This is a genomic window from Vibrio sp. VP6 (genome assembly GCF_028823755.1).
GTDB lineage: Bacteria > Pseudomonadota > Gammaproteobacteria > Enterobacterales > Vibrionaceae > Vibrio > Vibrio parahaemolyticus.
Window position 1 is genome coordinate 1 of the sequence record NZ_JAPEID010000016.1, and the last position, 57,671, is coordinate 57,671.

The following is a 57,671-nucleotide window of genomic DNA, read 5'->3' on the forward strand; positions in this document are numbered from 1 at the left end:
ACGCCTATGCAGGATAATCAACGAGGTAATGCGCTTAGCTGTAGCCAGCGGTGCTATCGAGGTGAATTACCTAAGTGACATAACCAAGCTGTTCCCAGCACCAAAATCTAAGAATATGGCAACCATTAGGCCGGAAGAGTTACCGGAATTAATGCGTAACCTTGGCAATGCTAAAATCACAGATACGATAAGGTGCTTATTGGAATGGCAACTACACACCATGACACGTCCAATAGAAGCTGCAACAACTCGCTGGTCTGATATTGATCTAGAGAATGAGGTTTGGATTGTTCCTGCTGAACGCATGAAAATGAAAAAGCCTCACACAATTCCGCTAACACCGCAAACACTCGCAATTTTGGAGGAGATGAAAAAGATCAGCGGACACAGAGAGTATGTATTCCCTAGCCACAGGAACCCGAACAACCATGTGAATAGCCAGTCTGCGAATATGGCGTTAAAGCGTATGGGATTTGAGGGTAGGCTTGTTTCTCACGGTTTAAGGACATTGGCTAGTACTACGCTTAACGAGCAGAGCTTTGATCCTGACGTTATTGAGGCTGCACTTGCACATATTGACAGAAATGAGGTTAGGAGGGCCTACAACCGAGCTGAGTACCTCGAACAAAGGCGTAAGCTGATGTGCTGGTGGAGTCAGCATATAGTAGACGCTGCCGAGGGCAACGTCTCTATTGCAGGGCAAAAAGGGTTGAAGCTGGTTGGTTAGAACTGCATAAACAGCCCTCACAGCGAGGGCTATCTTGTTATGTATCAGACCAAAGGCTAACAAGCCCCTCTTTTAGTTGCAGGTCTTTTTATTACGTCAATACCATCGATGGTTACTTCACCGCGCTCTGTAGTACCGATACAAAAATCAAAACTGACATCATCATCACTAATATCTGAGTTTTCTTCCAGCTCTTCCGGAGTACAACCCCACAACTTTGATAGCTCTTCGACGAAAATACCTTGTAGACTTCGACTGTGAAATCTGGTTGATTTATTTTTTGGCCAACTTACATGACGTTGAGTGAAACGTTGTTGTAACGTCTCAGGTATTCCAACATCCGAAAGAAAAACATTATCTTTCATCACGAAAGAATCGGAAAGCAGATCTTCATCATCGATCGCAGCATCAAATACAAGAACGATATCAGAGTCTAAATCCTTAGCTTTATCAAGAAACCGCGGGACGTTTATAGGTCCATGATTATCAGTACCAAACATTAGATTTCCAACATTGCCACCAAGAGCCCTAATGGTAGCTGCTACTTCAATTTGTTCTTTCGGATTAAATTCCTCCGAAGAAAATCTGTCTGCTTCTCTGCTAAGCCACTGATTTAGACAATCAGCGCTAACTATGGGTGTCGCAACCTCCCGAGAAGCACGAGTAGTTTCACCTGTAAACATACCTACAACGTTTCTCAAACCTGTCGTTCTAAATCCACCGACTGAAACACATCCATAAATTGATACATGCTGCTTATAATCATATTGATCTACTGGAGAAATAAAGGCTCTCCCAACAACACTGCCATCCCCTTCGATTACATAAGCATCATTCGATAAAGGCATGAGTTTGTCTAGATACGTTTGTGTTAAGAGATTATAAATCTCACTACCTAACGCACGCTTAAGGAAGTCTTCCCCTTGAATAGTTTTCCAATCATTTGCTTTTACTACCAGTATTGTGTTCTGAGTCTGACTTTCAGCAAATAGGTTGACATCTATCATTGGGCATAGGTCATGCAATACATCATTGATGTTTTTATTATACGTATGCCTATGGTTATCTACCTCAAATAGGCTCTGGTACTTGCTCTTACTTGAGAAGTAAACCCTAACTCTTGTTCCACCATCTTTGATGTACTCATCTTTATCCGCTTTCCTCAATATTGGCCTGCTCATTAGGCCCTTTTCAAAGCTGAGTACTTTTGTGCTACTTCTACTATCTTCAAAGCGCCTTGTAGCTACAGATACTTCGTCGCCCCACATAAACGTTGAGAAGAAACCAACACCGTATTTTCCAGTAGAACTAAAGCCTTTGCTTTCTAGTCCAGGAAACTCAGAATGCATTGAACTTGATCCCCAAAAAGATGTACCAAAATCCAGAAATGCCCCTGTTAACACATTGACTGACATACCTACGCCATTGTCTTCAACCTCTATATAACAACCTTTCGTATCCTCGCCAGTTCTAACAGTCACCTTTCCCCAGTCATCATCTTCACCTTCTAAGCATCGTCTAGCTCTAACTGCATCACTTGCGTTCTGGATTAACTCCCTTAAAGGAACTATTACATCATCGCCATACAATTGCTCTCCACCTAGGTTCTTTACTAGTTTAGCCACATCTCCTACATGAACCTCTGTACTAACTGGGAACCAATTGTCGGTACCAATAAGCCTAGTTAAGTGCTTGATGTTATGGATCGCAGCCACTCCTTTAGCTAATAATCTTGGTTTATTTAGATCAGCCAAAATAGAATCCACATCACGTAGTTCGCGGTCAATCATCTTCAACGTATCAAAGCAAAGCCACCAGCTATTAAACTCATCCTGAGTAAATGATGTTTTGGAGCTATATACTAGTCTCTCGTTTTCAAGTCTGGGTTGATATAGCTTTTGCTGGAAGAGCCAATGCTCAGAAGCATATCGATTCGGTCTTCGTAATGCTTGGAGCATTTCTGGCGCACGCCTTGTATCAATATGTGATGCATCTGCAACTCTCATTATGCAGGCAAGCTTGATGGGGTCGACAACCCATTCATTTGGAAACTTTTCAAATGCACCTAGACAACCAGCTAGATTTTTCTCGACCTCGTCTGAAGACCACCAGTGACTATGAGCTATAAGGCCAATAATAGCCCCATACGCTTGTCTCAACTCACTATTATCTATTAGATAGTGACTCTCGCTGTCACTTCCCCAAGATATTAAAGCCAGCTTTTCTGCATGCTTAGCATGCAAAGACCTTAGAACAATACCTATAGCCTCTTTTTCGACATCAAAAGTGCCGTCACTGCCCTTAGATAATGAAGCAACTGTATCTGCCCAAAGAGGCGTTCGCTTAAGTTCGTCAACCCCATCAGGGTAAGCGGCCAAACCCATGCCAAGATCGTGAATCAAAAAGGCCCCACCAAGAACAAAAGCTTCAGCCGGATTTAAAGGGTAATCTTTACCACAAATAATTGATGCCATCTCCCTAAGAGCGTCTATATGAGTTAAATCATGCACTGTAAAATCAGGTAAATCCCTATTTATCTCTGACGCTAGTAATCCCGCTTTTTCTCGAAAGACCTCGTAGTTGCTACGCAAAAACTCTCGCTCTTTTTCATGTTCATCAGGAGCTAGTTGCTTAGCCAAAGCTGATTGCCACAAGTGGGTATTTTCAAAGGTAGACACTACTTAATCCTTAACAATTATGTGTTTACACTAAAGTATTCATTGAAACCTATGGCACTGCAATGAATACTTTATCATTCGATCTTAAGAGTTTGAGGTAAAGCCTGAAAACAAAACAGCAGAAGCCACAGTATGGTTGCCAGTTCAGTTGCTTTGGTAAATATGTGTGTTTTAAGCGGTATTGGCTGTTACCGTTACTCTCCCAGTAAATTTCGTAAGGTAATTCTTTTTAGTATCCAACTCTGAACGTCCTCCTCACTCCACATCACCGAACGGCCGCCAATCGACACGCTCTTCGGAAAATGCCCCTCTTCCATAAACTTGTAAATGCTCGAACGTCTCAGCCCAGTCAGGTGCATTACTTCTTTTAAGGTCAATAAGTACATGGTTTATTCCTCTTGTTATTCGCACTCAAAAGAAGAGCCAGCCATGTATTTTTTGTCCGTACGGATCTATTGCTGTCCATGACGGCATAAACAGTGCACCACCGACTACTGCCAGTGATGCCCTATCTCAAACGTACGATCCACACACCAGCATGTCATCTCTGGCTGCAACAGCTTCCTGTACCCACTCCTGAACCTCGCTTTCTACCCAAGCTACCGCGCTACCACCCAGTGGTACATTGCGCGGGAACTTTCCTGCGTTGATGTACTTGTAGATACACGAACGGCTAAGCCCTGTCGTTTCCATAACTTCTTGTAATCTAATCAATCTCATGGTGACTCCTGACAATTATCTGCACTCATGAGAAGAGGCATGCGCGTATTTTTTATCCGTATCCATCCATAGGCGTCTTTTTCTGCAATACGAATGTGTTTGATTCGATTGAAAAAAATCTGACACACATATTACTAAGGTGAATCAACAACGATTAACACTAGAGGAGCCATGTATGGACATCACAAGCCACCAGACCTACTCGTTTGACGGTCCGGTATCAGCGCATCAAGTTTTAGAGAAAGCAGCGGAAATCATCGCAGAGCGTTACTTACGAGGCGATGCATTCTGTTCACCACAAGCGACAAAGGATTTTGTTAAGTTCAAGCTAGGTGATTATGAAAGGGAGGTATTTGCGGTTCTGTATCTCGACAATCAACACAGGCTCATTGAGTATGAAGAGCTGTTCTTCGGGACGATTAACGCAGCCAGCGTTTATCCTAGAGAGGTCGCTAAATCCAGCTTAAAGCACAATTCAGCCGCTGTAATATTCGCCCACAACCATCCATCAGGCGACCCAAGCCCCTCAGTATCAGATAAGCAAATCACACAACGCCTCAAGGAAGCATTAGCGCTACTCGACATCAATGTCCTAGACCACATTGTAGTAGGCGAAAGCACCGTCTCTCTTGCTGAACAAGGGTGGCTTTAACCACAAATATAAGCCACTCAGACGCTATTGGACAGGTATTGCCGCACCAATCGATACGATATGCATCACTGCTACTTAAACGATGCTACCCCTTGAATACTCGCCATGACAACAAGTTATAAACCAACTACCACAGAGCAGTTGTCTTTGGCCTTTGAACTGTATAACCGCATCCCCAAGGGTAGAAAAGTTACCGCCAAGCAGCTACAAACTGAGCTTGCTATAGCTGGCATTGAACGTGATATTCGCACCATCCAGCGTAACCTTGATGTCGTAGTACAGTATCTAGGTGTAGACAAAGACGCTCGAGATAAGCCGTACGGATACAGCCGCAGGATCGGTGAGCAAATTATCCTTGATCCTAGGGAGTTGACCTTACTTCAACTGGCTAAGTCGGCACTAGTGCAGCAACTACCATCATCACTAGAACACGCCATTGAATCCGCATTTAGCTTTATCTTAGATCAGCCCCGCTCATACACGGGCACACAACCGCCGCAAGGAGGCCAAACAAAAGTAAAAGCAACGACTGAGAGCATCACCAAGCCAGAGTACATCACTGCACTTTTTGAGCCTATTGCGGTTGCTCTTACCCATCAAAAACAAATCAGTTTCGCGCTACAAGATGGCGAATCACTAGAGCAGGTATCACCTGTAGGTTTAATCACAGCCTATAACGAGTTCTATCTGGTCTATCAAAACACCTTTAACGAATACGACGACCTACCAATCAAAGACATCACGCACTTAAAAGTACTGACCTTTCATTTTGACTACCCGTCAGACTTTAAGCTGAGTGAATACCAACTCAAGTCGAAAGCGGTTAACTGCTCCTTTGCAAACTCCGCCAGCACTATAAATATCAGGCAGTAATTCTATCGGTCAGGTATTGCCTTACGCGATGATACTGTATCCCCGTTTCAAAAATTGACGAAATCATAGGGCACTTACTCCCTTTCATGTTCCGTCGAGCCATAGCGTTGCTTACTGAGACCATCACTGGCACACGAACCTGTTAACTCCATTTGGCTTGTGTATAAGGCAGAAACAGTGACCTCATGACGTTACGCCATTTGTACCTTTTAGCTACTGGTAGAAGTGTTGAGGAGGACGGCCGCCTCCTCAGTATGGCATAGCGGGAATAAACACACCTGAAACCTATATTATCTAAGAAAAAACGTCTTTTTTGCCGTTCTCTCCTACCTGACTTTTCGTCGATTCGTTATGCATCCAACACAAATAACCTTACGGAGAAGATCCATGAATAAACGTATGATCAAAGCAATCACCCTACTCGCTCTACCACTATCGCTTAGCGTATTTGCCGATACAGCTATCACCAACGTCAGTGTAGATACAATCAAGCAGACCATGACACCAGAACAGATTCGTCAATCGTTGGATAACTAGAAAGCAAATGAGATGACACAGATCGAGGCTAAAGCGCAAGCAATATCAGACAGAGCACCTATTGAGGCTAGACGTGAATTGGCTAAAGCTCAGATTGAACAAGAATACAGCCGCACATCTAAAGCACTAGGTCTGTAGGTTACATGAGCGGAGTACTTAGCTCCGCTCTTCTTTGTCATGGACAAGTCTGACTATACCCGAAGTTCCTTGCCCCATTGCCGTACTCTTTTGTGATCAACTTACACAAGTACGACAGCCAATAAAAACCAGCTTCAAAACTGTTGTTAAACGTACCGTAAGTTGACTCGACCGAGGTATAAGGTATCTGTCTGGTCGCAATCAAACCAACATCATCAGTGAAATGCACCAGCCATCTAATATCATCTATGCTCATTCCAATTGCAGAAGCCCATGAGCGTGTCACCATTCCAGCCAAGTGCTCATTGCTAGTTTTCGTGTAACAACCTAACGCTCGATAGGTATTGGCATTGACCATCACCATGATGTGGTAATGTTCCCGATACTCTCTGCTTACCTCCCTACACCACACGTAATGCACATCCGTGTTATGTACCCGCTCGACTTTCAAGCGCCTTCTTGCCAAGTCCCGCTCTACTCTTTTTTTTAGTGAACGGATAAATGCACTCATTACCCCCGAGCATCGTCCTTCGTAATACAACGGGAGTCGAAGCGTCACATGGAACATCAAGATCTTCGAGTATCGTGTTAGTGCGTCTCGATAAACCAAGTGCGCGCTCTCAAGGTAGCGCTCGCTCATCGGATACTTATTGTTGATTGGCAACCCGTTAAACAAGGTTCCCTCGAATGGTTCTTCGTACATTGTTTATCTCCTGTGACTACTCGACACAAGAGAGGGCTTGCATGTTTTTTTACTCTCCCCAGCTTAGGGCTGGGAGTGTTAACTAGCTGCTTCAGGGGAATCTAATATATCTAAAAACCTACAATCGGAATGCACATGGATCGTGTCACTTTTCATTAAGCGACATCACGCCACTACGCATTGTTCAGAGTAAAAATAGAGCTCGTTATTTTTGAACAATCATTCGATTGATGATTATGGAGTTAAAAGTTAACGAATTAGAGCAACCAATATAGATATACCAAGGCTTAAAGAGGCAATAAGGTAAAATTTTGGAACGTGTAAATATCTGATAAAACCATCACAAAACATCCGTGAATTTACGCTTAAAATACTATGGCGTAGCTATTTTAAATTTAAGGTTAACCAATGACTAATGACTGTACCATCATTAAAACAGGCAACTTAAGGGAGTGTCACTTTTACTGGAAGTACATGGTTAATAGTGGTTTCAAAATGCCCCCGATGCCAAGCAAAGCTGGTGATTTCTGCTACGCATTCAATTCCAATTTTGGTCGACAACAATGGACAGATGAAGAGTTAAAAACCTATATCCAAGCAATGAAAGATGCGGCAAATGCTCAGCTCATACCGCAAAAAGAGCTAGAGTGGATTGACCATCGAGATGAGCGTTTGTGTTATTGGATTTGGTCAATATTGAGACTCGCTATTCACAATTATGATGTACAGTCAGATGGGTTAGAACTGAACTACGATCAGTACAATCTTGATCGTCCATACCTACAACTTGGCTTGAATCAGCTACCACTGACATCCAGAGAGCGATATGAACTGATTATCGAATTTTTTGACACAGCAACAGCAACCATCGAACAAAAACGAGGAATACTTGCTGGCTTAAGACGCGATTGGGAGGGTGTATACTCAACAGAAAAGTTCCTAAGACCAAACTCTGACGAGGAGGGTTACGGTGCTTGGTTGTGGAACTATGTTACTTCGAATGAGAATTACCCCATTCAGCACTGGTTTCTTCCTCAACCCAAAAAACCTGACGATATGTTCAAAGCAGCGATAGCGGCTTTTGATGTGTGGGGTGAAGATACTAGCACTAAGAAGCTGTTCATCATTCAAATGAAAAAGGCATGGAGCCAGAAAAAACACCGAATGGCTATTGCGAAGAAAAACAAGAAATCCTACAACTTCACGCTGACTACAAGCACAAAAGCACTGCTTGACGAAATGGCGAATACTACAGGACATAGCCGAAATGAAGTGCTCGAACGCCTAATTAAACTAGGGCACTCCAAGCTAAATAACAAAGAAGATATATGGTGATTCTGTCTTACTTGGCCCAGTAAGGGCTAGTGACAAAACGCTATTGTACCAACTTTAGTACCAACCCACACAAATCAAATTGAGGTAAACAATGAATATCATAACCTTAGAAGACAAGTTCAAGTCTGGGAGGGCCAAATTTCGAAAGGCGTAGCAGGTTAGTACCTACTACGCCTTTTTTGTATCTGATGGTTTTAAGTGTTGCTATGGGTACACCGTTGGCACCTGAGCTCATCTTCTTATCCCCCTTGTAAACTCTTTTGCTTCAACCCTTTCAACTCTCTTAACCATCTGCTCGATAAAATTCGTGCTCTACAGCCCTTGTGACCTCCAAATGATCCCTCAATGTTTTAGTCGTTGACCGTTTATATATTCCTGATAGGATAGCCGTATGGACGTCTAAATATGAAATGGAGTTACGATGACAAGTTTAGGTCACATCAAAAAGTTATCTTGGGTTCTCGCTGCTGCGCTCAGCTTAAGTGCCTGCGGAGAAAAAGATAATTCAGTAATCAAAGTCGGAGCTACGGTTGGGCCACATGCACAAGTAGTTGAAGCAGTAGCGAAAGAAGCGGCAAAACAAGGGCTAAATGTTGAAGTCATCGAGTTCTCTGATTACGTGACACCTAACGCCGCGCTGAGTGACGGTAGCATCGATATTAACAGCTACCAACACCAACCTTTTTTGGATAACTTCAACAGCAGTCATAATTCTCAACTCGTTTCAATTGGCCAATCTATCTTGATGCGCATGGGGATTTATTCCAATAAATACCGTTCGTTAGAAGAGTTACCAAACCGTGCCAGAATTGCCATTCCAAACGACCCAACTAATGGAGGCCGAGGGCTGTTACTACTCGCTGATGCGGGCTTGATTGAGCTTAAACCAGGTGTTGGCCATAAAGCCGCGTTAACCGATATTAAGAGCAATCAAAAAGAACTAGAGTTCGTTGAGGTAGATGCGGCGCAGCTGCCAAGAACGCTGGATGACGTTGATGCCGCAGCTATTACGATGAATTACGTGATGTCTTCAGGCTTAGACCCTAAGAAGCAAAGTATTTTCCTAGAGTCCAAAGACGCACCTCTCGCTGTTATGGTTATTGCGACTCGTGAAGCCGACAGAAACAACGAGGCTTACAAGAAGTTCGTCTCTATTTACCAATCCCAAGAAATTCGCGACTTCCTTGATAGCACTTTCAAAGGAACGATTGAACCAGCCTTTTAAGTAAGAATTAATCCTTGAGCAAGCTATCTTGCTTGCTCAGAGAGACAAAACGACAGAGGCTCATGAAAAAAGCATGAGCCTCTGTCGTATCAAATGGTATCAATCGTACTTGGAGTTAGATTATCGACTTTCTGCTTCTAACTTTAGCGCGATATAGTTTTGTGCGGCGGTAACCAAATCAGAACGATTGATGATCTTCCATAGGAAAAATGGCGGGATTAAGAATGCAATGAAATAAAACGACTCATGAAAAAAGATCTGAGCAATTGCATCTTGATGTTCCCACAGCGCCGTAAGCGCGAAAAGATCGAGCATCACACCAAGTACACCAAAAACAACTGAAACCACGATCGCTAATCCTAGTAGCTCTCGAATAAAAAATTTGTATGCCATCATACTAATTCCTTCTAGCAATATTCGACCTTACGTTACGCCCCTCATCACCTATCTATTTTGATTATTATCAACTTCATTTCACTACGAATAAGAACTTAGTTTTATAAAAAAACGCTTGTAGAAATGGAAAAAGTGGTTACCAAGCGACCACGTTGTTTAGCTAAGTAGAGCCGAAGTTAATGGAGTTACTGCTTCGCAGCTACACTTGAGCAACAGATTTAAAAATAGCTTTTTAGGAATCCATATCACATTATGAATTTCCCTTTTTTACATTGACCCCGTCATTACTAAGCAATGACATTTCGTCTCGACTCTGAGACTAATCTTCGATGTTTATCGGCAGTGTAAACACAAGAGGTCAATATGAAAAAATACACTTATCCTCTACTTGCTATCTCAGGCGGTCTACTACTGACTGGCTGCGGTGGTGACGACTCTTCATCAAATACAGAATCCGCTACGTTTTCTCTTGGTGTCTCAGATGCACCTGTGGATGACGCCAACAAAGTGGTCTTAGCATTTAAAGACGTGGTTTTAATTCCCTTTAACCCAGAAACGGGCGAGCAAACTGGCGATCACATTCTGCTAGACGCAAGCGAGAACGGCGCTCTACATCAAGTTGATTTGATGGAATATCAAGGAAAAAATGCCAAAACCATCATTAGCGAACAACAAATTGCTCCGGGTGATTACGCCATGTGCGTTTACGCGAAAGATGGCCGACAGTTGAATGATACGTCTCTATCGTATGTCGAAAAAACTGATGGCTCAGTAAAAGGTCTTGTTGTTCCAAGTCGTGGTAGCTGCTTTGGCTTTAAGCCCGATACCAGCGATCAGGGTCGCTTGAAGTTTTCCCAAAAAGGTCAGTATGTAAAAGTTCATACTGGGCACAATAGCTACGTTGTAGAGTTTGATTTGCGTAAAGGTTTGGCGGATCCAGTCGGCCAAGATCATATGAACATGAACTCGAATGCCGTAAGTTTGGTGAACGCATCAGATTCAGGCCATATCGCTGGCACGGTAAGTAACGTGCAATACCAAGCTTGCGAAGCAGACAGTACGGCATGGAACGCGATTCATGATGTGCCTGCCGTTCACTCTGTTTACCTGTATGCGGGTTCTATGGATCGCTCAACCATGGGCGATATGGGCGCGACAGCTCCACTCAACGCGCCAGTTGCGGTAGCTAACGTGAATGAATCACAAGACGAAGAAGGCAATACAACCTACAGCTACGAGTTTGGTTACATTGGCCCGGGTACTTACAGCATTGGCTACACATGTACCGCGTATATTGATACGCCAGACGCTCATGAAACGTCAGAAGACGGTTTCTTGATTTACCAGCACTACACGCCAGTTGATGTTGTCGAGACAGAGCTGACAACTCAGGACATTAATCCCATTCTTTAAGTCACCATATTAAAAAAGCCGCTCGTACTGAGCGGCTTTTTACTTAGTCAGAAAGGTAATATTGAACCGTCGATACCACTCGGACTTTTTTAATGTAAGGCGTATTGCTATCGCGGTCATAAATGGAGAACTGACCTTGCGTCGCTCGCTTGATCTTTCCTAATGAGCTTTGTGAGTCTTTCGCAAACTTTTGTGCCACCTCGCGGGCGTTTTTGGTCGCCTCTTCGATCATGTCTGGTTTGATGTCATTAAGTTTCGTGAAACTGTATTCGATTCGGTTTGCATAAGGATCTTGATTAAAAATCACGCCTTGTTTCCCAAGTTCACCAATCTCATTAATCGCCGCACGAACCACATTGATATTTTGGCTGTAAACAGTGACCGTTCGGGATGCTAAATAACGATACTCAATATCTTGCTCACCACCATATTGCTGCGCTTTACGGTCTATCACTGAAGGCGAAGACAGCGAGATGTTTTTGTCAGTTAAGCCTTTTGCGGTTAAAAAATCGAGAATCAAACGCGTTTGTTGGTCTATGTCATCAAACATCGCGCCCATATCATTGCTGGCTACTGTAAATTGGATTGGCCAAATGACGGTATCTGCCGGGTATTCTCGCTCAGACAATCCCTTCACCGTTACCACTCGCTCATAGGCTTTGTATTTGACTGCTGTTTGCTGAACAAAAAAGCCCAATACTCCTAAACCTATTATCAGACACAGCCCGAGCCATATTGACGCTTTATTGGAAATTTTCTCCATTCATCCTCCTAATTTCGCCAAAAGTAACAATTCGTAGTATCGATAACATAGCTCAACTATGGCCAGAAAATGGCGACCTAAAGCTAAATTTTTGTCATATCGTTCGAAATGGTGAATAGAATTAATCAAAATTGAACAGTGTTTTATTGTGAATTTTAAGATTATGTTGAAAACAAAATGGTTGGTGGTTCTAGGCGGATTATTTGTCTCAACGGCCTGTTTGAGTGCTGACGACTTAGCTATGGATGACAACTCAACACAAGAACCCCAAGCGGATGCGTGTAATGAACAGCAATACGAAGGGAAAAGCTTTGATGGTCGAATTCTGCTAGATAATGAGCCGACCAAACAGGTCTTGAGCTCACTAGAAAGTCTCGGTGAAACGCTCAACTCTCTGAGTATCCTGATGTTTGCTGGCGACAAAACGTAACGCTAAAGCTGTCCTATCCCCTTCGCCTTTGGTCAACAAAGCTTCACCAGTTTGTCACCAAAGGCTCATGGATTTGCCTCTGAACTGTCATCTGTAATTTCTACTATCCGATCAGCCACTTGTACGCTGAGGTAAATATGGATAGTTCGACCCCTTTTCGTCTCCCTCGTAAAACGCCGTTTGGCATTGGTGAAAACGTTGCAGAATGGGCTACGGGTTTAAGTCAGCTCGATAAATTCTACGCCCAACGCCCCGTGAATACGGATACCAAAACTTTCTTGCGATTCACACTGGATATTTTGGGTATCGACTATCGCATTGCCCATGGTTCGCTCGGCTCAGTGCCAAAGCAAGGCGCAACCGTCATTGTGGCGAATCACCCTCTCGGCTGTGTTGAAGGCGTGATTCTCGCCGAACTACTGTTGATGGTACGAGACGATATCCAAATTTTAGCGAATCAGTACCTGAAAACCGTGCCAGAGCTCGACCAACTTTTTATTGGTGTCGACGTATTCGAGGGCAAAGATGCGGTCAAGTCGAACATGAAGGCACTTAGAGCAGCCAACAAACACCTTGCGAATGGCGGCTTGTTATTGGTTTTCCCTGCGGGTGAAGTGTCGCAGTTGGTGGATGCCAAACAACAGCGTTTAGAAGACAAAGAATGGAGCCGCAGTGTCAGCGCGTTAATTCGTAAGAACAAAGCCGAAACGCTTCTACATGGCAGGTAAAATCCACCCTCTTTTACGCACCTTGATGTTAGGAAGAGAGCTACTCAACAAGAGCGCAAAAACCATTGAGTTGTCCTTTGGGCAAGCAATCAAGTTTAAAGAACTCAATAACCTCAACGATGATCAGATCGTCAATTATCTGAGGCTCAACACCTACCTGCTTAACCGCGATGTAAGTGCCACTCAGCAAACGGTCTCAGACAATGATCTCTTACCTATTGCAGCAGGGTTACCCATAGGCCAATTGCTTGAAGAGCTGCACAGCTTACCGGCAGAAACCCAATTGCTTCAAAATGGCGAGTTCGACGTGTACTGCGCCAGTGCGCAGCAGATCCCATCTCTCCTGCATGAAATTGGCCGCTTGCGAGAACATAATTTCCGTCAAGTTGGCGAAGGGACCGGACAAGCGATAGACATCGATCATTTCGATCATGATTACCTGCACCTGTTTGTGTGGGATCGTGAGAACCAATGCATGGTAGGAGCTTACCGTCTTGGATTAGTTGATCAATTATTGGCGAAATATGGCGTAGAAGGATTGTATTCGCGCACCTTGTTCAACTATGACCAACGCTTTCTCGATCAAATGGGCAAGTCGATTGAAATGGGTCGTTCTGTGATTGCCGAGCAATATCAAAAAAGCATGAGTGCCCTACTCTTACTCTGGAAAGGCATAGCGACTTTTGTTCATCAACATCCTGAATACACGCACTTATTTGGCCCAGTGAGCATCAGCAACGATTACAGCCATACCGCGCGTCAATTATTGGCACAATCGATGACCCTACACCACTACGACAACGACTGCGCCGAATACGTCACTCCGTCAAACCCACTGCCAGAAACCAACTTAAACTGGAATACCAGCATGCTAACCGCATTGGGAGATTTACAGTTGCTATCTCGCGTGATCGCTCGAATTGATGAAGGCAAAGGCGTCCCGGTATTACTACGCCAATATTTGAGTTTGAATGGTAAATTGGTGTGTTTTAACGTCGATCCGGAGTTTAACAACGCACTGGATGGATTGATTATGGTGGATTTACGCGATGTACCTGAGAAAACGCTGGCACGTTATATGGGCAGTGAAAACGCACGCGAGTATTTAGCTATGAACAATTAACCGTCGTCTACAAACGTAGGAGGTATCGCGCTGCTCAAAATCGCTATAAACAAAACGCGTGCAGCGTGATACGTTATTTGCTCATAAAACATTAAAAACAAAGTGTTTAGTTAAACTCATCGCAAAAAGGCCACTTATCTCCAGCTTTAATCCACAAAACGCCAACATCGCGCAAACGTTCACGTTATAAACTTTCACAAAACCTCAAAATGGTTATAGATCACATTTCAAATCAAACCGAACGCCAAACAAAATGTGACATTGATCGTTTCAGGCATTTAATTTGAATTAAAAAAGAAATTAAAGGTGATCTCAATCACAATTAATTTTGATTTTATATTTGTCAGAAGATCGAATTGATCACTAATATTTTTATTGACAGATTTGAAAGTCATTTTTTGTTATTAAGTTACATATCAATTAATTGATCATCATCACTTAAAAAATGCTTTTCATTCGAAGAAATGCGGGGGTTGATCACGAAAAACCCGTCGTCAGTTCCAATTGGAAAATGTGTGGTAAATTGATTGGGTACTAAGCAATCAAACAAGCGGTTTTGGCGAACCGTTTACGACAACATATTCATCAGAACATCGAACGGGGAATTGTTATGATATCACCAGATGCCAAGATCAAGATACAAAATTTTGGTCGTTTTCTGTCAAACATGGTAATGCCTAACATCGGCGCGTTTATCGCGTGGGGCTTTATCACTGCTCTATTTATCCCAACCGGATGGCTACCAAATGAGACGTTAGCTTCCATGGTTGGGCCTATGATCACTTACTTGCTGCCACTACTTATCGGTTACACCGGTGGTAAGTTAGTGGGCGGCGATCGCGGCGCGGTCGTTGGTGCAATCACAACCATGGGCGTGATCGTCGGTACCGACATCCCAATGTTTATGGGCGCAATGATGGTTGGCCCAATGGGTGGCTGGGCAATCAAAAAATTCGATAACTACATCGACGGTAAAGTAAAAAGCGGCTTCGAGATGTTGGTCAACAACTTCTCTGCGGGCATCATCGGTATGCTGTGCGCCATTCTGGCTTTCTTCCTTATCGGCCCATTTGTCAAAGTGCTTTCAGGCGCATTGGCAGCTGGCGTAAACTTCCTTGTTTCAGCGCACCTTCTGCCACTGACTTCTATTTTTGTTGAGCCAGCGAAGATCCTGTTCCTAAATAACGCGATCAACCACGGCATCTTCTCTCCACTGGGTATTCAGCAAGCGTCTGAGACTGGTCAATCGATCTTCTTCTTGATCGAAGCGAACCCTGGTCCGGGCTTGGGTATCCTGCTGGCTTACATGGTGTTTGGCAAAGGTACGGCTCGCCAAACGGCTGGCGGTGCATCCATCATCCATTTCTTCGGTGGCATTCACGAGATTTACTTCCCGTATATTCTAATGAACCCACGTCTGATCCTTGCGGCTATTGCAGGTGGTATGACTGGCGTGTTCGTTCTAACCATGTTTAACGCGGGCATCGTTTCTCCAGCATCACCAGGTTCAATCTTTGCAATCTTGTTGATGACTCAGAAAGGCTCAATTGTTGGCGTTCTTGCCTCTATCGCGGCAGCAACAGGCGTGTCATTCGCGGTTGCCTCTCTGCTGATGAAAACGCAAACCTCGACAGAAGAAGATGGCGATGAAGCGGCACTAGAAAAAGCCACATCGCAAATGAAAGACATGAAATCTGCATCGAAAAACGGCGCAGTGGTAAACAACGAAAGCAAAGGTGACGTAGACCTAGCGACAGTACAAAGCATCATTGTCGCTTGTGATGCAGGCATGGGCTCAAGCGCCATGGGTGCGAGCATGCTACGTAAGAAAGTTCAGGACGCAGGTCTGAACGTCCACGTAACCAACCTTGCTATCAACAGCTTACCAGAGAGTGCAGATATCGTGATTACACACAAAGACTTGACGGATCGTGCACGTAAGCATGCTCCAAACGCACACCACATTTCATTGACTAACTTCCTAGACAGCGAAATGTACAACCAGCTAGTCACCAAGTTACTGGCAGCACAAAAACAGTCGGCTGCGAATGACGATCAAATGGTCAAAGTATCGGTACTTGCTGCCAACGACGACAGCTTTGAGCCACAACAGCCATCGGTTTTCCAAATCCAGCGTGAAAACATTCACCTAGGTTTGAAAGCAGCCAACAAAGAAGAAGCCATCCGATTTGCAGGCAACAAATTGGTTGAACTTGGCTACGCAGAACCAGAATACGTAGACGCGATGTTTGAACGTGAAGCGTTGGTTCCAACTTACCTTGGCGAGTCTATCGCGGTTCCTCATGGCACCGTAGAAGCGAAAGACCGCGTGAAGAAAACTGGCATTGTAATCTGCCAATACCCATCGGGTATCCAATTTACTGAAGATGACGACGATGTCGCGAAACTGGTTATCGGCATTGCCGCTAAGAACGATGAGCACATCCAGGTGATCACCACCATTACAAACGCGCTCGATGAGCCGGAGGCAATTGAGAAGCTAACTAGCACCAACGATGTAGAAGAAATTCTGAACATCCTTGGCGGCCAGCAAGCGGCTTAATCACTCCTTTTAATTTGCTCCTGAGCAAACCGAGGTCAGCTGTCACCCCCTATGCGGTTGGCCTCACCCTAGTTTCGTAAGTCAACATTTTCAGATATTGGTAGGTAAGAATTATGAAAAACGCAGTTCATTTTGGTGCAGGTAACATCGGTCGTGGTTTCATCGGAAAACTCTTAGCAGACGCAGAAGTCGAGGTCACTTTCGCTGACGTTGATGTACCGCTAGTAGACCAGCTCAGCCACAAACAAGAATACAAAGTAAAAGTGGTCGGTACTGAGTGTCAAATCGACACCGTTACCCATGTCACAGCGGTAAACTCAGCCAGTGAAGACGTGATTGATCGCATCGTCAAAACCGATTTAGTCACCACAGCAGTCGGCCCAAACGTATTAGACATCATCGCGAAAACCATCGCGAAAGGTATCGCCAAACGTTTTGAAGCTGCCAATGACGCGCCACTTAACATCATCGCCTGTGAAAATATGGTGCGTGGCACTACGCACCTAAAAGGTGAAGTTTACAAACACTTAGATAAATCATTGCATGCAAAAGCAGACGAGTTGGTTGGCTTTGTTGATTCCGCAGTCGATCGCATCGTGCCACCAGCAGAAGCGGCAAACGATGACCCATTGGAAGTGACGGTTGAAAGCTTCAGCGAATGGATTGTCGATGAGCAACAGTTCAAGGGCGACATCCCAAACATTGCTGGCATGGAAAAAACCAACAACCTAATGGCCTTTGTCGAACGTAAGCTGTTCACCCTAAACACAGGTCACTGCATTACCGCTTATTTAGGCTGTTTGAAAGGCCATCGCACCATTCGTGAAGCGATTGAAGACCCAAATATTCATGCCGAAGTAAAACAAGCGATGCAGGAAAGTGGCGAAGTGTTGATTCGTCGTTACGGCTTCGACCGCGACATGCACAATGCCTACATCGAAAAGATTTTAGGTCGCTTCGCCAACCCATATTTAGTGGATGAAGTGGATCGCGTTGGACGACAACCAATTCGTAAATTGGGTGCAAATGATAGATTAGTGAAGCCATTACTCGGTACAATTGAGTATGGCACTGAAAATCAAACACTTTTGAAAGGGATCGCGGCGGCGTTGAAATACACCAACGACACCGATCCGCAAGCGGTTGAGCTACAGACCTCATTAAAAGACGTTGGCGTGACAAAAACGCTAGCAAAATACACCGGTCTGGCTGAAGACAGTGTTGAAGTGGCTCAAATCGAGTCGCTTTACAACCAGCTTTGATTGACTCAGGGGGAGCTCTGCTCCCCTTAATATAATAATGAAACAACTGATCAGTATATGGCAGATAACATCAACGAAACCGAGATCATTGAACGACTCAACAGCGCACCATCGGTACGTGGCTTCTTTATTGCGACCGTCGACGTATTTAACGAATCCATCGACGGACTCATCCAAAGAATCTTCCGTAAAGATAACTTTGCTGTGCAATCGGTCGTCGGCCCATTACTGCAAGATTCAGGACCGCTTGGCGACTTATCGGTTCGTTTGAAGTTATTGTTTGGTCTAGGTGTATTGCCCGACGACATCTACCACGATATCGAAGACATCATTAAGCTGAAAAACCAACTGAACAGCGATGCATCGGACTACGAGTTCACTGACCCGAATATCCTAGAACCGATCAAAAAACTGCATCTGGTGAAGAAAATGGGCATGGTGCAATTGGAAGTCAGCGAACCCGATGACGACATCGATCTTGAGTTTTACCAACTCCAGCTTCAGCGCCAACAACAAATCATTAAGTCCGGCCTGTCACTCGCGATTGTCGAAATTTGCAATGAACTGGGCAAGGACAGCCCTTTTTAACCCAACCTCCGGCAAGGAATGCCTTCTCAACTAGCCTCTTTTCTTTGCGTATCCTTTCTGTATAGCGTGCGTGAAAGCCATCACAGTCCATATTCGTATGTCTCTGTAATATCGGACCAATCTATCGCTGGCGTTGAAACGGTATGGCATGCTTTCAATCGAAGACACTAAAACCAAATGGGAGTTTTTCCAGAAACACCATTGGGTATCTCCAGAATTTTCCCGCACTCCCGTACTTGAGTCGTGGGAGCGTTGCATAAAGCAATGCAGCCCTTATACCTGGTCAAAACCACATATTGCCTCTGGCTTTACCTTCTCATCTCTGATGAAACGCAACGAGCACCTCATCGAATGCGCCACTACCGTACTTGAAGACACTTACGACATGCTAGGAGACGAAGACCTGCTATTGATGGTAACTGACGGCAACGGCTGCGTTCTTTCCGTTGTGGGACATCACTCAATGCAACAAGAGATGCAGGTGCTCGGCATTAAACAAGGCTGTTTTCTGTCTGAAGGAAAAATTGGCACAAATGCGGTCAATCTTTGTATTGGTACTCATATCCCGTGTGAAGTTTTCGCAGCAGAACATTTCAATCGCCACTTACATTCTTATGCCTCTGTAGCAGCACCTGTTTTCGACCAATTTGGCAAGTTACGCGGCACAACATGCCTTCTCAAAAAAGCAGAGAACTATAAGAAAGAAAACTTAGTCATCATCGCGTCGAGCGCGAAAGAAGTCAGCTTGCAAATCCATATTCAGTCGGAACAAGAAAACATTAACCGCCTCACTTGTGCTCACAACGCAACACTAGAATGCATGGATGACGGCCTTCTGGCTTGGGATGAAGAAAGCCGTATCACCATGGTAAATCATCAATCAGAGCGCTTGTTAAACATTGAAGCCAGTCAGGTTTTGGATAAAGAAGTCTTTTCTGTTTTACGTTTCCCGCCAAATGTCCTCAATAGTCTTGAGTCGGGTGCAAGCATCAACCGCAAGCTCACAACGGTAGAAGTTCGTGGTGAGTTTGTTGAAGCGATCATTACCTTGCGTCCACTCAACGACGGCACACACTTATTGTTTTTGCACCCTATCGATAAAATTCGCGAACTTGCTCAACAACAAATAGGTGGCAGTGCGCGCTATACATTCAGCACTTTGCCTGTCATTTCACGAAAAATGAAGCATGTCATTACCGTGGCAAAACGGGCCATAAAGTCCAAATCACCGATTCTAATTACGGGTGAAGAAGGTGTAGGAAAAGCCACTCTCGCCATGGCGATTCATAACGAAAGCACCTACAAAGAAGGGCCGTTCATTACGCTCAACTGCCGCTCCATCAATACAGAGCAACTGGTCAAAGAAACCCTGGGCTACGACGAAGGACAAGGCATGCCTTCTAAGTTTGAGCTCGCCCATGGCGGTACGCTCTTTTTAGAAAAGGTGGAATATCTGTCGCCCGATTTACAAGCCGTGTTACTTAAGTTGTTAAAAACTGGGCTCGTCAGCCGCAGCGACAGTTTGCGATTGATCCCCGTAGACTTTCAACTTATTACGAGCACCGCTTCAGAGATCAGCGAGTATGTCACTCAGCGCTCATTTGGTCGGCAACTTTATTATGAAATCTCCTCGAACGAGCTGCATATTCCGCCACTAAGAAAGCGCAAAGAAGACATTGAATTTCTCGTCCAGCAGCTTATCAGCCATTATGAGCGCCGCCACAATGTGACTATCTCGATAGAGCCAGTCGCACTGGAAGCGTTGATGAATTTTCGTTGGTCAGGCAATAACTCCGAATTAAGAAACCGAACTGAGCGAATTTTGCTTAACCGCAGTTCGAACTTAATCAAGCTGAACGATATTCCAGAAGACATTAAACTGAATTCTCGCCATACCGCAGAGAATACGCCGGTAATCACGCTAGAAGAAGCTGAGAGAAGAGCGATTGTTCAGGCTTGGAATCAGTGTGATGGCAAAATGCATGACATGGCGAAAGCATTGCAAATTGGCCGCACGACCCTATGGAGAAAAATTAATAAGTTTGGGCTGCAGGAACAAATGAAGCTGTATTAAGCCAAGAAATGGCGTTCCTACAAAAGTAAAACCGGCGTAAGCTCGCCGGTATACATGTACTAACGATAAAGGTATCGATTAAACATCAACAGACAACTGACGAATCTGCGCTTTTAGTCCCGGTAGCAGACTCGAACTGGCGCTGAATTTTCGTAACCCCACACGAAGCAATGTTTCTGTGGCATTTGGATCACCAGCCATCTCACCGCACATACTGACCGGTATGCCCGCGCGATCGCCTGCTGCACAAGTGAGTTCAATGGCTTTTAGTACCGATGGTTCAAAGTAGTTCACCAATTCAGCAACGGCAGCGTTGCCTCGATCGGCGGCCATAACATATTGAGTCAAATCATTGGTGCCAATAGAGAAAAAGTCGACTTCTTGTGCTAACGCATCAGCATTCAACACCGCGGCGGGTACCTCAATCATAATACCGACAGGCAAATGAGTCGCATCCAAGCCGAGTTGGTTTGCTTGATGCGCCAACAGCGCTTTTACTTTTCTCACTTCTTCAACCTGGGCCACCATCGGTATCATCAATTGAATATTCGGTTGCTCGTGGAAGGCTCTCAGAATGGCTCGAAGTTGGGCGGTAAACAATGACTCATGTTGAAGGCACAACCGCACCCCTCTCAAACCTAAAAATGGATTATCTTCCGCTGGCATAGGATAAGCGGCTAAAGGCTTATCACCGCCAACATCTAAACTACGAATCGTAAGTGGCTTATCACCAAGTGCGGCAGCAATATCACGATACACTTGATATTGCGCTTCCTCAGTTGGCAACTCATCACTGTTTTGAAATAGAAACTCAGTCCGAAATAGACCAACGCCCTCAGCCCCCGATGTTAGCGCATCATCAATATCCTTTGGTCCGCCAATATTGGCGAATACTGGAATATGGACGCCATCACAGGTAACTGAGGCTTGCTGAGCACTCGCTAGCGCACTTTGTCGGGTACTTTGCCACTCAATTTGTTGCGCTTCTAATTCCTGCTGTATGGCATCTGAAGGAGAGAACCATAAATGCCCTCGAAAGCCATCAATAGTCACCACTTGCCCAGCACGCACAGCATCAAGACAGCCCTGAGCTTTAACGATGGCAGGAATCCCCATCGCACGAGCAAGAATCGCACTGTGAGAGGTTTTCCCTCCTTCACTCAAACAGATACCAAGCACTTTCGATTTATCAAGCCCGGCCACATCAGAAGGCATAAGGTCACGAGCCAACAAAATACTCGGTTCCTGAATGTCGATGGCATTAGGCGTTACACCTGTCATTTCGACCATAACTTGGCGTGCGATATCATGCACATCAGCTTCGCGTTCCCGCATGTACTGACTTTCAGCCTGGCGAAACTCGTCGGCTAGCGTTTGCAGTGATTCTATCCAAGCTTGCTCGGCTATCATGCCCGTTTGAATTCGCGACTCGACCGATGCCCATAATTCTGGGTCACTGAGCATCATGCTATGAGCAGCAAATATTTCTCCTTTCGGCAGCTTCGCTTGCTCCTGCAAATGTTGAACAACCACGCCTATCGCACGCTTAACCCGTTCAATTTCATCTTGTTCACTTTGGAAATCACGTTCAGGCACTGCTGGCATTTCATGAGTAAAAAGGACAACTGGAGCAGTAGCGATACCGTCATTGACTCGAATACCAACAACAGCACCTTCAATCTGATTTGAGGCCATGCCATCGAGCAAAGTACCCGAGCACTCTTCAGATTCAATAATGCCTTGCTCAACCGCCTCTTTTTCTCCGAAGTGCTCACTAGCTAAGGCTTCAAATGCCTTGATTGCTTCACTGGATTGAGAGCCGAGTGCGCACAGCGTGATCGTCTCTTGGCTACGAACGCCAAGTTTCGCAATGCTGTTTAAGCTTTTCGCGTTCACACTGCGCTCGCCTTTTTTCAACCATAATTGGCAATCAAAAGGCGCGAGTGCACCAACAATGGCCGCAGCGGGACGAGCATGTAATCCATGCGGATTTTGCACTACCCAATCAAATGTCCGCTCTTGCTCAAAGTTCTCTGATACTGGCACTATCTCAGCGGATGTTAGTGGCTGATCACCAAGGTGCTCTCGTTTTACGCTTAACGCATTCTGTGCCTCTTCGACTACCGTCGATAAAGGTAGTCCGGAGGCAGCAGCCACCGACGCCGCCATGGTTCCTTCAACAATAGGGGCCGAGATAAGGGTGACATTTTCCCTCACATGATCCTCAATCAGATCCAGAGCCATTTCAGTGCTAAGCAACGCGCTGCCAAGATCCATCAATACAACAACCCCTTGTTGATCATGTACCTGCTCAATCGCTTCCATCACGGCAATGGCATCAGTTCCGATCGGGTTCTCTGGATCATCAATCCCAGCCGCAATCGCAAGCTTGGCTTTGCCTTGCGTCATTTGGGTGGCAAGTTCGGCCACCCCTTCTGCAAGGCGACGACTATGAGATACAACTACAATTCCCACCATCTTAATTACCTGCTATTGCCTGCTGTAACGCTTTAATCATTAACAGTGAAGAGGTTGCACCGGGATCTTGGTGGCCAATACTACGTTCCCCCAGATAGCTTGCTCGCCCTTTTTTCGCCAACATTTCAATCGTGGCAACCGCGTTCGTTTCTGCTAGCTCAACCATTTCATTCAATAAATGGTCAGCGCTCATGCCATTTTCTAACGACGCCTTCACGCTAACTAAAACGGGTAACCAAACATCACACATGGTTTTATCACCCAGCTCCGCTTTACCACGAGACACTACGCCATCCACACCGCTTTTTAGTGCATCCACTAACTCTTCAAACGTTAATTGCTCTCGAGTTCCGACAGCGGCAGCCGTGCGAATAAACAGCGTGCCATACAGCGGGCCACTTGCCCCACCGACACTAGAAAGCAAAGTCATGCCCGTATTCTTGAGAATGCTGCCGATATTTTGGTCCGCAAATTGCGGCAGTTTTTCAGCAACTTTTTTAAAGCCTCGGTTCATATTGAGACCATGGTCTGCGTCACCAATATCACGATCAAGGTCGGTCAGAAAATCTTGATTCTCTTGATACGTTTTTGCACATAACTCTAACCAGTGAACGATATGTTGTTTTTCAATTTGCATGTTTGCTCCCCCCTGTTACCACTTGATCGCAGCCGTATCGACAGGAGCATCAAACAGCTCCAACATCTCTTTATCTGCTTTCAGCAACGTAATTGAAACGCCTTCCATATCGAGTGACGTACAGAAGTTACCAACCATATTACGCACGATACGGAACCCCGCTTGCTCGCAGTTATGGGCAAGACGGCGGTACACCCCGTAAAGCTCAGAAATTGGCGTTCCGCCCATACCATTCACCATCACAATGTAGTCGTGTTCAGCGGCGAAAGGCTCAATGCTGGATTCCACTTCATCCCATTCACCTTCGTCACGATTCCAAATACGCAATATGCGCTGATAAGGCGTGTTTTCAGCAACTTCAGCAAACATCTCATCCACTAACGTATCGGCGTCGGTGTATTTCACTCGCTTGATACCTGGTTCACCATGGATACCAACACCAAACTCCACTTCATCATCTTCCAGAACAAAAGATGGTTTACCCGCAGCTGGCACAACACAAGCATTAAGCGCCACGCCAAATGAACGACAGTGATTATTGACGCGACGAGCCAGTGCTTCACATTGCTCCAGCGAATAACCTTTGTTCGCGGCAGCACCAACTAACTTCTCAACTAATACCGTTCCAGCAACACCACGACGACCAGCGGTATACAGGCTGTCTTTGACCGCAACATCGTCATCCACCAACACCGCCCCAACTTTGATGCCATCGGTATGAAGCAACTCCACGGCCGTTTCAAAGTTCAACACGTCGCCGGTGTAGTTTTTAATGATAAATAGCACGCCTTCACCAGTATTCACTTGGTTGCCACATTCGTACATTTGATCTGGCGTAGGTGAAGTAAATACCTCTCCTGGGCAGGCGCCTGTCAGCATGCCTTGACCAATAAAACCTGCGTGCAAAGGTTCATGACCACAGCCACCACCAGAAACCAATGCCACTTGCCCCGGCGTTTCCTCATGCCACATGTAACGAGGTTCGTAGTTAGCTTTTAGCTCAGGGCGGGACAATGCCAGGCCTTCCATTTGCTGCAATACAACATCATCGACTTGGTTAATTAACTTTTTCATCGTTCTATCTCATTCCATTTATATTTTTATGTAGGGTATGAATTCATCTTAAACAGAGAAAAAGCGTACTCAACAAAAATCAATCCGTTTCATATTGAAACAAAATCTTCGACATTCTTGTTTCAATATGAAACGAAAAACGACAAATTTTCCTGAATAGTGATCGTCGCCATAAAGCATGCTGATGCTTATTACTTCTGACAGTCGGTTTGACACAGAGGTCATAAAAGCATGGAACAAAATCAGAGATATCCTTCACCACTTACCACACCAAACCTAATATAAACCTTATCGCTACAATGGATTTTCATTGCAGTCCAAAACACACATAAAAAAGGTTAAAGGTTTGAATTATGGACAAAATTATTATCAGCCCAAGCAAATACGTCCAAGGTGAACAAGTACTTACATCTATCGCTCACTATGTGAAAACATTGGGTGAACGTCCGTTAGTAATTGCTGATGAGTTCGTGACTAACCTGGTTGGTGATGACGTCAAACAAAGCTTTGCTGACGAAAAGCTTCCACTCACTATGAACATTTTTGGTGGCGAATGTTCGCGCGTTGAGATTGAACGCATCACGGACATTTGTGCGACTCAAAAACATGATGTCATTGTCGGTATTGGTGGCGGTAAAACGTTAGATACAGCAAAGGCCGTTGCGTTTTACACCAAAATTCCTGTCGTGGTGGTTCCTACGATTGCCTCGACTGATGCGCCAACCTCTGCTCTTGCGGTGATATACACACCTGAAGGTGAGTTTGCGGAATACTTGATGATCCCTAAAAACCCAGACATGGTCATCATGGATACATCAGTCATCGCAAAAGCCCCAGTTCGCCTACTGGTATCGGGGATGGGCGATGCGCTCTCCACCTACTTTGAAGCTCGTGCCAACATGACTTCTGGTAAGGCAACAATGGCTGGTGGGTTAGCGACGCGTTCAGCACAAGCGCTTGCGAAACTTTGCTATGAAACCTTGCTTGAAGATGGTGTAAAAGCAAAAGCTGCGGTAGAAAATGGTGTGAGCACCAAAGCGGTAGAAAACATTATTGAAGCCAATACATACCTTAGCGGTATCGGTTTCGAAAGCAGTGGTCTAGCGGGTGCTCACGCTATTCATAACGGCCTAACCAAGCTCGAAGAGTGTCACCATCTCTATCATGGTGAGAAAGTCGCGTTCGGAACACTTGTTCAATTGGTGCTAGAAAACGCAGCGATGGAAGAGATTAATACGGTTCTCGCCTTCTGCCGCTCTGTAGGTCTACCAACCAACTTATTTGATATGGGCGTTAAAGAGCTTAATCACGATAAGTTGCGCGAGGTCGCCGAAGCTTCAACGGCCGAGGGAGAAACCATCCACAATATGCCATTCCCAGTTACGGCAGAAAATGTCTACTCTGCTATTCTAACCGCTCATCAACTGGGCCAATAACCCAAATAACTTCAAACGAGTTTGAGTCCCAAAAGGCAAGCCAAGGTTTGCCTTTTATGTTTCAACTGACTTATCACTTCCATTGACACCTGCCGATGGCAACATCAAAACAAACCGCGTCTTTTCTTTATCTGATGTTACTTTTATCTGTCCTTCATACGCTTGCACGATAGATTGGGTAATCGACAAACCCAGCCCTGCACCTACGCTACCGACATGTTGGCGAGATTTATCTGCGCGATAAAAACGGTCGAAAAGGTACGGTAAGTTTTGCTCGGCAATGGTATCACCTTGGTTGCTGACCGATACCGTCACCTGTTCATCAACCTCTTGAACGTCAATCACAATGGTTGAATCAGCATACGCATGACGAATCGCGTTGGAGAGCAAATTGCCCACCGCACGTTCAAACATGTTTTTGTCCATATAGAGCTGACCGTCGCCTGAGCTCACGATTTGCACATCGGCATCTTCGGCCAATATTTCAAAATACGCGACCAAACGTTCGATTTCCTCCTGCACCGCAAACACTTCGTCATGGCGATGAATGAGCTTGTTTTCAGCCTTGGCAATGTAGAGCAAATCGTTGATGGTTTTCGTGATGCGGTTGAGTTCTTCCAACGTTGAGGCAATCGCATCCTGATACTCTTCAGGCGTTCGACACGCACCTAAAATGACCTGATTTTGCGTAGTAATGTTGGTGAGTGGCGTTTTTAACTCATGTGCTATATCAGAAGAAAACTCGCTCAAGCGGCGAAAACCAGTTTGCAACCTATCGAGCATCGCGTTGTGTTTGTTGGCTAACTCGCGCAGTTCTATTGGCAACGAATCGGGGTCGAGACGAATGCCCATTTGCTCTGGTGATATCTGTTGAATGTGCTGATTCAATCCCACAATCGGCTTCAACCCACGTTTTACCATCCAACCGCTCAACGCGGAAGAAATCACAAACGCCAAACCGAGCGCCCAAAACAAAATCCAGTCGAGCTTATCCAAAAACAAAATATGGTGGTTGATACTCATGCCGAGCACCACCTGATACTCCCCAGCTTGAAACGCAAACGCGCGAATATTCAGCGAGTCCTCACTCCATTCGATGGAGCGCTCGTGATTTAAAACTTGAGGTGAGCTAATGCTGTAGGCTCGGTTCTGAGGAATCGTCAGGCTCGAATTCTGATAGACGTTCTGCTTGCCTTCAAACACCCACATGTAGAGCGTGCTGTTATTCGCTTGCTTGAACACATCCTCTGGCGAGCGTTTTAACTCGTTCTCAATGGCATTGAACTTACTGGAAATATAGCTGAAATCTTGCGAATAAAAGTGGCGCTCAATGGCGTACTGTAGGATGAAAGCCAAAGAAAAATAGGTCACAAACGTCATACTAACAAACATCAGCACGAGCTTGTTTTTCATGGAAAAAGGCAGCGAGAACTTAGGCATCACGACTCTCTTCGAGTTTGTAGCCCATCCCTCTGACAGTGTGAATCAGTGGTTTATCGAACGGTTTGTCCACTTTGCTACGCAGACGTTTGACCGCCACATCAATCACATTGGTATCGCTGTCAAAGTTCATATCCCACACTAACGACGCAATGGTGGTACGCGAAAGCACTTGGCCAGTTTTGCGCATCAACAACTCAAGCAGGGCATATTCTTTGGCGGTAAGCGACATCGACTGCCCCGCGCGCGTGGCAACGCGTTTGATCATATCAAGTTCTAAATCTGCCACACGTAATGTTTGCGGCGATGCGACCACTTGCGCGGCAATATGATGACGAAATACGTTTTGAACACGCGCCAGTAGCTCTGCAAACGCGTAAGGTTTTACCACATAGTCATTGGCACCCAACTCAAAACCGCGCACGCGATCTTCCACTTGCTCCTTCGCTGTCAGCATGATCACAGGGGTGTGAATCCCACTACTGCGCAATGTGTTAAGCACCTGCCAACCATCGAGTTTAGGCAACATAATGTCGAGGAGGATTAAGTCATATTCTTCACTGGTAGAGTGATAAAGCCCATCGACCCCATCATGCACTAAATCCACCACATACCCAGATTCAATCAAACCTTTTTGCAGATATTCTCCGGCTTTGTGCTCATCTTCGACGATCAATATTTTCAACTTTACTTACCTAGTGTGTTAGCGGGAGGATGAGAACCCAGTATAAAGCTCGAAAAAGAGCATGATGTGAACCACACCATACTCTTCCTCCTTGGTAAACCATTATCGATTATTATCGCGTTCGGCATAATGCACTTTGACATTCACTTTGCCCAAATATTCCAACTGACCATCTTCATTCATGCGTTCTTGCACAGTCACGAAGCCACCATCTTTTAAATGCGTACTGCGAGACTTCACATTAAACGTCAGGATATTGAGCTCTTTATTCAGTTCACGAGCCGACATGGTTTTAAGTGAATTGAGTTCAGACAGAGCCTGTTGATAAGCCTCATCTGACGTTGCTGTCGGCGTAACTGAGATGGTTTTCATCTCTTCGCGGCTCACGTAGTTGCCACCAGTGAAAAGTGGTTGAGCGAATGCAGATGCGCTAGTCATTGCCATTACCGTTACAAAAAGAGCAGTTTTGATTGCGTTCATGTTGTTAACCTTTGAGTGCTTGTTTTCAATGAGGTCATTATTGAACACCGCCTCTGACACCACCCTTTCAACAACATGACATTTTTGTCATGAAAGCAACCTATTGGCGAAGGCGCTTGAGCGCTCCATCACGCTTAGAACAAGACAAAAAAACGGCACATACTCTCGCATGTGCCGCTTAGGATTTTTGCTGTTAAGCGTTATTACTCAACCGTTACCGCTTTCGCTAGGTTACGTGGTTGGTCTACGTCCGTACCTTTGATCAGTGCTACGTAGTAAGACAGCAATTGCATTGGGATGGTGTAGTAGATCGCCGCCGTGATTTCACTAACGTGAGGCATCGTGATGATCTTCATTGTTTCATCGCCTTCGAAGCCTGCGTCTGCATCTGCGAATACGTATAGAAGACCGCCACGTGCACGCACTTCTTCAACGTTTGATTTTAGCTTTTCAAGTAGGTCGTTGCTTGGTGCAACCACAACAACAGGCATGTCAGCATCAATCAGCGCAAGAGGACCGTGTTTCAGTTCACCCGCCGCGTACGCTTCTGCGTGGATGTAAGAGATCTCTTTCAGTTTTAGAGACGCTTCCATCGCGATTGGGTAGAACTCGCCACGGCCTAGGAACAATGTGTGGTGCTTGTCTGCAAAATCCGTTGCTAGTGCTTCAATTTCTTTCTCGAAAGAAAGTGCCGCGTTGATTTGCTTAGGAAGTGCATGTAGCGCTTCGACAATCTCTTTTTCTTTCTCTTTGCTGATGCGGCCTTGCTCTTTACCCAGTGCTGTTACCAGCATAAGCAGTGCAGAAAGCTGGGTCGTGAACGCTTTGGTTGAAGCCACGCCGATTTCGACGCCAGCGCGAGTCATGAATGCAAAATCTGACTCACGAACCAAAGAAGAACCCGCTACGTTACAGATGGTCATCGCCGCCATGTAACCTTTCTCTTTTGCTAAGCGAAGAGCGGCTAACGTATCTGCTGTTTCACCAGACTGAGACAACGTAATAAGAAGGCTGTTTGGACGAGTCACAAACTTACGGTAACGGAACTCAGACGCGATTTCGACGTCACAGCTCACGCCAGCAATGTCTTCAAACCAGTAACGCGCTGTCATACCTGCGTTGTAAGACGTACCACACGCGACGATTTGTACGTGTTCTACTTTGCTTAGAATGTCTGCCGCATGCACACCGATCGCATCAGTTACAACAGAGTCTGCCGTGATGCGGCCTTCCATTGTGTTGATCAACGCTTTAGGTTGCTCGTAGATTTCTTTTTGCATGAAGTGACGGTATTGGCCTTTATCACCGGCATCATGCTCTGCATTTGATTCGGTAATTTCACGCTCAACACGTTCGCCAGTCACATCGAAAACCGTTACGTCACGGCGAGTAATTTCTGCTACGTCACCTTCTTCTAGGTACATGAAGCGACGTGTTACGTTAAGAAGTGCAAGTTGGTCAGAAGCAAGGAAGTTCTCACCGACACCAAAACCGATCACGATTGGGCTGCCAGAACGTGCTACGACGATGCGAGATGGGTCTTTACGATCCATCGCCACTGTGCCGTACGCGCCTTCAAGTTGTTTCGCGGTTTTTTGTACCGCTTCTAGTAGAGATTCAGCTGTACGCAGTTCCCACTCAACCATGTGTGCGATAACTTCTGTATCCGTTTGCGATTCGAATACGTAACCACGAGATTGAAGCAGTTCACGCAGCTCTTCGTGGTTTTCAATAATACCGTTGTGAACCACCGTGATGTCGCCAGACATGTGTGGGTGAGCGTTGATTTCAGAAGGTTCACCGTGCGTCGCCCAACGAGTGTGAGCGATACCAGTACCGCCAACCACTTTCGCTTCATCAACCGCGTCCGCCAACTCTTGTACTTTACCTAGGCGACGAATGCGCGTTAGGTTTGCTTCAGCGTCAACAATTGCCACGCCCGCAGAGTCGTAACCGCGGTATTCCAAGCGGCGTAAGCCTTCAACTAAAATTTCTGCAACATCTCGTTGTGCTACTGCACCTACGATTCCACACATGTGTTTATCTCCGTTTGTAGTTTTGTTCTTCCCTAGCCATGTTTCAGATAGAGGCAGCAAGCAAAGGCCTGTATTCAGAGGGAAGCAAAATATGAAACTGATTGCATTATTAGATTAGGCGCAAATGACTTTCACGCCATGTTGTTCAATCTGTACTTTGTGCTCTGGTTGGATATCCGCATCGGTGACCAGCACATCAATTTGATGCCAAGCGAGCTCTAAGTTAGGGATCTTACGGCCGATTTTTTCGGACTCGATCATAACGATGACTTCACGAGAGACTTCTGCCATCACCTTACTTAAGCCAACCAACTCATTAAATGTTGTGGTTCCGCGCTCCAAATCGATGCCATCCGCACCAATAAACAGCTGGTCAAAGTCGTAAGCTCGTAATACAGATTCGGCTACTTTGCCTTGAAAAGATTCAGAGTGCGTATCCCAAGTTCCGCCTGTCATTAGCAGAGTGGGTTCACTCTCTAGCTCGTTAAGGGCATTGGCGACGTGCAATGAGTTGGTCATGACCACCAAGCCACGTTTGTCGTTCAGTTGCTGAATCAGCGCAGCGGTCGTGCTACCGCTGTCTATCACGATTCGATTATGGTCGCGAATCAATGATGCCGCAGCTTTCGCCAAACTTAACTTTCGAGTCGAAACATTAGAGCTTAGTTCTTCATGAATAACTTCCGTAGGGATGGCAATCGCACCGCCGTATCGGCGTAAAAGTTGTCCATTTTTTTCTAGAGAAGCTAAGTCCTTTCTAATCGTGACTTCTGAGGTTTCGAACTTTTGAGCCAGTTCATCAACACTGACTTCTCCTAGCTCATTTACCATGTTTGAAATCGCGTGTCTTCTCAGTTGAGTGTTTCGTTTCGACATTTACGTTTTGAATTTAAGTTTCGATGTGAAACTTATTATAGTCAAACCGAAACTTTCAAGTCCATTTATTTTGATCCAAAAAATTAATATTTCTCGATAAAACCTTGTCCTAAGACAATTCTTAAACAGTGATATTGGATTCATTCGGTGGTAGAATTCGCCACCGAAAAGAAAAAAAATTACAGAACTGACGGCTATTTTTTTGCAACTTTCTGCATATAAAGTGGGATTAGTCACAAAAAGGTAACCAAAATCGCCGATCTTTTAGTCATAAAATGACTAAACTTGGTGAAAGACTTTCAGAATCTGAAGTTCAATAATACGGCGGAAAATCGGTGGGTGGCAGGCACTAAATGTCATCAAAAGCGCCTAACTTCAGAGTAAATAACCGACTTTCAAATTGTAACTATACTTACCGGAGAGTATCTTCCATGAAAAAGACCAAAATCGTTTGTACGATTGGCCCTAAAACTGAATCTGTAGAGAAGCTAACTGAACTAGTAAACGCAGGCATGAACGTAATGCGTCTTAACTTCTCTCACGGTGACTACGAAGAACACGGCACTCGTATCGCGAACTTCCGCAAAGTAATGGAAGCTACTGGCAAACAACTAGCAATCCTTCTAGATACTAAAGGTCCAGAAATCCGCACTATCAAACTAGAAGGCGGTAACGACGTTGATCTAGTAGCAGGTCAAGAATTCACTTTCACAACTGACACTTCAGTTGTAGGTAACAAAGACAAAGTTGCAGTAACTTACGCTGGCTTCGCAGCTGACCTAAACGTTGGTAACACTATCCTAGTAGACGACGGTCTAATCGAGATGGAAGTTATCGCAACAACTGACACTGAAGTTAAATGTAAAGTTCTTAACAACGGTGCTCTAGGCGAAAACAAAGGTGTTAACCTTCCTGGCGTTTCTGTAAACCTACCAGCTCTATCTGAAAAAGATAAGAACGACCTTAAATTCGGTTGTGAGCAAGGCGTTGATTTCGTAGCTGCATCTTTCATCCGTAAAGCTTCTGACGTTCAAGAAATCCGTGAAGTTCTAGCTGCAAACGGCGGCGAGAACATCCACATCATCTCTAAGATCGAAAACCAAGAAGGTGTTGATAACTTCGATGAGATCCTAGAACTTTCTGACGGCATCATGGTTGCTCGTGGCGACCTAGGTGTTGAAATCCCAGCTGAAGAAGTAATCTTCGCTCAGAAAATGATGATCGAGAAGTGTAACCGTGCACGTAAGATGGTTATCACTGCAACTCAAATGCTTGATTCTATGATCAACAACCCACGTCCTACTCGTGCGGAAGCAGGCGACGTTGCAAACGCAGTAATGGACGGCACAGACGCAGTAATGCTTTCTGGCGAAACAGCAAAAGGTAAATACCCTGTTGAAGCGGTAACTATCATGGCTCAAATCGCTAAGCGTACTGACTCTGTACTTAAAGCTGAACTAGGTTCTCGTCTAGACAGCCCACGTCTACGCATCACTGAAGCAGTATGTAAAGGCGCAGTAGACACAGCTGAAAAACTGGCTGCTCCACTGATCGTTGTTGCAACTGAAGGCGGTAAGTCTGCACGTTCAGTACGTAAGTACTTCCCAACTGCAAACATCCTAGCGCTAACAACTAACAAGAAAACTGCAGCACAACTAGTTCTAACTAAGGGTGTTACTCCAGTTGTTGTTGACGCTATCGAAAGCACTGACGCATTCTACGTAGCAGGTAAAGAACTTGCTCTAGAATCTGGTCTAGGTAACAAAGGCGATATCGTAGTAATGGTTTCTGGTGCTCTAGTCGCTTCAGGTACTACGAACACAGCTTCTGTACACGTACTATAAGACTGAATTTTTAACATTTCAGTTTATTGAGAAAGAGGGCTTATGCCCTCTTTTTTTATATGGCTTTCTTGCTCTAATAATACGCTACCTGTATCATTCACCTCACGCAGAACTGCGTACTGTTTAATTTTGTCGTCACGATAAAAAATTCTATGAGGTGTATGTGTCCAGTCCCACTCTTACCGACAAAGTATCAAAAATGATCTGTCAGGATATCCTGACTGGTGAGCTAAAACCTGGTCAAAAACTTGTGGTTGCAGAGCTAAAAGAGAAATACAACGTAGGTGCCTCCCCTATTCGCGAAGCATTGGTTCAGCTATCGTGGAGCAAATACGTCAAACTCGCGCCGCAAAAAGGCTGCTGGGTTGCGCCAGTGTGTAAGCATGAGTTGAATGACTTGTATGAAAGCCTACGGATGACGGCTTCATTTCTATTGAAAAAGGCGATCATGACAGGTGATGAGAACTGGGAACTGGACGTCCTAACTTCATACCACAAACTATCTCGAGTGAATCTCGACCAAGGCTTTTGCTGGAGAGAGTGGGAAGAACGCCACTATCACTTTCTTGAGGCGTTGCTTGAGGGGGCGAACTCACACAATTTGTTTACCTTCTTCCGAGATATTTTAAACCAGATCAAGCGTTACCATTACTTTGCTATGCAGGTACTAGGAACGAACAATCAAGGTCACTGCAATATCGATGAACAAGAGATGATCATGAAGTTATCGCTGTCTAAAAATAGTGACGATGCGGTGCAGTTTCTGGATCGTTATTTGTTGAAGTCGTTGCAATGTGTCGAAACCGCCATCGACAACCCGCTATAAACGTCACGCCAAATCAACTCGCTTATTAACGAAAAAATCGGGTATATCCCGATTTTTTCTTTTTGGTATAAACGGTTCTCTCGCCCATGTGAACTAAGCAATATCATCAATGCTATGACACAAAGAAATGCAGTTTCTACCAGCGCTTTTGGATTCATACAGCGCGATATCTGCGCACTTATAGCTTCGAGTTCGGTCGGCGGTGAGGTCACTATAACCCGCACTGACGGTAACGGTCATATTGCTTCGCAGCTGAACCGCGACTCGCAAACGATTGAGCACCACTTCGGCCTCTTTGACTGTGGTATGAGGCATGATCACCGCAAACTCCTCACCACCAACACGAGAAACAAAATCCGTAGTGCGTACTTCACGCAGTAACGTTTCTGCGACGCTACAAATGACTTTATCCCCTTCATCGTGACCGCGTTCATCGTTAATGCGCTTAAAGTGGTCAATATCAAACAAAGCCAAACACGTCGTCGGTGTATCAGGATAACGTTCTACAATATTCGCGTAGTGGGTTAATTGTTCTTCAAACTTTCTGCGGTTCCACAGTCCAGTCAAACCGTCTTTCTCACTTAAGTTGCGCAGCTGCTCTTCCAACGCTTTACGTTCAGAAATATCCACCAGCGAAGTGATGTAATAGCTGATTTTACCGGACTTTGTTAAGTTCGCTTGGATACGCATGATCGCCGTAAACACATGATTCAATTGGGTACGGCAGCGTACTTCGCCTTCCCAAACATTCTCGCGCCCTAACTTATTCCAAATGTTTAGCGTCTCTTCGAGGTCTTCAGGAAGCAAAATCAGGCTGTGGGCATTCGAGCCTTTCACTTGTTCGGTAGAATAACCCATCATGTTTTCAAACTCTTGGTTGACCATAATGATGCGGAGCGATGCGTCAGAAATCATGACGGCGGTCATACCATCGAGTGCGGCACGGGCTAACTTCGATTCCACACTATGACGACGGTAATGCAGCGCCAACGCGGTAATTGGCAAAGTGAAAACCAGCACAAGACTTAAGACAAACAGGGATTCTTGAATAAGGTCATTGATGTCGCGCGTCGCTCTTTTTGACAACTGCTCATTCGAGAGGTCGATGATGAGATGCAAAGGCTCGTTGGAGACAAACTTAATCGAGCTAAACGCAATCAAATGTTCACCGTTATAAGAGTACCCCGCTTGCTCAGATACTACTCGCGGCCATATATCTGGATACATGTTCGAAAAATTAAACTGAGAACGCTCAGGAATAATATCGCCATACAAGCGCGACTCGTCAGGACTCGCGATATAAAAGCCGTTGTGCTTAACCAACTCGATGTGGAAATCTCGCACTGGTGAATAGTTGAGAAGGGATGACAGATACTCGATATCGACATTCAACACTAAGTAACCCTGTCGAACGTCATTCACTGAAATTGGCATCAAAATGCGTAGTGACGGACTTAGCGGATAAACCAATTCACCTTTGTCCCTTTCAAGTTCAATCCCCCAAGCTGAGATTTGCTCGTTCTCCAAACTCTGCGCGTATTTAAAATACTCTCGCGCAGATTTATCTCGAAGGATCAATGATGGGCCAGCGATGCCGGTTTTGAAATCGTATTTAATGCGAACTTTTTCGGTGCCAGAGGTATCGAGAAAACGGATCTGCTTATACAGTTTTTGGTTGCGAGCAACCGAGCTCCACATGTTCTCTAAGATGGTCAGATTGGCTTTACTGGGTTCACGTAAGTAATCGTAAAGGCTTTGACTGTGACCAAGTAGGTCGCTGATGGTTTCTATCTGATCTTGAATATTGTTGTATTCGCGCCCGGTGTAAGCCAGTTGGTGTAAGGCTTCTTTGGCGGTGTTTTCAACATTATTCGCTAAGAGGGCTTGGTATTTCTGGTAGTAGTAGGTGGCGGTGAGGGCACTAAAGAATAGTGCTGTCGCCAATAATGTGCCGACCAGCTTTTTTACTTTCACGCGTCCTACAGCCTATGATGCCTACTAAAACGACAATTATATCATTATTTGGCAGCATCTAAACAAAAAGCCACTGTAATACAGTGGCTTTTCGGTCAGATATGAGGCTTGTTAAGGCTTTAACGCTCGTTCTCCACGGGCAATACCCACTACCCCGCTACGTGCTACTTCGACCACTTCGGTGACTTCGGAGATGGCTTGGATGAACGCGTCGAGCTTTTCACTGGTGCCAGCAAGCTGCACTGTGTACTGAGAAGCGGTGACATCCACAATCTGTCCTCGGAAAATATCTGCCGTACGTTTCACTTCCGCTCGCGCAAAACCACTGGCTTTCACTTTCACCATCATCAGTTCACGTTCAATGTGTTCAAACTCAGTGACTTCTTGTACTTTCAGTACATCAATCAACTTGTGTAGCTGTTTCTGGATTTGCTCCAGCTGCATTTCATCCGATGTGGTTGTGATGTTCAAACGCGATAACGTTTCGTCATCCGTCGGCGATACGGTCAATGATTCAATGTTGTAACCACGTTGAGAGAACAAGCCGACAACACGAGACAACGCACCCGGTTGGTTTTCCAATAGCAATGAAATAATGTGTCTCATATTAAGTTCTCTCCGTTTTGCTTAGCCACATCTTGTCCATACCTTCGCCTTTAATTTGCATCGGGTATACGTGCTCGGTTTCGTCTACGTTGATATCAACAAACACCAAACGATCTTTCATATCCAACGCTTTTTGTAGCCCTTCTTCGAGCTGATCTGGCGTTTCGATACGAATGCCGACGTGACCATAAGCTTCTGCAATCGCAGCAAAATCCGGAACAGAACTCATGTAAGAGTTAGAGTGGCGACCTTGATAAATTATGTCTTGCCACTGTTTTACCATACCGAGGAATCGGTTATTCAGATTGATGATCTTCACAGGAATATCGTACTGCATGGCCGTCGATAGCTCCTGAATGTTCATCTGGATACTGCCATCACCCGTCACCACCACCACTTCTTCTTCAGGCATCGCGAACTTAACGCCCATACCAGCAGGAAGACCAAAGCCCATTGTGCCCAAGCCACCCGAATTGATCCAACGGCGAGGTTTGTTGAATGGGTAGTACAACGCCGCAAACATTTGGTGCTGGCCTACATCAGACGCCACATACGCGTCACCATTGGTTAGCTTGTGCAGTGTTTCAATGACTTGCTGTGGCTTGATACGATCCGACGACGTTTCGTAAGACAAGCACTGACGATCGCGCCACACTTGAATATCATCCCACCACTTAGTGATCGCCGCTTCATCGTTGCCACAATCTTGCTCTGCCAGTAGACCAAGCATAGTAGTCAGTACTTTTTCAGCAGAGCCTACAATTGGAAGATCCACTTTGACGTTTTTGGAGATCGACGACGGATCAATATCAATGTGCATCACATTCGCATTTGGACAGTACTTCTCAAGGTTATTGGTGGTGCGGTCATCAAAACGCACCCCAATACCGAAGATCAGATCCGCTTCGTGCATAGCCATATTGGCTTCGTAAGTACCGTGCATCCCCAACATACCAAGCGAGTTTTTGTGAGTACCCGGAAATGCACCTAGGCCCATTAAGGTACTGACAACTGGCAGGTTAAGTTTGTCTGCCAGTTCTAAAATATGTTCGTGAGCACCAGAAATGACTGCGCCACCACCGACATAAAGCACCGGTTTTTTCGCTTCAATCAAAGACTTCAGTGCTTTCTTGATTTGGCCTTTATGACCCGAAGTGGTTGGCTTGTATGAACGCATCGAGATGCTTTCTGGATATTGGTAAGGCAGTTTGATTTGCGGATTCATTACGTCTTTAGGCAAATCAATCACAACTGGCCCAGGACGACCCGTTGTTGAAATGTAGAAGGCTTTTTTGATCGTTTCAGGGATATCTTCCGCCTTTTTCACCAAAAAGCTGTGTTTTACTACCGGACGAGAGACGCCCACGATGTCACATTCTTGGAAAGCGTCGTTACCAATCAGGCTGTTTGGCACGTTCCCTGAAATCACGATCATCGGAATGGAGTCCATGTACGCCGTTGCAATACCGGTAATAGTATTGGTTGCGCCAGGCCCTGAACATACCAGTACCACACCCGGCTTACCTGTTGCGCGAGCATAGCCATCAGCCATGTGTGTCGCAGCCTGTTCGTGTCTTACTAGTACGTGTTTAATTTGGTCGGTTTTTGCGTGCAGTGCATCATAGATATCCAAAACGGAACCACCCGGATAACCGAAGATCTGCTCTACGTTTTCCTCTATCAGAGATTGCACCACCATCTCTGCACCTGACAACATTGCTGTCATAATTGCTCTCCTTACCCAGAATTCCACACCGTAAGGTCAACGGTTTGGTCTGGTTTTACATAGTCTAGGTCTTATTCGTAGCCTAATCGAAATACTTCCACGTTTTCGGCTATGTCTTGCGTTCGTCATAACATCCCGCAAGGTTCATCAACAAATGTAACGGTTTATTAGCAACGGGTCTAATGAGAGATATGTCTAGTTTTTAAACAAGACACTAGAAAGCAGAACGATAACAGGAATAGAAGCCAACTAAGCGCAAATAAGCAGCACGATCAAAAAACATAACGACAAAAAAAAGAACATAATTTCACAGAGATTTACCCAAACATCAGAAATTCACCCGTTATCTGCATCATCAAGCCGAACTGCTGCACATACAAAAATCCCCAACGATACCAAAAGGTACGGCTGGGGATCTTTTCATCAATCTGAAATCTAAGTCAGTGCTTGTTACTTTTTATCTGACTTTTCGTTGTACATTTCTTCGATTTCGTCTTGGTATTTATCGTTAATCACTTTACGACGCAGTTTTTGCGTTGGTGTTAACTCTCCATCGTCCATCGAGAAAGCTCTTGGTAGCAGTTTGAACTTCTTAACTTGCTCAAATTTCGCCAGTTCTTTTTGCAGTTCATTCACTCGCTTCTCAAGCATTTCGACCACTTGGTGATGTTTGATAAGCTCAACTCGGTCATGGTATGCGATGTTCAGTTCTTTCGCATATTCTTCAAGAGAGTCAAAACACGGCACAATCAGCGCAGAAACAAACTTGCGTGTATCGGCAATCACCGCAATCTGCTCAATGAAGTGGTCTTTACCAATCGCACCTTCGATCATTTGCGGTGCAATGTATTTACCACCAGAGGTTTTCATCAGTTCTTTAATGCGATCGGTGATGAACAGGTTGCCATTTTCATCAATATGGCCAGCATCACCGGTCTTTAAGAAACCGTGCTCATCAAACGTCTTTTCGGTCTCTTCTGGCATTTTGTAGTAACCACGCATCACCATCGGGCCACGAACTAGAATCTCGTTGTTTTCGCCAATCTTCACTTGCGCGCCAGGCATCGACATACCAATAGAATCCGGATCAAAGCACTTGTCATCCCAGCACGAAATCGTCGCGGTGGTTTCTGTCATGCCGTAGCCCAACTTCACGTTGATGCCAATAGCATGGAAGAAGCGCCCAATGGTTTCATCCAACTTCGCGCCACCGCATGGCATAAAGTTGATACGACCACCGAGCAGTGCACGCAGCTTACTGAGCACCAGCTTGTCAGCTAATGCGTGTGCTTTGCGCAGCATCATCGAAGGTTTGCGCTTTTCTTGATGGCAAAGTGCCATTTTCGCGCCCATGTTCACCGCCCAAGTAAACATGATCTTGCGATGAATCGGTGCTCGAGACACTTTCTCGTGAATCGCTGAGAAAATCTTTTCGTAGAAACGAGGAACTGCACACATCACGGTTGGACGCACTTCACTTAATGCATCGCGCACCTGCATAGTGTCTTGCAAGTAACAGTTCGTCGCACCTTTGTATAATACGTAGAATGTCCAAGCGCGTTCAAATACGTGTGAAAGCGGAAGGAAACACAAAGAAACATCATCTTGAGATAAGCTCAAGCGTTGGTCGTGACCTTCTAGCTGCGCTGCGATGTTGCCATAATCCAACATCACGCCCTTAGGTTGACCCGTTGTACCTGAGGTGTAGATCAGCGTAAGCAAATCATCAACTTTCGCTTGTTCCAAACGCTCATCAAGTTCAGCTTGATGGCTTGTATCGCCTTTTGCGACAAAGTCTTTCCAAGAGATAGCAAAGTCATGATCGCCAAGCTCAATATCGTCCGACATCGCAACAATCAGCTCTAACTGCTCACATTGTTCAAAAATGCTCACAGCAGCATCAAACTGAGGCTGTTCGCCAACAAACAGAACTTTTACGTCTGCGTTGTCGATGATGTATGCCGACTGAGCAGCAGTATTGGTTGGGTAGATAGGCACCGTCACGCCACGCAGTTGCAGTGCGGCGAAATCAGCAATCGTCCATTGCGGCATGTTGTTTGAGAAAATGCCGATCTTATCTTGGACTCCTAAACCCTGAGCCAAAAGTGCAAGCGATAAAGTATCAACTTGCTGACCAAACTGCTCCCAAGTAATACCTTGCCATGCTCCTGCTACTTTATGTTTCAGTGCAACGCGGGTACCACCGTTCGCAATTTGTTCACGAATACGTTTAACGATATGAAAATCTAACTTGGCCATTCTTTTACTTACCTTTTGGCTTACAGGCGTAAGCTATTTGAGCGAACAAGTGTACTCACGCAATGCTAAAACGCAACTGACCAGTATCAAACTTATCACTAATAAGAGACAACTATCACTAATGAACTCAAGGCCCAATTGAAGTTGCTGGAGGTTTAGGCAAAATAACTTGCTGTTTCGCTTATTAATTAACCTAAATAAAAAGCCCCGAAAGACAAGCGTCTCTCGGGGCCAAACAATTGTAAAAATTGATGATTACAAATCCAGTCTGACCAGTTCATCAGACCAAATAATAAACTTATTTTGATGCAACCACTTCACCACACGTCACCATTAGCTGGTCACGTAGCCAAATGTGGCCTTTGTCTTTTTCACTTGATTCATGCCAGCTAAGGAAGCCGCTGATTTCTTTGTTCGCAAATGGGAAATCTAGAATCTGCAGTTGGTCACTGTTCACCGCATTTTCCGCCATCCAGCGTGGTGCGATAGTCACTAACTCAGATTGGCTAACAACGTAAAGCAAGTTGCTTAGGCTTGAACCTTCGTACGCAGCTTGGCAGTCAAGCTCGCGGTACGCCTGCTCAGAGAAGCTACGTTGACCGTGAACTTTAGACAGTTTCGCGTGCTTTTCGTTAATTAGCTGCTCGGCGCTTACGCCACCTTGAATACGTGGGTGCGTTTTCGAAGCGATAACCACCAATTCATCTTTGAAGATTTCTGTGCTTGAGAAACCTTGCTCATCAAAACGAGCGTAATCGATCACGAAGTCGATTTCTTGGTAACGCATACGCTCAGAAAGAAGACGGTCAAATTCCGCGTCTAGATGCAGCTGAACGTTTGGCGCTTGTTGATTAATCTTCGCCATGATTTTTGGAGCAAAGCGCATGTCACATGGGCTGCAAATCGCCAGCTTGAATAGACGAGTTGACGACTCTGGTTGGAATACCGAGCTTGGCAATTCGTTACGGATCAGTTGCAATGCTTGGCGGATAGGGCCAAACAGTTGACGCGCACGTTGAGTTGGTTGAATACCACGGCCCTGACGCATGAACAGTTCATCGTTAAACATCACTTTTAGACGTGCCACGGCATTACTTACTGCCGGTTGAGACATGCCTAAGTTGTGTGCTGCACGAGTGATATTTTGCTCTTGCATCACAGCATCAAATACAGTCAGTAGGTTCAAATCTACACCACGCAAAGTGCTTTCCATACGGTAGCTAGCAATTGCGCTCATCGCATCTTTCTTCTCTAACATTGAGTGCGCCTCTTTTGTAATCGTCAAATTGTTTCAATGAATTCATAACGAATAGAATCCCATCTCGCACAAAAGACGGCGGCTGGATTCGAATCATTTTTACGAATAGAAACCTAATTTTTATTATATTTATCGTCCGGATACTTCCGGCTCGAAGCGTACTATCAACTAATCGATTGGGGTTTAGCAACTAGATTGACATTTAATCACTAAATTTTAGCCACTTAGGTATTTAATCATTTAAAATCAACAAATTGAGAAAAACATAAAAAACTATAAAACAACTAAAACCACACTCTTTGAGTATGTATTTAGCAAATTGATAAGACTAAGAACAAACATCGAAACACATTTACCCCACCTATCAATAACCAACAGACCAAAAAACACAGCCTATGTCTTTGGCGTAAATTTGCGCGTATCAGTCAAATAATCTGCAATTAAACAATGAATAGAAATGAACGAGAGGGAATAAAAATGCAGCCCTTCGAAATCGAAAAGCTGCATCAAGTACCATGTAGGAATGTTGGAAGAAACGTAATAATAGGTAGTTAATAGTTATTATGTGTTTGCCACAAACAATCCGAGCAAACAAACTTAGATATTGGATACATAGCTCGGAAAATCCACCTGCTCCCACAACTGTTTGGAGAGTTCTTCTTGCGAATCCCACGCCCCTTGTAAAACCCAATTCACGATGGCTTGTGCAACGTCGGGGTATTTAACACTCTCAGCTTGCTGCTCTTTGAGCCACTGACGTACGGTAGAAATGTCTAAACTGTCCATTGCAGTGGCTAACCCAAGATCTTCAAGTGTGGCTACGTTGCTCTGCTGTTCAAATTGTCCTGCCAGTGGTTTCATTAGCAGTTTTTTGCCAAGAGAAAGTGCTTCTGAAGGCAATTCAAAACCACCATTGGCGATGACCCCACAGCAACGATGTAGATGGTGCTGAAAGTTGGTGTGGCACAGCGGACGCAATTCTATGTTCTCCACTTTCTCTACTTCTATCACGTCGGGGTGATAACAAATAAACGTCTGCTGATTAAAGTGGAACAACAAGTCGCAGATGTCCTCAATCGACTCAAACGGTAAATACACCAACACGAAATCATCGTTATCCGCTTGGTTATCCAAAGTGTGAACGATGGGCGGTAGCAACGGCTGATCAAAGTGATACCAGTGCAATCCAAGCTGATGTTGAGATGGAGCAAAATACTCAAGTACTGATTTATCCAGCCAGCTCGCCCCCTTCAGAGGCACTGGATAGCGAAACGCATTTTGGTGACTGATACCGATACACGGCTTATTTTGTTGACGAGCAGCCCAAGCCGTGACGGGTTCAAAGTCGTTGATGATTAAATCATAAGGCGCCAGGTTGAGTTGGTTCACTTCTTTGAAAAAATGAATCAAATTGTTGTTCAAGGCCGTTTTGGCGTAATTGACCGAGCCTTTTTCCGTCACAAACGTAAAACCGCGACGAGTCTGATAATCGCCAAACGCTTCCATTGAAAAGTATTTCTCCGGTGCTCGTCCAGAAAAAAGAAAGTCGACCTGCACATCGTGCGATTCAAATGCCTTGCTCATTGCACGTGCACGTGCGATGTGGCCATTTCCCGTACCTTGAACACCGTATAGAATTTTCATCCATTAGCCTCCTACGATCGCAATAGCTAGAGCACCACACGCACTTCCCAACAGCGCCCCGATGATGACGTCAGTAAAAAAATGGACACCAAGCAAAATACGCGCCGTGCCAATTAAGCTCGCCCAAGAGAATGCGGCATAACCGAGTTCTGGGTAGTAATGGTTGATAAGTGTTGCCATGACAAACGCAGCAGCAGTATGTCCAGACGGTAAACTGTAGCGATCAGAAGGGGTGATAAAAGCAGGTAACAAAGCGCTCAGTTCTTCGGGACGACGGCGTTTAAAGCTGTTTTTTAACGTCCAGTAAATGGGTAACTCGACTGCAAATGCCAGCAATCCGGCTAACATAAACCAAGAGCCGTGTTCTTTATCTAAATACCAAGCTAACAGCCCTAAGACGACGTAGAGATGCCCATCTCCACTGTGCGAAACGCCTTTACTGATGTTGGCAACTTGTTGGTTAAAACGGTGCTGAAGACATACGCTAGAGAATGCTAAATCAAACTTAGCGATGGTTGCTATTGGCTGTGTGATTGTCTCAATGGTTCGCATGTGACCTTCCCTTACTTTGACAACGCCTTTGTGTGCAAAGTAGGAGGTTTAGGTGACAGCTACATGACGGGAAGTTGGACAATTAGTGACAAAAGTAGAATGGACGGAATAGCGCACATTGATGTGCCCAACCATACCGTTAAACACATCAATAAAAGCAATAAGAATTACGAAGGGTTAGCTGGTGAGGCTGACGGCGTATCGATATACCAAACTTTGCGTTTTTTGCGGCATGCGCGTAGTGACCCCGTGGTCACATCACCGTCTTTAGTTAACTCATAGCTCAGCGCTCGACAAGTGAAGCTGCCCAGCAGCTCGTGTCGGGCACTCGATACGGAATGAGTCGCTTGCTGAGCATCGAGCAACGGATTCGGTTGAGTCGACAAAATATCGCGATTCACTACGTTGCTGCGTACGTAATCTTGGTGCACGTAGCCCTTAATAACGCCTTTTTGTTCAACCAGAATCCAAGGTTCTCCTTCTACTCTCGCCAACGCATTGAACACTTCGCCTTTTTCAAGTTGCCCCAGCTTTGTACTCTCTACACTCGGTTTGGAGCGCAAATTTAACCCCGTTTTTGAACGATAGGAGACATCCATGAACTCCAGCTTGTTAGAGGTATCCACTCCTTCTTCTACTGGTCTGACTATCTCAGCTTGTTGCCACTCATTAGGTTGCACGCGGATCTTCCACCACGAATAGGTGTCAGGATCTTTGCCTTTGAATTTATCTCGGCTATCCGACTCAAGCGCCACCAGCATTTGATTTAAGAAAGATTCCCGCCCTTCACTGCTTAAGTACATGTCCATTTGATCGCTGATCACCATAATACTTTGCGCATGATCGTTCACGATCACCGGAGAAGCCACCTCAGCATTCGTGTTTGATTGAAACAGCTGACAACCAGATAAGCTGATCAATGTTAATGCGAGTGCCGAACGTCCAAGTTGTTTTGCTGTGACCATGAATCCTTTACCTTCTGTTTCTCTTCACCTAATGCAACTGCACTACTATAAATGGTCAGCGCGTATTTTCGCCAAGCAATTAAGACCTTTGTGTGATAAGTCGCAATCCCTATACCGGAATTTTGATAACACAAAGCTTTAGGCTGTGATCTTTGTCGCCACGCTCAGGTTCTAGCACGTTTCCTTCACTTTTAACTGATTGCACTTTGAATTGATTGAATGTGTCGATGTATCAGCTGCCTATTATTAAACCACTCATCCGATATGAATAAAAAATCGACTTTAGGGTTGACGCGCTCCAAGGAGTGCGGTACTAATTTGTTAACTTAAATTTGTGGAAAGCTTAACAACTATGTCAGCTCATTTTTCTATCCTGCTTAGCCTCCTCCTGATCGTGACCAGTTCGCGCGGGTAGGCTGTGGAAGAAAAATAACCACACCAATTTCTTAGAAACCCGCATGAAAATGCGGGTTTTTTTATATCTAAATACTGGAAGTAAACGATTAACTTGCACGAAAGTGCAGAAATCAGGAAGGAAGCAAACATGAACGATCAGGTCATTATATTCGACACCACCTTGCGTGATGGCGAGCAAGCGTTGTCAGCAAGCTTGACGGTTAAAGAAAAACTGCAGATTGCCTATGCGCTTGAAAGGCTGGGCGTTGATGTTATCGAAGCCGGTTTTCCTATCTCTTCCCCTGGCGATTTCGAGTCCGTACAAACTATTGCAAAACACATCAAAAATAGCCGAGTTTGTGCCCTTTCGCGTGCCGTTGCGAAAGACATCGATGCCGCAGCTGAAGCACTAAAAGTTGCTGACCAATTCCGTATCCACACTTTTCTAGCCACTTCCACGATTCACGTTCAAGACAAGCTACGCCGCAGTTACGATGACGTACTTGAAATGGCGGTCAACGCCGTTAAACACGCGCGTAACTACACCGATGATGTCGAATTTTCTTGTGAAGACGCAGGCCGAACACCAATCGACAATCTATGTCGCATGGTTGAAGCCGCGATTGATGCTGGAGCAAGCACCATCAACATTCCCGATACCGTTGGCTACACAGTGCCAAGCGAGTTCGGTGGCATCATCCAAACGCTTTTCAACCGCGTGCCGAACATCGACAAGGCCATCATTTCTGTGCACTGTCATGATGACTTGGGCATGTCGGTCGCAAACTCAATTGCAGCAGTACAAGCCGGTGCTCGCCAAATTGAAGGCACCATCAATGGTATCGGCGAGCGTGCGGGTAACTGCTCACTAGAAGAGATCGCGATGATCATCAAGACGCGTCAAGAGCTTCTGGGTGTAAGCACGGGGATCAAGCACGAAGAAATCCATCGTACTAGCAAGTTGGTGAGTCAACTGTGCAACATGCCGATCCAAAGCAACAAAGCGATCGTGGGTGCCAATGCATTCAGCCATTCTTCAGGTATCCACCAAGACGGCATGTTAAAGAACAAGAACACTTACGAGATCATGACACCTGAGTCGATTGGTCTTAAGAACCAAGCACTTAACCTAACCAGTCGTAGCGGCCGAGCGGCGGTGAAGAGCCACATGGATTCCATGGGTTATAAAGAAGATGAGTACAACCTAGACGCACTGTACGCCGATTTCTTGAAACTGGCCGACCGTAAAGGCCAAGTGTTTGATTACGATTTGGAAGCACTAATGCACTTCTCCAACTTGCGTGAAGAAGATGACTTCTACAAGTTGAATTACCTAAGCGTGCAATCGGGCAGCGTGATGGCAACCACCAGCATCAAGATGCAATGTGGTGATGCGGAAATGTGTGAAGCGGCGGTCGGCAATGGTCCGGTTGATGCGCTATACCAATGTATCTACCGCGTGACCGGTTACGAGATCGTACTAGATAAATTCGATCTAACCGCAAAAGGTGAAGGTGAGGATGGTCTAGGTCAAGCAGACATCATTGCCAACTACAAAGGTAGAAAATACCACGGTACGGGCGTTTCAACCGATATCGTAGAAGCTTCTGGTCAAGCGCTATTGCATGTTATCAACAGCATCCATCGCGCAGACACCATTGCCGAGATGAAGCAGAAAAAGATTGCTACGGTATAGTCATGCTGAGCTTCATCGCTCAGAGACACACAACACGATTTCAAATAATTAAGCTCAAAAATTAGAAGATTAAAGGAATAACATGACAGACAAATCATACAAAATTGCCGTACTTCCTGGTGACGGCATCGGCCCAGAAGTGATGGCTCAAGCGCATAAAGTTCTGGATGCGATCGAGCAAAAACATGGCATCTCATTTGAGCGCGAAGAACATGATGTTGGTGGTATTGCTATCGATAATCATGGTTGCCCACTTCCAGAAAGTACGGTAACAGCGTGTGAAGAGTCTGACGCGGTTCTATTTGGTTCGGTTGGTGGCCCTAAGTGGGAACATTTGCCACCAAACGACCAGCCAGAGCGCGGTGCACTGCTGCCACTACGTAAGCACTTCCAACTGTTTTGTAACCTTCGTCCAGCGCAAATCCACGCTGGTCTAGAAGCTTTCTCACCGCTACGTGCAGACATCTCAGGTCGCGGCTTTGATATTGTCGTCGTACGCGAACTAACTGGTGGCATCTACTTCGGCCAACCGAAAGGCCGCGAGGGTGAAGGCGCTAACGAAAAAGCATTTGATACCGAGGTGTACCACCGCTACGAAATCGAACGTATTGCAAAAATCGCGTTTGAATCTGCTCGTCTACGTCGTAAGAAAGTGTGCTCAATTGACAAAGCAAACGTGCTGCAGAGTTCTATCTTATGGCGTGAAGTTGTGGAAGAGATTGCCAAAGACTACCCAGATGTCGAGTTGTCTCACATGTACATCGACAACGCGACCATGCAGTTAATCAAAGACCCAGCCCAGTTTGACGTCATGTTATGTTCAAACATCTTTGGTGACATCATCTCTGATGAGTGTGCAATGATCACGGGCTCTATGGGCATGTTGCCTTCAGCAAGTCTTAACGAAAGCAAGTTCGGCCTATACGAGCCTGCCGGTGGCAGCGCACCAGATATCGCAGGCAAAAACATTGCTAACCCAGTTGCACAGATCCTTTCTGCAGCACTGATGCTGCGTTACAGCCTTGGCGAAGAAGCTGCGGCGCAAGATATCGAATCCGCAGTATCTAAAGCACTTTCGGCAGGTGAGCTTACCGCAGACCTAGCAAGCGACAAGCCTGCACTGACGACATCAGAAATGGGTGACAAGATCGCTGAGTACATTTTGAACTCATAAACAGACTGACATTATAAATATAACTGTCGTTTGCCATCACCAGAGCGGATCATCCCGTTGCGGTGACAAGGACGACGAGGAAAGGAAGCAATGGGCAAAACACTATACGAAAAAGTCTACGACGCACACGTTGCAGTCGCGGCAGAAGGGGAAACCCCTATTCTTTATATTGATCGTCACTTGGTACACGAAGTGACCTCTCCACAAGCCTTTGATGGCTTGCGTGAAAAAGGTCGTAAAGTTCGTCAGGTTAGCAAAACGTTCGCCACGATGGATCACAACGTTTCGACCACAACCAAAGACATCAATGCCTCTGGCGAGATGGCGCGTATCCAAATGGAAACGCTATCGAAAAACTGCGAAGAGTTCGGTGTTACCCTTTACGACCTAAACCACAAATATCAGGGCATCGTCCATGTTATGGGCCCAGAGCTAGGCATTACTCTACCGGGTATGACCATCGTTTGTGGTGACTCTCATACCGCAACACACGGGGCATTTGGCTCACTGGCTTTCGGTATCGGTACATCAGAAGTTGAACACGTACTAGCGACTCAAACGCTAAAACAAGCACGTGCGAAAACAATGAAAATCGAAGTGAAAGGTAAAGTCGCACCGGGTATTACCGCGAAAGATATCGTTCTAGCGATCATCGGCAAAACAACGGCTGCGGGCGGTACTGGTTATGTGGTTGAATTCTGCGGTGAAGCGATTACTGACCTTTCTATGGAAGGCCGCATGACGGTATGTAACATGGCCATTGAACTGGGCGCAAAAGCAGGCCTAATTGCACCAGATGAAACCACGTTTGAATATATCAAAGGTCGTAAGTTCTCACCGCAAGGCGCAGATTTTGATGCCGCAGTAGAGTACTGGAAGACGTTAAAAACTGACGCAGATGCCGAATTTGATGCCGTAGTAACGCTAAACGCTGCTGACATCAAACCACAAGTAACTTGGGGCACAAACCCAGGTCAGGTCATTGCCGTTGACCAACCGATTCCAGCACCAGAAAGCTTCACAGATCCAATCGAAAAAGCGTCTGCTGAAAAAGCATTGGCTTACATGGGCCTAGAAGCAGGCAAATCATTGTCTGACTACCAAGTAGATAAAGTGTTTGTTGGCTCTTGTACGAACTCTCGCATCGAAGACATGCGCGCTGCCGCCGTCGTGGCGAAAGGCCGTAAGGTCGCATCGCACGTTCAAGCATTGATTGTTCCGGGCTCAGAACAGGTGAAAGCACAAGCAGAAGCCGAAGGCTTGGATGTCATCTTTAAAGAAGCGGGCTTTGAATGGCGTCTACCAGGTTGTTCAATGTGTTTAGCAATGAACAATGACCGTTTGGGACCTCACGAGCGTTGTGCATCAACATCAAACCGTAACTTTGAAGGCCGTCAGGGCCGTGATGGTCGCACTCACTTGGTTAGCCCTGCAATGGCAGCCGCGGCAGCTATCGCTGGTCACTTTGTTGACATTCGTGAATTAACTTTTGATAAACAGGATTAAGGAGAACAATCATGTCAGGTTTTAAACAACATACTGGTTTGGTTGTGCCTCTAGATGCCGCCAACGTTGACACGGATGCCATTATTCCAAAGCAGTTTTTACAAAAAGTTTCTCGCCTAGGTTTCGGTAAGCATCTTTTCCATGACTGGCGCTTCCTTGATGATGCAGGCGAGCGACCAAACCCTGAGTTTGTAATGAATGCGCCACGTTACCAAGGCGCTTCTATCCTACTTGCGCGTGAAAACTTCGGCTGTGGCTCATCTCGTGAACACGCACCTTGGGCTTTGGCTGATTACGGCATTAAAGCGATGATCGCACCTAGTTTTGCGGACATTTTCTACGGTAACTCCATCAACAACCAAATGGTTCCGGTTCGTCTGACTGAGCAAGAAGTGGATGAACTGTTCCAATTCGTTGAAACCAATGGAGGTGCGCAAATTGAAGTGGATCTGGAAGCCCTAAAAGTGCGCGCAAACGGCAAGGAGTATGACTTTAAAATCGACGAGTTCCGTCGTCACTGCCTGCTTAATGGCTTAGATAACATCGGTTTGACGCTTCAGCACGAAGACAAAATCGCTGAGTATGAAGCCAATATCCCGAGCTTCCTGCGTTAAAACGCATCCTTGAATACACAAATAACAGGCTGACCATTGTCAGCCTGTTTTGTTTTTATGCGTAGATTAAAGAAAGAAAACAACAACTAGACGGGTCTACACTAACAATTAAGTCTCACTAAAGGTCTCTCTATGAAGCGTTTCTTATTGCTACTGTGTGCCCTACTCTCCTTTTCCGCTCTCGCCGCACCAAAAGCCAACTTATGGCCTTATTGGCAGCAGTCCAACGAGGTCAACCAAACCTCAATCTCTCATCTGGAGTGGCAACAGTTACTCGACAGCTATCTAGTTACCCGAGGCGACAACACTCTATTTCGTTACAACCAAGTCTCGTTCGCCGATAAAACAAAGTTAAAGCAGTACATTCAACGTCTTGCTAGTTTAAATCCATTGCAATACCGCCAAGCCGAGCAATACGCGTATTGGGTAAATCTGTACAACGCGCTGACGGTTCACCTAATTTTGGATAACTACCCGATAACGTCGATCACCAAGTTAGGCGGGCTGTTTAGCTTTGGCCCATGGGATCAAGATGTCATCACCATTAACGGAAAAAGTCTGACCTTGAATGATATTGAGCACCGAATTTTACGACCAATCTGGCAAGACCCAAGAACGCACTACGCTGTCAATTGTGCAAGCCTAGGCTGCCCGAATCTTCAAACTCAAGCTTTTACCGCTGAGAATACTCAAGCCTTGCTAGAGAGTGCCGCAAAGACCTTTATCAACAGCAAAAAAGGCGTCTCTATTGAAGGCGACACGGCGAAAATATCTTCAATTTATGAGTGGTTTACCGTTGATTTTGGTGGTGAGAAAGAGGTGTTTAACCACATCAGAAAGTACGCGCCACAATACAACCGTTTTTCTGGTCGGGTGAAGTACGACTACGATTGGAACTTGAACCAAGCCGACTGATTTATCCAGCCTTGTTCAGCTTGAGATGCTTTTAACCACCGATAACCCAAAAGCTAAAAAGGGCACCAAGTGCCCTTTTTACTTTCTAGTTTGCTTGATAGATTTTGGCTTACTTAAAGCCTTTAACCTTTTTAATTAAATCGTAAGCGTTTTGAATTTCTTGCGATTTTTCTTTTGCGACGTTCATCATTTCTGGCGGTAAACCTTTGGCCATCAATTTATCAGGGTGATGCTCATTCATTAACTTACGGTAAGCTCGTTTAACGGTTTTACCGTCCGACTCTGGTGACACATCCAAAATTTTGTACGCATCGGCCAATTGATCCGCCTGTGAGGCTTGCTGCCAACCTGACGACTGGTATTGGCCTTGTTGCTGACCATGGAAACCACCTTGATGTTGGAAACGGAACGCCGCTTCTTGCATTTGTAGGCGACGCTCTAGTTGCTCAGAGGAGAAACCTAAACCACGAGCAATTTTGTGCAACACATTACGTTCACTTGGATGGATAGCTCCATCAGCAAAGGCCGCGGAAATTTGCAGTTCAAGGAAGAATTGCAGCAAATCAAAACGGCCAGCGGTCGAGATTTTTACACGCACCAGCACATCTTCTAATGGGAAATCACTCTCTTTCCCTTCGCGGAACGCATCTTGCGCCGCACGGCGTTGTTCGCCATGCAAATTCATACGATCCATCATGGCAGTCGCAAGTTGGATCTCTTCTTTAGTGACCTGCCCTTTGGCTTTTGCCACGTGTCCCATTACTGCAAACGCCGCTTTAAAGAATTCTTCCTGACGCTGCGCCTGACTCGGTCCTTTTCCAAAGCCGCCTGTAGAGAACCCAGCTTGACTTAAACGTCGGGCTTTATCGAATTGGTGACCAATAAATAAACCAAACAGCAAACCGAATGGACCACCCAGTAACAAGCCAAAAAAGGCACCCAGAATTTTGCCAAAAATATGCATTATGTGTTCTCTATCAATGAATTTTTATCGACGACGACGGTCTTATAGTGCCGGATGGAACGATTTCCTTTATGATAATGGAATTAGTTTTATTTCGGCTAGGCCATTTCGCCTGCTTATCTTTGCAGCTATTTTTGTCGTCATTATGCCATAGCAAATCAATACGCTGGGACAATTGCGACTATAGTTGATTCATTTGGCTATGACGCTAGGGTACAACAAGCCCTATAGCCATCGAGTAGTAGTGACACAGGAAAGTTCAATTCAATGCAACATTTCTCCCGCACATTTATAGCGGCCTCTATCAGCACCGCCTTGTTTGTACCCACCACTCAAGCTGAAGCGAATATAAATGATAGTGTGCAGGAAATGCCCGCCACAGATCAATGTTTGGTCGAAACAAGTGGCGAGGAGGACGCTCTTAATACCCCAGTAGTGGTAGAAGCGGACAACCTGCAAGCCATTAATGGTGACAAAGCACAATACTCTGGAAACGTCCAAGTAACGCAAGGTCCGAAGAAAATCACCGCAGATAGCGTAACCCTGCACCAACAAGACAACGTGGTGGTGGCAGAAGGCAACGTGACCTTCAATGACGGACAAGTTAAAGCCCGCTCAGATCGTGTTACCAACGACATCAACCAAGATACCTTCTCGCTTGAAAACACCGAATACCAATTTCTTTGCCAACAAGGTCGTGGTACTGCTGCTTACATTGCGCGTACAGGTCAGTCTGTCTATGAACTAGAAGATGGCTCAATCACATCATGTCCGGAAGGCGATAATTCATGGCGCTTGGTTGCGTCTGGTATTGACGTAGACCAAGACGAAGAGACCGCCACGCTGCACCACCCTCGTTTTGAGATCATGGATGTGCCCGTGTTTTACGTGCCATACATGACTATGCCTATTGGTAATACGCGTAAAACCGGTTTCCTATTCCCTTCTCTTTCTTACGGTTCTAGTGATGGTATGGAAGTGGAAGTGCCATTTTACTGGAACATCGCACCTCAATACGACATGACACTCACTGCACTCTACATGCAGCAACGTGGCACCAAACTCGACACCGATTTCCGTTACCTAACCGATGGTTGGGGTGAAGGTAAACTGAAAGGCGAATACCTCAACAGCGATAAAAAATATCAAGATGATTCTCGCTGGGGTTACCAAGTTAAGCACGATGGTATTATCAATAAACAGTGGATTGTTAAAGTTGATTACTCACAAGTCAGTGACATTGATTACTTCCTAGATTTGGACTCTGACATCGGTAACCGTGAAGACGGCCAGTTAGTCCAAGAAGGACATGTGCAGTACCGTTCAGATTTCTGGGATGCGTCTTTAACCGTTCGAGATTTCCAAATCCTCTTGAAAGAAGAAAACCGTCCATATCGTTTGCTTCCTCAATTAGATTTGAACTACTACACGCCGTTGTGGGGTGATCACCTTAACTTCGACGTAAAAAGCCAAGTCAGCCGTTTTGACACTAGTGATACCGCTCGACCAAACGCGACTCGCGTTCACATAGAGCCGGGACTAACCATGCCGCTGTCAAACTCTTGGGCCACTTGGACAACGGAAGCGCGCGTACTTTCCACTTACTACTCTCAAGACCTTACTGGCTTGACAGACGTGGACTTGAAAAACCAGCTTGATGAACAAGTTTCTCGTGTTATTCCTGAGTTCCGTACCCATGCTCAGATTTACTTAGAGCGTGACACCAGTTGGATCAAAGGCTACACACAAACGCTAGAACCACAGCTTCAGTACCTTTACGTACCAGAAGAAGATCAAACCAACATCTACAACTACGATACAACGCTGCTGCAAACTGACTACTACGGTCTATTCCGCAGTCGTAAGTACAGTGGTATTGATAAAATCGCATCGGCTAACCAGCTGAGCTACGGTGCAAGTACGCGCTTCTTTGATGATGACTACAAAGAACGTTTGAACGTGTCGTTTGGTCAGATCTACTACTTCGATAAGAAGACGAAAATCAGCAATAGCCCGAACATTCCAGACGAGACAACCAACTACTCTTCATGGGCAGTTGAAGCTGATTTCAACTACAACGACTACCTGTTCTATCACGGTGGCGTTCAGTACGACATCGACTTAAGCTCAATGCAGCTTGCCAACAGTACGTTGGAATATCAGTTTAACGGCGGCTTTATTCAAGGTAACTACCGCTATGTCACTCGCGAATACATCGAAGATACGATCATTCTCGAAAACCTCGACACTATTACTCGTAAAGGTATTTCACAAGCAGGTATCGTAGCGGCATACGAGTTCAACCGTAACTGGTCTGCAAGCGGTCAGTACTACTATGACCTGAATGAAAATACCGATATGGAATGGCTAGCAAGCCTGCGTTACCAATCTGATTGTTGGTACATTGGTTTGACATACTCTAACCAATTACTCGGTTGGGAAAATCAAGCCATCGGCAGTACGGGCTCCTCTCCTGAATACGAAAACAACTTTAGTGTTAACTTCGGTATTCAAGGCTTTGCGACAAATCAAAGCACCGGTACAGCAGTCAAAGAACTGGATGGTTCCGACAACGCGATTAAATACGGTCGCCCATTCTATTTGAACAATTAATCGAATTAAGCGTCTTACTCTAAATAAGACGCTTCTTCAAAAAATACTGACGGAATTTTAAATGAAAATTTGGAAATCAATCTTATTCACGACCCTACTCTCTTGTGGAGCAGTAGCAGCACCGGTAGAGCTTGATAAGGTTGCTGTCATCGTTAACGACGGTGTCATTCTACAAAGCGACATCAATACTGCGATGAAAACCCTACAAGCCAATGCTCGTCAAAGCGGAAAAAGTCTACCTTCGGCAAGCGTGCTCAAAGAGCAAGTGGTAGAAAAACTGATCATCGATACGCTGCAAGGCCAAGAAGCTGACCGTATTGGTGTACGCATCGACGATAACCGTCTAAACCAAGCCATCGCAGAAATCGCACGCAACAATAACCAAAGCGTGGAAGAACTGGCAGCATCCGTGCAAGCAGAAGGCCTAAGCTACCCAGAGTTCCGCGAGCAAATCCGTAAAGAAATTGCAGCGTCAGAAGCTCGTAATGCGCTAGTTCGTCGCCGAATCAATATCCTTCCAGCAGAAGTTGATAGCCTTGCAGACCAGCTAGCTAAAGAAACCAACGCAACCGTGCAATACAAAATCGGTCATATCCAACTGCGTTTCACCGACGGTCAAGATAAATCAGAAGTAGAAGCACAAGCGAAAGCCCTGGTTAAAAAACTGAATGACGGCGCAGACTTCACCGAAATGGCTTACACCTACTCTAAAGGTCCGAAAGCTCTCCAAGGTGGAGATTGGGGTTGGATGCGTAAAGAAGAAATGCCAACCATCTTTGCTGATCAAATCAAGATGCAGAACAAAGGCAGTATCATTGGTCCATTCCGTAGTGGAGTTGGTTTCCACATCCTAAAAATTGAAGATGTGAAGGGTCTAGAAACCGTTGCGGTGACGGAAGTTAACGCTCGCCATATTCTGATCAAACCAACCGTGATTCTTAGTGATGAAGGCGCTAAAAAGCAGTTAAATGAATTCGTTCGTCGCATCAAAGCTGGCGAAGCGACCTTTGCTCAATTGGCCTCACAATACAGCCAAGACCCGGGCTCTGCGGCTCAAGATGGTGAACTTGGTTACCAAACACCGGATCTTTATGTTCCTGAATTTAAACACCAAGTTGAAACACTACCAGTTGGCTCAATCAGTGAACCATTCAAAACGGTTCATGGCTGGCACATTGTTGAAGTGTTAGACCGACGCCAAGTCGACCGCACAGATTCAGCAATGAAGAATAAAGCTTACCGCATTCTGTTCAATCGTAAGTTTAATGAAGAAGCAGGCGCATGGATGCAAGAGCTGCGTGCAAGTGCGTTTGTTGAAATCGTGGATGACAACAATGACAACTAATTCAATTCGCAGAATTGTCGTAACCGCAGGAGAACCTGCGGGCATCGGCCCTGACTTAGTGCTGGCTCTATCAAAAGAAGATTGGGCACACCAGATTGTCGTCTGCGCAGATAAAAACATGTTGCTGGAACGTGCCAAAATGCTTGGCATTGATGTCCAACTCTTTGATTACAATCCTGAAGAAGCACCTAAGGCGCAAAAAGCGGGCACACTTATCGTTGACCACGTTGAAATTTCGGAAAACGCGATTGCTGGTCAACTTAATGAAGCCAACGGCCACTACGTATTAAAAACGCTAGAAAGAGCCGCTTTGGGCTGTATGAATGGTGAATTTGATGCTATTGTCACCGGCCCTGTTCACAAGGGGGTGATCAATCGCGCAGGTGTTGCATTCAGTGGTCATACTGAATTCTTTGCCGAGAAATCAAATACACCGTTAGTGGTGATGATGTTGGCAACAGAAGGACTGCGTGTCGCATTGGTTACCACACATATTCCATTGGCGTATGTGTCAAAAGCGGTCACCGAAGAGCGACTAGAGAAGATCATCGATATTCTTCATAAAGACCTCGTAGAAAAATTTGCCATCGCAGAGCCAAACATCTATGTTTGCGGGCTTAATCCTCATGCAGGTGAAGATGGCTGTTTAGGTCGTGAAGAGATCGAAACCATCACTCCGACACTGGAAAAGATTCAAAAAGAAAAAGGTATCAAGCTGATCGGC

At 45.4% G+C, this 57,671-nt stretch carries 47 protein-coding genes and 1 pseudogene (1 of these 48 running past the window's edge); 25 read left to right on the plus strand and 23 right to left on the minus strand.

Annotation, left to right across the window (positions count from 1 at the left end):
* Positions 1 to 727: tyrosine-type recombinase/integrase (locus OU793_RS11975; protein WP_274647776.1), on the plus strand; the 727-nt coding region annotated here is incomplete at its 5' end.
* 56 nt (positions 728 to 783) lie between these two features.
* On the opposite strand, the gene OU793_RS11980 is transcribed toward OU793_RS11975, so the two are convergent.
* The 3 genes from OU793_RS11980 to OU793_RS11990 form a co-directional block, all read right to left on the minus strand.
* Positions 784 to 3,405, minus strand: a complete 2,622-nt coding sequence (locus tag OU793_RS11980) for an ATP-binding protein (RefSeq protein ID WP_274647777.1) — start codon at positions 3,403 to 3,405, stop codon at positions 784 to 786.
* 194 nt (positions 3,406 to 3,599) lie between these two features.
* Positions 3,600 to 3,791: an AlpA family transcriptional regulator gene (locus OU793_RS11985; RefSeq protein ID WP_086590762.1), complete on the minus strand. Its 192-nt coding sequence runs from the start codon at positions 3,789 to 3,791 to the stop codon at positions 3,600 to 3,602.
* Between the two features lie 127 nt (positions 3,792 to 3,918).
* Positions 3,919 to 4,125 carry an AlpA family transcriptional regulator gene (locus OU793_RS11990; protein WP_140104102.1) on the minus strand — a complete coding sequence of 69 codons (207 nt, stop codon included), beginning with the start codon at positions 4,123 to 4,125 and terminating at the stop codon, positions 3,919 to 3,921.
* 175 nt (positions 4,126 to 4,300) lie between these two features.
* Between OU793_RS11990 and radC the strand changes: the two genes are divergently transcribed.
* From radC to OU793_RS12010, 4 genes are all read left to right on the plus strand, one after another.
* Positions 4,301 to 4,777, plus strand: coding sequence for a DNA repair protein RadC (gene radC / locus OU793_RS11995; RefSeq protein ID WP_086585525.1), 477 nt, complete (start codon positions 4,301 to 4,303; stop codon positions 4,775 to 4,777).
* Between the two features lie 105 nt (positions 4,778 to 4,882).
* Entirely contained in the window at positions 4,883 to 5,650 is a 768-nt protein-coding gene (locus OU793_RS12000; RefSeq protein WP_140104103.1) for a YafY family protein, read from the plus strand.
* A 387-nt stretch (positions 5,651 to 6,037) separates the two neighbouring features.
* Complete coding sequence (locus OU793_RS12005; RefSeq protein ID WP_236578026.1) at positions 6,038 to 6,187, plus strand: hypothetical protein; 150 nt, start codon at positions 6,038 to 6,040, stop codon at positions 6,185 to 6,187.
* 12 nt (positions 6,188 to 6,199) lie between these two features.
* Complete coding sequence (locus OU793_RS12010) at positions 6,200 to 6,325, plus strand: hypothetical protein (RefSeq protein WP_257969956.1); 126 nt, start codon at positions 6,200 to 6,202, stop codon at positions 6,323 to 6,325.
* Positions 6,326 to 6,362: 37 nt separating this feature from the next.
* Here OU793_RS12010 and OU793_RS12015 read toward each other — a convergent pair whose 3' ends face one another.
* Entirely contained in the window at positions 6,363 to 7,028 is a 666-nt protein-coding gene (locus OU793_RS12015; RefSeq protein WP_140104104.1) for an inovirus-type Gp2 protein, read from the minus strand.
* Positions 7,029 to 7,436: 408 nt separating this feature from the next.
* Between OU793_RS12015 and OU793_RS12020 the strand changes: the two genes are divergently transcribed.
* Complete coding sequence (locus OU793_RS12020) at positions 7,437 to 8,363, plus strand: hypothetical protein (RefSeq protein ID WP_140103794.1); 927 nt, start codon at positions 7,437 to 7,439, stop codon at positions 8,361 to 8,363.
* A gap of 421 nt (positions 8,364 to 8,784) precedes the next feature.
* On the plus strand, positions 8,785 to 9,588 hold the full coding sequence (locus OU793_RS12025; RefSeq protein ID WP_025533614.1) for a MetQ/NlpA family ABC transporter substrate-binding protein: 804 nt from the start codon (positions 8,785 to 8,787) through the stop codon (positions 9,586 to 9,588).
* A 120-nt stretch (positions 9,589 to 9,708) separates the two neighbouring features.
* On the opposite strand, the gene OU793_RS12030 is transcribed toward OU793_RS12025, so the two are convergent.
* Entirely contained in the window at positions 9,709 to 9,981 is a 273-nt protein-coding gene (locus OU793_RS12030; protein WP_021487203.1) for a hypothetical protein, read from the minus strand.
* Positions 9,982 to 10,347: 366 nt separating this feature from the next.
* Between OU793_RS12030 and OU793_RS12035 the strand changes: the two genes are divergently transcribed.
* Positions 10,348 to 11,397, plus strand: coding sequence for a DUF4382 domain-containing protein (locus tag OU793_RS12035; RefSeq protein WP_042772692.1), 1,050 nt, complete (start codon positions 10,348 to 10,350; stop codon positions 11,395 to 11,397).
* A gap of 43 nt (positions 11,398 to 11,440) precedes the next feature.
* Here the strand turns inward: OU793_RS12035 and OU793_RS12040 are convergent, their stop codons facing one another.
* On the minus strand, positions 11,441 to 12,160 hold the full coding sequence (locus OU793_RS12040) for an SIMPL domain-containing protein (RefSeq protein WP_140103795.1): 720 nt from the start codon (positions 12,158 to 12,160) through the stop codon (positions 11,441 to 11,443).
* A 163-nt stretch (positions 12,161 to 12,323) separates the two neighbouring features.
* Here OU793_RS12040 and OU793_RS12045 point away from each other — a divergent pair, with 163 nt between their 5' ends.
* The 6 genes and pseudogenes from OU793_RS12045 (at position 12,324) to dhaR (ending at position 20,928) form a co-directional block, all read left to right on the plus strand.
* Positions 12,324 to 12,590 carry a hypothetical protein gene (locus OU793_RS12045; protein ID WP_025505512.1) on the plus strand — a complete coding sequence of 89 codons (267 nt, stop codon included), beginning with the start codon at positions 12,324 to 12,326 and terminating at the stop codon, positions 12,588 to 12,590.
* A 137-nt stretch (positions 12,591 to 12,727) separates the two neighbouring features.
* Positions 12,728 to 14,441 (plus strand): annotated as a pseudogene (locus OU793_RS12050) (lysophospholipid acyltransferase family protein).
* A gap of 610 nt (positions 14,442 to 15,051) precedes the next feature.
* Positions 15,052 to 17,004: a PTS mannitol transporter subunit IICBA gene (locus OU793_RS12055; RefSeq protein ID WP_005487444.1), complete on the plus strand. Its 1,953-nt coding sequence runs from the start codon at positions 15,052 to 15,054 to the stop codon at positions 17,002 to 17,004.
* A 113-nt stretch (positions 17,005 to 17,117) separates the two neighbouring features.
* Positions 17,118 to 18,266 carry a mannitol-1-phosphate 5-dehydrogenase gene (locus OU793_RS12060; RefSeq protein ID WP_140103798.1) on the plus strand — a complete coding sequence of 383 codons (1,149 nt, stop codon included), beginning with the start codon at positions 17,118 to 17,120 and terminating at the stop codon, positions 18,264 to 18,266.
* 57 nt (positions 18,267 to 18,323) lie between these two features.
* On the plus strand, positions 18,324 to 18,854 hold the full coding sequence (locus tag OU793_RS12065) for an MltR family transcriptional regulator (RefSeq protein ID WP_017449033.1): 531 nt from the start codon (positions 18,324 to 18,326) through the stop codon (positions 18,852 to 18,854).
* Between the two features lie 148 nt (positions 18,855 to 19,002).
* Positions 19,003 to 20,928 carry a dihydroxyacetone kinase operon transcriptional regulator DhaR gene (gene dhaR, locus OU793_RS12070; RefSeq protein WP_005487461.1) on the plus strand — a complete coding sequence of 642 codons (1,926 nt, stop codon included), beginning with the start codon at positions 19,003 to 19,005 and terminating at the stop codon, positions 20,926 to 20,928.
* A gap of 78 nt (positions 20,929 to 21,006) precedes the next feature.
* Here dhaR and ptsP read toward each other — a convergent pair whose 3' ends face one another.
* From ptsP to dhaK, 3 genes are read right to left on the minus strand one after another with little or no spacing between them, the layout of a single operon-like run.
* Entirely contained in the window at positions 21,007 to 23,406 is a 2,400-nt protein-coding gene (ptsP, locus tag OU793_RS12075) for a phosphoenolpyruvate--protein phosphotransferase (protein WP_159404193.1), read from the minus strand.
* Between the two features lies 1 nt (position 23,407).
* The gene (gene dhaL, locus OU793_RS12080; protein WP_005379705.1) at positions 23,408 to 24,043 is read right to left on the minus strand and encodes a dihydroxyacetone kinase subunit DhaL; all 636 of its coding nucleotides are present in this window, start codon (positions 24,041 to 24,043) and stop codon (positions 23,408 to 23,410) included.
* A gap of 15 nt (positions 24,044 to 24,058) precedes the next feature.
* Positions 24,059 to 25,117, minus strand: a complete 1,059-nt coding sequence (dhaK, locus tag OU793_RS12085; protein ID WP_025500392.1) for a dihydroxyacetone kinase subunit DhaK — start codon at positions 25,115 to 25,117, stop codon at positions 24,059 to 24,061.
* A 353-nt stretch (positions 25,118 to 25,470) separates the two neighbouring features.
* Between dhaK and OU793_RS12090 the strand changes: the two genes are divergently transcribed.
* Positions 25,471 to 26,553, plus strand: a complete 1,083-nt coding sequence (locus tag OU793_RS12090) for a glycerol dehydrogenase (protein WP_006742744.1) — start codon at positions 25,471 to 25,473, stop codon at positions 26,551 to 26,553.
* A gap of 54 nt (positions 26,554 to 26,607) precedes the next feature.
* On the opposite strand, the gene OU793_RS12095 is transcribed toward OU793_RS12090, so the two are convergent.
* From OU793_RS12095 to OU793_RS12115, 5 genes are all read right to left on the minus strand, one after another.
* Positions 26,608 to 27,993: a heavy metal sensor histidine kinase gene (locus OU793_RS12095; protein ID WP_180793917.1), complete on the minus strand. Its 1,386-nt coding sequence runs from the start codon at positions 27,991 to 27,993 to the stop codon at positions 26,608 to 26,610.
* Entirely contained in the window at positions 27,986 to 28,678 is a 693-nt protein-coding gene (locus OU793_RS12100) for a heavy metal response regulator transcription factor (RefSeq protein WP_025557656.1), read from the minus strand. Before OU793_RS12100 ends, OU793_RS12095 begins: the two co-directional genes overlap by 8 nt.
* Positions 28,679 to 28,780: 102 nt before the next feature.
* On the minus strand, positions 28,781 to 29,158 hold the full coding sequence (locus OU793_RS12105) for a DUF3316 domain-containing protein (protein WP_021823444.1): 378 nt from the start codon (positions 29,156 to 29,158) through the stop codon (positions 28,781 to 28,783).
* Positions 29,159 to 29,361: 203 nt separating this feature from the next.
* Positions 29,362 to 31,194 (minus strand): glutamine--fructose-6-phosphate transaminase (isomerizing), encoded by a 1,833-nt coding sequence (gene glmS, locus OU793_RS12110; protein ID WP_005453795.1) that lies wholly within the window; start codon positions 31,192 to 31,194, stop codon positions 29,362 to 29,364.
* 114 nt (positions 31,195 to 31,308) lie between these two features.
* The gene (locus tag OU793_RS12115; protein ID WP_005453786.1) at positions 31,309 to 32,070 is read right to left on the minus strand and encodes a DeoR/GlpR family DNA-binding transcription regulator; all 762 of its coding nucleotides are present in this window, start codon (positions 32,068 to 32,070) and stop codon (positions 31,309 to 31,311) included.
* Between the two features lie 431 nt (positions 32,071 to 32,501).
* Between OU793_RS12115 and pykF the strand changes: the two genes are divergently transcribed.
* Both pykF and OU793_RS12125 read left to right on the plus strand, forming a co-directional pair.
* On the plus strand, positions 32,502 to 33,914 hold the full coding sequence (pykF, locus tag OU793_RS12120; protein WP_005453794.1) for a pyruvate kinase PykF: 1,413 nt from the start codon (positions 32,502 to 32,504) through the stop codon (positions 33,912 to 33,914).
* Between the two features lie 157 nt (positions 33,915 to 34,071).
* On the plus strand, positions 34,072 to 34,740 hold the full coding sequence (locus OU793_RS12125) for a GntR family transcriptional regulator (protein WP_005480529.1): 669 nt from the start codon (positions 34,072 to 34,074) through the stop codon (positions 34,738 to 34,740).
* 93 nt (positions 34,741 to 34,833) lie between these two features.
* Here the strand turns inward: OU793_RS12125 and OU793_RS12130 are convergent, their stop codons facing one another.
* The 8 genes from OU793_RS12130 to OU793_RS12165 form a co-directional block, all read right to left on the minus strand.
* Complete coding sequence (locus OU793_RS12130; RefSeq protein WP_140102963.1) at positions 34,834 to 36,714, minus strand: GGDEF domain-containing protein; 1,881 nt, start codon at positions 36,712 to 36,714, stop codon at positions 34,834 to 34,836.
* Between the two features lie 111 nt (positions 36,715 to 36,825).
* The gene (ilvN, locus tag OU793_RS12135) at positions 36,826 to 37,320 is read right to left on the minus strand and encodes an acetolactate synthase small subunit (RefSeq protein ID WP_005459526.1); all 495 of its coding nucleotides are present in this window, start codon (positions 37,318 to 37,320) and stop codon (positions 36,826 to 36,828) included.
* A gap of 1 nt (position 37,321) precedes the next feature.
* Positions 37,322 to 39,046 carry an acetolactate synthase 3 large subunit gene (locus OU793_RS12140; RefSeq protein WP_140102962.1) on the minus strand — a complete coding sequence of 575 codons (1,725 nt, stop codon included), beginning with the start codon at positions 39,044 to 39,046 and terminating at the stop codon, positions 37,322 to 37,324.
* A 450-nt stretch (positions 39,047 to 39,496) separates the two neighbouring features.
* A complete protein-coding gene (locus tag OU793_RS12145) occupies positions 39,497 to 41,305 on the minus strand; it encodes a long-chain fatty acid--CoA ligase (protein WP_005480577.1) in 1,809 nt (602 codons plus the stop codon).
* A gap of 298 nt (positions 41,306 to 41,603) precedes the next feature.
* Entirely contained in the window at positions 41,604 to 42,563 is a 960-nt protein-coding gene (gene calR, locus OU793_RS12150; protein ID WP_005459522.1) for a LysR family transcriptional regulator CalR, read from the minus strand.
* Positions 42,564 to 43,160: 597 nt separating this feature from the next.
* Complete coding sequence (locus OU793_RS12155) at positions 43,161 to 44,207, minus strand: MJ1255/VC2487 family glycosyltransferase (protein ID WP_005488416.1); 1,047 nt, start codon at positions 44,205 to 44,207, stop codon at positions 43,161 to 43,163.
* Positions 44,208 to 44,210: 3 nt separating this feature from the next.
* Positions 44,211 to 44,759, minus strand: a complete 549-nt coding sequence (locus OU793_RS12160) for a phosphatase PAP2 family protein (protein ID WP_005488413.1) — start codon at positions 44,757 to 44,759, stop codon at positions 44,211 to 44,213.
* A gap of 167 nt (positions 44,760 to 44,926) precedes the next feature.
* Positions 44,927 to 45,724, minus strand: coding sequence for an SH3 domain-containing protein (locus tag OU793_RS12165; protein WP_020904276.1), 798 nt, complete (start codon positions 45,722 to 45,724; stop codon positions 44,927 to 44,929).
* A gap of 544 nt (positions 45,725 to 46,268) precedes the next feature.
* On the opposite strand from OU793_RS12165, the gene leuA reads away from it, so the two are divergent.
* From leuA to OU793_RS12190, 5 genes are all read left to right on the plus strand, one after another.
* A complete protein-coding gene (leuA, locus tag OU793_RS12170; protein ID WP_017449029.1) occupies positions 46,269 to 47,816 on the plus strand; it encodes a 2-isopropylmalate synthase in 1,548 nt (515 codons plus the stop codon).
* A gap of 82 nt (positions 47,817 to 47,898) precedes the next feature.
* Positions 47,899 to 48,990, plus strand: coding sequence for a 3-isopropylmalate dehydrogenase (leuB, locus tag OU793_RS12175; protein ID WP_005459506.1), 1,092 nt, complete (start codon positions 47,899 to 47,901; stop codon positions 48,988 to 48,990).
* Positions 48,991 to 49,080: 90 nt separating this feature from the next.
* Entirely contained in the window at positions 49,081 to 50,496 is a 1,416-nt protein-coding gene (gene leuC / locus OU793_RS12180) for a 3-isopropylmalate dehydratase large subunit (RefSeq protein ID WP_005459505.1), read from the plus strand.
* 11 nt (positions 50,497 to 50,507) lie between these two features.
* Positions 50,508 to 51,110, plus strand: coding sequence for a 3-isopropylmalate dehydratase small subunit (gene leuD, locus OU793_RS12185; RefSeq protein ID WP_042771685.1), 603 nt, complete (start codon positions 50,508 to 50,510; stop codon positions 51,108 to 51,110).
* Between the two features lie 132 nt (positions 51,111 to 51,242).
* Positions 51,243 to 52,025: a DUF547 domain-containing protein gene (locus OU793_RS12190; RefSeq protein ID WP_042771686.1), complete on the plus strand. Its 783-nt coding sequence runs from the start codon at positions 51,243 to 51,245 to the stop codon at positions 52,023 to 52,025.
* Positions 52,026 to 52,134: 109 nt separating this feature from the next.
* Here the strand turns inward: OU793_RS12190 and djlA are convergent, their stop codons facing one another.
* The gene (gene djlA, locus OU793_RS12195; RefSeq protein ID WP_029837042.1) at positions 52,135 to 52,989 is read right to left on the minus strand and encodes a co-chaperone DjlA; all 855 of its coding nucleotides are present in this window, start codon (positions 52,987 to 52,989) and stop codon (positions 52,135 to 52,137) included.
* A gap of 267 nt (positions 52,990 to 53,256) precedes the next feature.
* Here djlA and lptD point away from each other — a divergent pair, with 267 nt between their 5' ends.
* The 3 genes from lptD to pdxA form a co-directional block, all read left to right on the plus strand.
* Positions 53,257 to 55,602, plus strand: a complete 2,346-nt coding sequence (lptD, locus tag OU793_RS12200; RefSeq protein WP_005459627.1) for an LPS assembly protein LptD — start codon at positions 53,257 to 53,259, stop codon at positions 55,600 to 55,602.
* Positions 55,603 to 55,663: 61 nt separating this feature from the next.
* Entirely contained in the window at positions 55,664 to 56,947 is a 1,284-nt protein-coding gene (gene surA, locus OU793_RS12205) for a peptidylprolyl isomerase SurA (protein WP_005459625.1), read from the plus strand.
* Positions 56,937 to 57,671 carry the 5' portion of a 4-hydroxythreonine-4-phosphate dehydrogenase PdxA gene (pdxA, locus tag OU793_RS12210; protein ID WP_042771691.1) on the plus strand. Its footprint extends 264 nt past the window's final position, so 735 of the gene's 999 nt are visible here — the first part of the coding sequence; its start codon is at positions 56,937 to 56,939; its stop codon lies beyond the right edge, outside the window. Before surA ends, pdxA begins: the two co-directional genes overlap by 11 nt.

Excerpts from the sequence above, each read along its gene's own strand:
- OU793_RS12095 (WP_180793917.1), bottom strand. The coding sequence starts at position 27,993 with ATGCCTAAGTTCTCGCTGCCTTTTTCCATGAAAAACAAGCTCGTGCTG.
- lptD (WP_005459627.1), top strand. The coding sequence starts at position 53,257 with ATGCAACATTTCTCCCGCACATTTATAGCGGCCTCTATCAGCACCGCC.
- ilvN (WP_005459526.1), bottom strand. The coding sequence starts at position 37,320 with ATGAGACACATTATTTCATTGCTATTGGAAAACCAACCGGGTGCGTTG.
- OU793_RS12105 (WP_021823444.1), bottom strand. The coding sequence starts at position 29,158 with ATGAACGCAATCAAAACTGCTCTTTTTGTAACGGTAATGGCAATGACT.
- OU793_RS12145 (WP_005480577.1), bottom strand. The coding sequence starts at position 41,305 with ATGGCCAAGTTAGATTTTCATATCGTTAAACGTATTCGTGAACAAATT.
- OU793_RS12010 (WP_257969956.1), top strand. The coding sequence starts at position 6,200 with ATGACACAGATCGAGGCTAAAGCGCAAGCAATATCAGACAGAGCACCT.
- surA (WP_005459625.1), top strand. The coding sequence starts at position 55,664 with ATGAAAATTTGGAAATCAATCTTATTCACGACCCTACTCTCTTGTGGA.
- OU793_RS12035 (WP_042772692.1), top strand. The coding sequence starts at position 10,348 with ATGAAAAAATACACTTATCCTCTACTTGCTATCTCAGGCGGTCTACTA.
- OU793_RS12040 (WP_140103795.1), bottom strand. The coding sequence starts at position 12,160 with ATGGAGAAAATTTCCAATAAAGCGTCAATATGGCTCGGGCTGTGTCTG.
- radC (WP_086585525.1), top strand. The coding sequence starts at position 4,301 with ATGGACATCACAAGCCACCAGACCTACTCGTTTGACGGTCCGGTATCA.
- dhaK (WP_025500392.1), bottom strand. The coding sequence starts at position 25,117 with ATGAAAAAGTTAATTAACCAAGTCGATGATGTTGTATTGCAGCAAATG.
- OU793_RS12000 (WP_140104103.1), top strand. The coding sequence starts at position 4,883 with ATGACAACAAGTTATAAACCAACTACCACAGAGCAGTTGTCTTTGGCC.
- OU793_RS12025 (WP_025533614.1), top strand. The coding sequence starts at position 8,785 with ATGACAAGTTTAGGTCACATCAAAAAGTTATCTTGGGTTCTCGCTGCT.
- OU793_RS12005 (WP_236578026.1), top strand. The coding sequence starts at position 6,038 with ATGAATAAACGTATGATCAAAGCAATCACCCTACTCGCTCTACCACTA.
- OU793_RS12090 (WP_006742744.1), top strand. The coding sequence starts at position 25,471 with ATGGACAAAATTATTATCAGCCCAAGCAAATACGTCCAAGGTGAACAA.
- dhaL (WP_005379705.1), bottom strand. The coding sequence starts at position 24,043 with ATGCAAATTGAAAAACAACATATCGTTCACTGGTTAGAGTTATGTGCA.
- OU793_RS12055 (WP_005487444.1), top strand. The coding sequence starts at position 15,052 with ATGATATCACCAGATGCCAAGATCAAGATACAAAATTTTGGTCGTTTT.
- OU793_RS12190 (WP_042771686.1), top strand. The coding sequence starts at position 51,243 with ATGAAGCGTTTCTTATTGCTACTGTGTGCCCTACTCTCCTTTTCCGCT.
- djlA (WP_029837042.1), bottom strand. The coding sequence starts at position 52,989 with ATGCATATTTTTGGCAAAATTCTGGGTGCCTTTTTTGGCTTGTTACTG.
- OU793_RS12160 (WP_005488413.1), bottom strand. The coding sequence starts at position 44,759 with ATGCGAACCATTGAGACAATCACACAGCCAATAGCAACCATCGCTAAG.
- OU793_RS12140 (WP_140102962.1), bottom strand. The coding sequence starts at position 39,046 with ATGACAGCAATGTTGTCAGGTGCAGAGATGGTGGTGCAATCTCTGATA.
- leuC (WP_005459505.1), top strand. The coding sequence starts at position 49,081 with ATGGGCAAAACACTATACGAAAAAGTCTACGACGCACACGTTGCAGTC.
- OU793_RS12030 (WP_021487203.1), bottom strand. The coding sequence starts at position 9,981 with ATGGCATACAAATTTTTTATTCGAGAGCTACTAGGATTAGCGATCGTG.
- pykF (WP_005453794.1), top strand. The coding sequence starts at position 32,502 with ATGAAAAAGACCAAAATCGTTTGTACGATTGGCCCTAAAACTGAATCT.
- calR (WP_005459522.1), bottom strand. The coding sequence starts at position 42,563 with ATGTTAGAGAAGAAAGATGCGATGAGCGCAATTGCTAGCTACCGTATG.
- OU793_RS12115 (WP_005453786.1), bottom strand. The coding sequence starts at position 32,070 with ATGTCGAAACGAAACACTCAACTGAGAAGACACGCGATTTCAAACATG.
- OU793_RS12065 (WP_017449033.1), top strand. The coding sequence starts at position 18,324 with ATGGCAGATAACATCAACGAAACCGAGATCATTGAACGACTCAACAGC.
- glmS (WP_005453795.1), bottom strand. The coding sequence starts at position 31,194 with ATGTGTGGAATCGTAGGTGCAGTAGCACAACGAGATGTTGCAGAAATT.
- OU793_RS11990 (WP_140104102.1), bottom strand. The coding sequence starts at position 4,125 with ATGAGATTGATTAGATTACAAGAAGTTATGGAAACGACAGGGCTTAGC.
- OU793_RS12020 (WP_140103794.1), top strand. The coding sequence starts at position 7,437 with ATGACTAATGACTGTACCATCATTAAAACAGGCAACTTAAGGGAGTGT.
- OU793_RS12060 (WP_140103798.1), top strand. The coding sequence starts at position 17,118 with ATGAAAAACGCAGTTCATTTTGGTGCAGGTAACATCGGTCGTGGTTTC.
- OU793_RS12155 (WP_005488416.1), bottom strand. The coding sequence starts at position 44,207 with ATGAAAATTCTATACGGTGTTCAAGGTACGGGAAATGGCCACATCGCA.
- OU793_RS11985 (WP_086590762.1), bottom strand. The coding sequence starts at position 3,791 with ATGTACTTATTGACCTTAAAAGAAGTAATGCACCTGACTGGGCTGAGA.
- OU793_RS12015 (WP_140104104.1), bottom strand. The coding sequence starts at position 7,028 with ATGTACGAAGAACCATTCGAGGGAACCTTGTTTAACGGGTTGCCAATC.
- ptsP (WP_159404193.1), bottom strand. The coding sequence starts at position 23,406 with ATGGTGGGAATTGTAGTTGTATCTCATAGTCGTCGCCTTGCAGAAGGG.
- leuA (WP_017449029.1), top strand. The coding sequence starts at position 46,269 with ATGAACGATCAGGTCATTATATTCGACACCACCTTGCGTGATGGCGAG.
- OU793_RS12045 (WP_025505512.1), top strand. The coding sequence starts at position 12,324 with ATGTTGAAAACAAAATGGTTGGTGGTTCTAGGCGGATTATTTGTCTCA.
- leuB (WP_005459506.1), top strand. The coding sequence starts at position 47,899 with ATGACAGACAAATCATACAAAATTGCCGTACTTCCTGGTGACGGCATC.
- OU793_RS12165 (WP_020904276.1), bottom strand. The coding sequence starts at position 45,724 with ATGGTCACAGCAAAACAACTTGGACGTTCGGCACTCGCATTAACATTG.
- leuD (WP_042771685.1), top strand. The coding sequence starts at position 50,508 with ATGTCAGGTTTTAAACAACATACTGGTTTGGTTGTGCCTCTAGATGCC.
- dhaR (WP_005487461.1), top strand. The coding sequence starts at position 19,003 with ATGCTTTCAATCGAAGACACTAAAACCAAATGGGAGTTTTTCCAGAAA.